Annotated in this window: 57 protein-coding genes, 4 tRNA genes and 1 pseudogene (2 of these 62 cut by a window edge); 36 read left to right on the forward strand and 26 right to left on the reverse strand. The window is 68.2% G+C overall.

Features of this window, described 5'->3' with window-relative positions; genetic code table 11:
- A protein-coding gene (locus OHA25_RS11660) for a hypothetical protein (RefSeq protein WP_327587585.1) crosses the window boundary here: on the forward strand, positions 1–290 show its 3' end. It extends 517 nt beyond the left edge of the window; only the last 290 of its 807 coding nucleotides appear in the window; its start codon lies off the left edge, out of view; the stop codon is at positions 288–290.
- Between the two features lie 170 nt (positions 291–460).
- Here OHA25_RS11660 and OHA25_RS11665 read toward each other — a convergent pair.
- Positions 461–682: pseudogene (locus OHA25_RS11665) on the reverse strand (IS1634 family transposase); the annotation flags it as partial.
- A 173-nt stretch (positions 683–855) separates the two neighbouring features.
- Between OHA25_RS11665 and OHA25_RS11670 the strand changes: the two are divergent.
- On the forward strand, positions 856–1,269 hold the full coding sequence (locus OHA25_RS11670; protein WP_327587586.1) for a DUF4279 domain-containing protein: 414 nt from the start codon (positions 856–858) through the stop codon (positions 1,267–1,269).
- Between the two features lie 626 nt (positions 1,270–1,895).
- Here OHA25_RS11670 and OHA25_RS11675 read toward each other — a convergent pair.
- Together OHA25_RS11675 and OHA25_RS11680 are read right to left on the reverse strand one after the other, a co-directional pair.
- A tRNA-Lys gene (locus OHA25_RS11675) sits at positions 1,896–1,971 on the reverse strand.
- Between the two features lie 206 nt (positions 1,972–2,177).
- Complete coding sequence (locus OHA25_RS11680; protein ID WP_327587587.1) at positions 2,178–3,332, reverse strand: acyl-CoA dehydrogenase family protein; 1,155 nt, start codon at positions 3,330–3,332, stop codon at positions 2,178–2,180.
- Between the two features lie 93 nt (positions 3,333–3,425).
- On the opposite strand from OHA25_RS11680, the gene OHA25_RS11685 reads away from it, so the two are divergent.
- Positions 3,426–3,722, forward strand: coding sequence for a PspC domain-containing protein (locus tag OHA25_RS11685; RefSeq protein ID WP_327587588.1), 297 nt, complete (start codon positions 3,426–3,428; stop codon positions 3,720–3,722).
- Here OHA25_RS11685 and OHA25_RS11690 read toward each other — a convergent pair.
- Together OHA25_RS11690 and OHA25_RS11695 are read right to left on the reverse strand one after the other, a co-directional pair.
- Positions 3,717–5,006: an MFS transporter gene (locus tag OHA25_RS11690; RefSeq protein ID WP_327587589.1), complete on the reverse strand. Its 1,290-nt coding sequence runs from the start codon at positions 5,004–5,006 to the stop codon at positions 3,717–3,719. The two genes, OHA25_RS11685 and OHA25_RS11690, sit on opposite strands and share 6 nt — an antisense overlap.
- A 109-nt stretch (positions 5,007–5,115) precedes the next feature.
- Positions 5,116–5,466 (reverse strand): metallopeptidase family protein, encoded by a 351-nt coding sequence (locus OHA25_RS11695; protein ID WP_371825932.1) that lies wholly within the window; start codon positions 5,464–5,466, stop codon positions 5,116–5,118.
- A 93-nt stretch (positions 5,467–5,559) separates the two neighbouring features.
- Here OHA25_RS11695 and OHA25_RS11700 point away from each other — a divergent pair, with 93 nt between their 5' ends.
- The 5 genes from OHA25_RS11700 (at position 5,560) to OHA25_RS11720 (ending at position 7,732) form a co-directional block, all read left to right on the forward strand.
- Positions 5,560–7,059, forward strand: a complete 1,500-nt coding sequence (locus OHA25_RS11700; protein WP_327587590.1) for a metallophosphoesterase family protein — start codon at positions 5,560–5,562, stop codon at positions 7,057–7,059.
- Positions 7,060–7,132: transfer RNA gene (locus OHA25_RS11705), tRNA-Glu, on the forward strand.
- A gap of 89 nt (positions 7,133–7,221) precedes the next feature.
- Positions 7,222–7,296: transfer RNA gene (locus tag OHA25_RS11710), tRNA-Asp, on the forward strand.
- Positions 7,297–7,301: 5 nt separating this feature from the next.
- Positions 7,302–7,375, forward strand: a tRNA-Phe gene (locus OHA25_RS11715).
- Positions 7,376–7,588: 213 nt separating this feature from the next.
- Positions 7,589–7,732, forward strand: coding sequence for a barstar family protein (locus OHA25_RS11720; RefSeq protein ID WP_327590963.1), 144 nt, complete (start codon positions 7,589–7,591; stop codon positions 7,730–7,732).
- A 148-nt stretch (positions 7,733–7,880) separates the two neighbouring features.
- Here the strand turns inward: OHA25_RS11720 and OHA25_RS11725 are convergent, their stop codons facing one another.
- Entirely contained in the window at positions 7,881–8,729 is an 849-nt protein-coding gene (locus OHA25_RS11725) for a DeoR/GlpR family DNA-binding transcription regulator (protein WP_327587591.1), read from the reverse strand.
- 294 nt (positions 8,730–9,023) lie between these two features.
- Here OHA25_RS11725 and OHA25_RS11730 point away from each other — a divergent pair, with 294 nt between their 5' ends.
- The 11 genes from OHA25_RS11730 (at position 9,024) to OHA25_RS11780 (ending at position 20,138) form a co-directional block, all read left to right on the forward strand.
- Positions 9,024–10,331, forward strand: coding sequence for an ABC transporter substrate-binding protein (locus OHA25_RS11730; RefSeq protein ID WP_327587592.1), 1,308 nt, complete (start codon positions 9,024–9,026; stop codon positions 10,329–10,331).
- Positions 10,332–10,392: 61 nt separating this feature from the next.
- Entirely contained in the window at positions 10,393–11,355 is a 963-nt protein-coding gene (locus tag OHA25_RS11735; RefSeq protein WP_327587593.1) for a carbohydrate ABC transporter permease, read from the forward strand.
- A gap of 6 nt (positions 11,356–11,361) precedes the next feature.
- Positions 11,362–12,204 carry a carbohydrate ABC transporter permease gene (locus OHA25_RS11740; RefSeq protein ID WP_327587594.1) on the forward strand — a complete coding sequence of 281 codons (843 nt, stop codon included), beginning with the start codon at positions 11,362–11,364 and terminating at the stop codon, positions 12,202–12,204.
- Positions 12,205–12,258: 54 nt separating this feature from the next.
- Positions 12,259–13,119, forward strand: a complete 861-nt coding sequence (locus tag OHA25_RS11745) for a ketose-bisphosphate aldolase (RefSeq protein WP_327587595.1) — start codon at positions 12,259–12,261, stop codon at positions 13,117–13,119.
- A 1-nt stretch (position 13,120) separates the two neighbouring features.
- On the forward strand, positions 13,121–14,332 hold the full coding sequence (locus OHA25_RS11750; RefSeq protein ID WP_327587596.1) for an ADP-dependent glucokinase/phosphofructokinase: 1,212 nt from the start codon (positions 13,121–13,123) through the stop codon (positions 14,330–14,332).
- Between the two features lie 325 nt (positions 14,333–14,657).
- Positions 14,658–14,924: a type II toxin-antitoxin system Phd/YefM family antitoxin gene (locus OHA25_RS11755; RefSeq protein WP_175589802.1), complete on the forward strand. Its 267-nt coding sequence runs from the start codon at positions 14,658–14,660 to the stop codon at positions 14,922–14,924.
- Complete coding sequence (locus tag OHA25_RS11760; protein WP_327587597.1) at positions 14,921–15,181, forward strand: Txe/YoeB family addiction module toxin; 261 nt, start codon at positions 14,921–14,923, stop codon at positions 15,179–15,181. Before OHA25_RS11755 ends, OHA25_RS11760 begins: the two co-directional genes overlap by 4 nt.
- An 89-nt stretch (positions 15,182–15,270) precedes the next feature.
- Positions 15,271–15,483, forward strand: a complete 213-nt coding sequence (locus OHA25_RS11765) for a hypothetical protein (protein WP_327587598.1) — start codon at positions 15,271–15,273, stop codon at positions 15,481–15,483.
- Positions 15,484–15,607: 124 nt separating this feature from the next.
- Positions 15,608–16,105 (forward strand): hypothetical protein, encoded by a 498-nt coding sequence (locus OHA25_RS11770; RefSeq protein ID WP_327587599.1) that lies wholly within the window; start codon positions 15,608–15,610, stop codon positions 16,103–16,105.
- Between the two features lie 150 nt (positions 16,106–16,255).
- Positions 16,256–19,258, forward strand: coding sequence for a helix-turn-helix transcriptional regulator (locus OHA25_RS11775; RefSeq protein WP_327587600.1), 3,003 nt, complete (start codon positions 16,256–16,258; stop codon positions 19,256–19,258).
- A gap of 151 nt (positions 19,259–19,409) precedes the next feature.
- A complete protein-coding gene (locus OHA25_RS11780) occupies positions 19,410–20,138 on the forward strand; it encodes an expansin EXLX1 family cellulose-binding protein (RefSeq protein WP_327587601.1) in 729 nt (242 codons plus the stop codon).
- A 333-nt stretch (positions 20,139–20,471) separates the two neighbouring features.
- On the opposite strand, the gene OHA25_RS11785 is transcribed toward OHA25_RS11780, so the two are convergent.
- The gene (locus OHA25_RS11785) at positions 20,472–20,666 is read right to left on the reverse strand and encodes a hypothetical protein (protein ID WP_327587602.1); all 195 of its coding nucleotides are present in this window, start codon (positions 20,664–20,666) and stop codon (positions 20,472–20,474) included.
- 171 nt (positions 20,667–20,837) lie between these two features.
- Here OHA25_RS11785 and OHA25_RS11790 point away from each other — a divergent pair, with 171 nt between their 5' ends.
- On the forward strand, positions 20,838–21,200 hold the full coding sequence (locus OHA25_RS11790) for a hypothetical protein (protein WP_327587603.1): 363 nt from the start codon (positions 20,838–20,840) through the stop codon (positions 21,198–21,200).
- Positions 21,201–21,299: 99 nt separating this feature from the next.
- Entirely contained in the window at positions 21,300–21,785 is a 486-nt protein-coding gene (locus OHA25_RS11795; RefSeq protein WP_327587604.1) for a hypothetical protein, read from the forward strand.
- Here OHA25_RS11795 and OHA25_RS11800 read toward each other — a convergent pair.
- The gene (locus OHA25_RS11800) at positions 21,776–24,658 is read right to left on the reverse strand and encodes a BTAD domain-containing putative transcriptional regulator (protein WP_327587605.1); all 2,883 of its coding nucleotides are present in this window, start codon (positions 24,656–24,658) and stop codon (positions 21,776–21,778) included. The two genes, OHA25_RS11795 and OHA25_RS11800, sit on opposite strands and share 10 nt — an antisense overlap.
- Positions 24,659–24,899: 241 nt before the next feature.
- On the opposite strand from OHA25_RS11800, the gene OHA25_RS11805 reads away from it, so the two are divergent.
- Entirely contained in the window at positions 24,900–25,379 is a 480-nt protein-coding gene (locus OHA25_RS11805) for a hypothetical protein (protein WP_327587606.1), read from the forward strand.
- 35 nt (positions 25,380–25,414) lie between these two features.
- On the opposite strand, the gene OHA25_RS11810 is transcribed toward OHA25_RS11805, so the two are convergent.
- Both OHA25_RS11810 and OHA25_RS11815 read right to left on the reverse strand, forming a co-directional pair.
- Positions 25,415–27,448 (reverse strand): cellulose binding domain-containing protein, encoded by a 2,034-nt coding sequence (locus OHA25_RS11810; protein ID WP_327587607.1) that lies wholly within the window; start codon positions 27,446–27,448, stop codon positions 25,415–25,417.
- A 167-nt stretch (positions 27,449–27,615) separates the two neighbouring features.
- On the reverse strand, positions 27,616–28,221 hold the full coding sequence (locus OHA25_RS11815; protein ID WP_327587608.1) for a TetR/AcrR family transcriptional regulator: 606 nt from the start codon (positions 28,219–28,221) through the stop codon (positions 27,616–27,618).
- Between the two features lie 88 nt (positions 28,222–28,309).
- Here OHA25_RS11815 and OHA25_RS11820 point away from each other — a divergent pair, with 88 nt between their 5' ends.
- The 3 genes from OHA25_RS11820 to OHA25_RS11830 are packed head-to-tail and all read left to right on the forward strand — an operon-like array spanning position 28,310 to position 30,964.
- Positions 28,310–29,467 carry a DUF418 domain-containing protein gene (locus OHA25_RS11820; RefSeq protein WP_327587609.1) on the forward strand — a complete coding sequence of 386 codons (1,158 nt, stop codon included), beginning with the start codon at positions 28,310–28,312 and terminating at the stop codon, positions 29,465–29,467.
- Positions 29,468–29,507: 40 nt separating this feature from the next.
- Positions 29,508–30,104 (forward strand): class I SAM-dependent methyltransferase, encoded by a 597-nt coding sequence (locus OHA25_RS11825; RefSeq protein ID WP_327587610.1) that lies wholly within the window; start codon positions 29,508–29,510, stop codon positions 30,102–30,104.
- Positions 30,104–30,964 (forward strand): fructosamine kinase family protein, encoded by an 861-nt coding sequence (locus OHA25_RS11830; RefSeq protein ID WP_327587611.1) that lies wholly within the window; start codon positions 30,104–30,106, stop codon positions 30,962–30,964. The genes OHA25_RS11825 and OHA25_RS11830 overlap by 1 nt, the downstream gene beginning before the upstream one ends.
- A gap of 26 nt (positions 30,965–30,990) precedes the next feature.
- On the opposite strand, the gene OHA25_RS11835 is transcribed toward OHA25_RS11830, so the two are convergent.
- Positions 30,991–31,479 (reverse strand): hypothetical protein, encoded by a 489-nt coding sequence (locus OHA25_RS11835; RefSeq protein WP_327587612.1) that lies wholly within the window; start codon positions 31,477–31,479, stop codon positions 30,991–30,993.
- Between the two features lie 69 nt (positions 31,480–31,548).
- Complete coding sequence (locus OHA25_RS11840) at positions 31,549–32,103, reverse strand: exonuclease (RefSeq protein ID WP_327587613.1); 555 nt, start codon at positions 32,101–32,103, stop codon at positions 31,549–31,551.
- Positions 32,104–32,255: 152 nt separating this feature from the next.
- Between OHA25_RS11840 and OHA25_RS11845 the strand changes: the two genes are divergently transcribed.
- Positions 32,256–33,122, forward strand: coding sequence for a hypothetical protein (locus OHA25_RS11845; RefSeq protein ID WP_327587614.1), 867 nt, complete (start codon positions 32,256–32,258; stop codon positions 33,120–33,122).
- 7 nt (positions 33,123–33,129) lie between these two features.
- Here the strand turns inward: OHA25_RS11845 and lpdA are convergent, their stop codons facing one another.
- Both lpdA and OHA25_RS11855 read right to left on the reverse strand, forming a co-directional pair.
- Positions 33,130–34,509 carry a dihydrolipoyl dehydrogenase gene (gene lpdA, locus OHA25_RS11850; RefSeq protein WP_305923202.1) on the reverse strand — a complete coding sequence of 460 codons (1,380 nt, stop codon included), beginning with the start codon at positions 34,507–34,509 and terminating at the stop codon, positions 33,130–33,132.
- Between the two features lie 38 nt (positions 34,510–34,547).
- Positions 34,548–34,922 (reverse strand): tautomerase family protein, encoded by a 375-nt coding sequence (locus OHA25_RS11855; RefSeq protein ID WP_327587615.1) that lies wholly within the window; start codon positions 34,920–34,922, stop codon positions 34,548–34,550.
- 18 nt (positions 34,923–34,940) lie between these two features.
- Here OHA25_RS11855 and OHA25_RS11860 point away from each other — a divergent pair, with 18 nt between their 5' ends.
- Genes OHA25_RS11860 through OHA25_RS11870 form a run of 3 tightly spaced genes read left to right on the forward strand, consistent with a single transcriptional unit; the run spans position 34,941 to position 37,222 of the window.
- Positions 34,941–35,591 (forward strand): response regulator transcription factor, encoded by a 651-nt coding sequence (locus OHA25_RS11860; RefSeq protein WP_327587616.1) that lies wholly within the window; start codon positions 34,941–34,943, stop codon positions 35,589–35,591.
- A gap of 6 nt (positions 35,592–35,597) precedes the next feature.
- Positions 35,598–36,650 (forward strand): quinone-dependent dihydroorotate dehydrogenase, encoded by a 1,053-nt coding sequence (locus OHA25_RS11865; RefSeq protein ID WP_327587617.1) that lies wholly within the window; start codon positions 35,598–35,600, stop codon positions 36,648–36,650.
- Between the two features lie 17 nt (positions 36,651–36,667).
- Entirely contained in the window at positions 36,668–37,222 is a 555-nt protein-coding gene (locus tag OHA25_RS11870; protein ID WP_327587618.1) for a GNAT family N-acetyltransferase, read from the forward strand.
- Position 37,223: 1 nt separating this feature from the next.
- On the opposite strand, the gene OHA25_RS11875 is transcribed toward OHA25_RS11870, so the two are convergent.
- From OHA25_RS11875 to OHA25_RS11890, 4 genes are all read right to left on the reverse strand, one after another.
- The gene (locus OHA25_RS11875; RefSeq protein WP_327587619.1) at positions 37,224–38,816 is read right to left on the reverse strand and encodes a beta-N-acetylhexosaminidase; all 1,593 of its coding nucleotides are present in this window, start codon (positions 38,814–38,816) and stop codon (positions 37,224–37,226) included.
- On the reverse strand, positions 38,813–39,646 hold the full coding sequence (locus OHA25_RS11880; protein ID WP_327587620.1) for an N-acetylmuramoyl-L-alanine amidase: 834 nt from the start codon (positions 39,644–39,646) through the stop codon (positions 38,813–38,815). Before OHA25_RS11880 ends, OHA25_RS11875 begins: the two co-directional genes overlap by 4 nt.
- A 39-nt stretch (positions 39,647–39,685) precedes the next feature.
- On the reverse strand, positions 39,686–39,937 hold the full coding sequence (locus OHA25_RS11885; RefSeq protein ID WP_127937030.1) for a hypothetical protein: 252 nt from the start codon (positions 39,935–39,937) through the stop codon (positions 39,686–39,688).
- A gap of 258 nt (positions 39,938–40,195) precedes the next feature.
- A complete protein-coding gene (locus OHA25_RS11890) occupies positions 40,196–41,254 on the reverse strand; it encodes a LacI family DNA-binding transcriptional regulator (protein ID WP_442942101.1) in 1,059 nt (352 codons plus the stop codon).
- 144 nt (positions 41,255–41,398) lie between these two features.
- On the opposite strand from OHA25_RS11890, the gene OHA25_RS11895 reads away from it, so the two are divergent.
- On the forward strand, positions 41,399–42,049 hold the full coding sequence (locus tag OHA25_RS11895) for a TetR/AcrR family transcriptional regulator (protein ID WP_305923194.1): 651 nt from the start codon (positions 41,399–41,401) through the stop codon (positions 42,047–42,049).
- Positions 42,050–42,163: 114 nt separating this feature from the next.
- Here OHA25_RS11895 and bldC read toward each other — a convergent pair whose 3' ends face one another.
- Complete coding sequence (gene bldC / locus OHA25_RS11900; RefSeq protein WP_013133571.1) at positions 42,164–42,367, reverse strand: developmental transcriptional regulator BldC; 204 nt, start codon at positions 42,365–42,367, stop codon at positions 42,164–42,166.
- Between the two features lie 323 nt (positions 42,368–42,690).
- Positions 42,691–43,557 (reverse strand): hypothetical protein, encoded by an 867-nt coding sequence (locus tag OHA25_RS11905; protein WP_327587621.1) that lies wholly within the window; start codon positions 43,555–43,557, stop codon positions 42,691–42,693.
- A 107-nt stretch (positions 43,558–43,664) separates the two neighbouring features.
- Here OHA25_RS11905 and OHA25_RS11910 point away from each other — a divergent pair, with 107 nt between their 5' ends.
- Together OHA25_RS11910 and OHA25_RS11915 are read left to right on the forward strand one after the other, a co-directional pair.
- On the forward strand, positions 43,665–44,744 hold the full coding sequence (locus tag OHA25_RS11910) for a Glu/Leu/Phe/Val family dehydrogenase (protein ID WP_327587622.1): 1,080 nt from the start codon (positions 43,665–43,667) through the stop codon (positions 44,742–44,744).
- Between the two features lie 151 nt (positions 44,745–44,895).
- On the forward strand, positions 44,896–45,126 hold the full coding sequence (locus OHA25_RS11915; RefSeq protein WP_305923191.1) for a DUF3073 domain-containing protein: 231 nt from the start codon (positions 44,896–44,898) through the stop codon (positions 45,124–45,126).
- 89 nt (positions 45,127–45,215) lie between these two features.
- Here OHA25_RS11915 and OHA25_RS11920 read toward each other — a convergent pair whose 3' ends face one another.
- Complete coding sequence (locus tag OHA25_RS11920; RefSeq protein ID WP_327587623.1) at positions 45,216–46,046, reverse strand: alpha/beta fold hydrolase; 831 nt, start codon at positions 46,044–46,046, stop codon at positions 45,216–45,218.
- An 86-nt stretch (positions 46,047–46,132) separates the two neighbouring features.
- On the opposite strand from OHA25_RS11920, the gene OHA25_RS11925 reads away from it, so the two are divergent.
- Positions 46,133–46,678, forward strand: coding sequence for a CGNR zinc finger domain-containing protein (locus OHA25_RS11925; protein ID WP_327587624.1), 546 nt, complete (start codon positions 46,133–46,135; stop codon positions 46,676–46,678).
- A gap of 112 nt (positions 46,679–46,790) precedes the next feature.
- On the opposite strand, the gene purM is transcribed toward OHA25_RS11925, so the two are convergent.
- The 4 genes from purM to OHA25_RS11945 form a co-directional block, all read right to left on the reverse strand.
- Complete coding sequence (gene purM, locus OHA25_RS11930; protein WP_327587625.1) at positions 46,791–47,816, reverse strand: phosphoribosylformylglycinamidine cyclo-ligase; 1,026 nt, start codon at positions 47,814–47,816, stop codon at positions 46,791–46,793.
- The gene (purF, locus tag OHA25_RS11935) at positions 47,813–49,249 is read right to left on the reverse strand and encodes an amidophosphoribosyltransferase (protein WP_327587626.1); all 1,437 of its coding nucleotides are present in this window, start codon (positions 49,247–49,249) and stop codon (positions 47,813–47,815) included. The genes purM and purF overlap by 4 nt, the downstream gene beginning before the upstream one ends.
- A 49-nt stretch (positions 49,250–49,298) precedes the next feature.
- On the reverse strand, positions 49,299–50,045 hold the full coding sequence (locus OHA25_RS11940; RefSeq protein WP_327587627.1) for an SDR family NAD(P)-dependent oxidoreductase: 747 nt from the start codon (positions 50,043–50,045) through the stop codon (positions 49,299–49,301).
- Between the two features lie 96 nt (positions 50,046–50,141).
- On the reverse strand, positions 50,142–50,549 hold the full coding sequence (locus OHA25_RS11945) for a MarR family winged helix-turn-helix transcriptional regulator (RefSeq protein WP_327587628.1): 408 nt from the start codon (positions 50,547–50,549) through the stop codon (positions 50,142–50,144).
- A gap of 142 nt (positions 50,550–50,691) precedes the next feature.
- Between OHA25_RS11945 and OHA25_RS11950 the strand changes: the two genes are divergently transcribed.
- On the forward strand, positions 50,692–51,825 hold the full coding sequence (locus OHA25_RS11950) for a hypothetical protein (protein WP_327587629.1): 1,134 nt from the start codon (positions 50,692–50,694) through the stop codon (positions 51,823–51,825).
- On the opposite strand, the gene OHA25_RS11955 is transcribed toward OHA25_RS11950, so the two are convergent.
- Positions 51,822–52,262, reverse strand: a complete 441-nt coding sequence (locus OHA25_RS11955; protein WP_327587630.1) for a sterol carrier family protein — start codon at positions 52,260–52,262, stop codon at positions 51,822–51,824. The genes OHA25_RS11950 and OHA25_RS11955 overlap by 4 nt on opposite strands.
- A 126-nt stretch (positions 52,263–52,388) precedes the next feature.
- Between OHA25_RS11955 and OHA25_RS11960 the strand changes: the two genes are divergently transcribed.
- Positions 52,389–54,440: a PhoX family protein gene (locus tag OHA25_RS11960; protein ID WP_327590965.1), complete on the forward strand. Its 2,052-nt coding sequence runs from the start codon at positions 52,389–52,391 to the stop codon at positions 54,438–54,440.
- Between the two features lie 35 nt (positions 54,441–54,475).
- Positions 54,476–55,306, forward strand: partial view of an ABC transporter ATP-binding protein gene (locus OHA25_RS11965; RefSeq protein ID WP_327587631.1) — the beginning only. It continues 1,050 nt past the right edge of the window; the window shows 831 of its 1,881 coding nt (coding positions 1–831); it begins with the start codon at positions 54,476–54,478; its stop codon lies beyond the right edge, outside the window.

Genomic DNA, 55,306 nt, shown 5'->3' on the forward strand with positions numbered 1-55,306 from the left:
ATGGTTCAGCGTGGTTCGGTACCTTGAGACACCATGCTGCGGTGTGCCAGGCCTTCGCTGTCGATCCCGCCTGCGATGGCACCGTTCTTTATGCGATCGGCCAAAAAGGACCTGTCATCGGTCAGGTTCCCGATTGGATGAGGCGTGTCCTCGGTCTGCCTGACATCAGCCGCCAGGTCCTCGAAGGAGTGGCGAGTGAGGAGGGACTGGAGAGCTCCTTGCTGCACGATGCAGCGCTGCGGCTGGTGGATCTGGGCCTGCTCCCGATGTCGGCGTCATCAAAGGGGTAGGTCGTCGCCTCGGGTGGTGGCGCAGCGGCTCCGAAGGCGTTGGTTTCCCGGGGTTGCGGAAGGGATCGGTCTATGAGCCTGGCCAACGCCCTCTTCCGCCTGGGCTCTCCGCGGGCTCGAACGGCGCCGTGCATTGTGCTGCCGGTGCATGTGACCCGAGTTGGCTCAATTTAGTGCGCACCTTCCCGGCCGTGGATCTGGTTGAGCGCGTCGCGTAGGTCGGTGGGCAGGGGGTCGGCGGCGGTGAGGATGTGGCGGCCGGCTCGGATGTGGACGGTTCGGTAGCGGCGTGCGGTGCGGACGAACTTCTTGATCGACCGGCCGGTTCGGTGTTCGATCCATCGGCTGATGGCCAGGGCGGCGAACACGATGGTCAGGTGGGCGTTCGGCGACAGGGACGGGATCTATGATCCGGCTCAGTACAACGACCGGCTCCTCGTGGGCACGGGGTGTGCACTGCCTGGCACGCTAGTGGCACGACGATCAGGGTCTTGAGCAATGGAAGCCATTGCCCCTTCCAAGTGATGCAGGCGCCCGCCAACCCTTGAACCGCTACCGTTTCCACGTGATCGTCGAGCAGCAGGTCTACTTCATGATCCGGTCCGATGAACTGGATCCCGGGCAGATCAGCCAATACGTGGGCGTCGAGCCGACTCGGTCTGAGGCGAAGGAGTCACGACGCGGCAGGAAGAGTGGGCGCCTGCTACCGCCACGACACGAATGGATGCTCGACTCCGGCCTTGCGGAGACCGCCTCACTCAATGAGCAGGTGGAAGCTGTGATGAATCAGTTGGCCGGCGCCTGGGATCGAATCGGAGAGCTGACCGCTGGCGGCGCAGCGGCCACGTTGGTCATGCTTCGGTCGTTCGAACCGGGAGAGCACTCCAGCCCGCGAGGACTCCTTCTTGACGAAGAAGCCATCAGTCTTCTTCACAGAGCTGGAGCCGATCTATGGATCGACGAGTACGACTTATCGTAGGGCTGGCGATGGAGACGCTCGCACGGTACCGGGCGGGGCCTCAGGGCGCACGAACTGAGCGCTGAACTCATCGCCGTCCACCGTGTATACGGTGATCAGCCACGTTGTTCGGTGGGCCGGGGCTGAGGAACGAAGCCCTGGACCTTCGATCGCCCCCAGCCACGTACAGCGGCCAGCCACGCTGTGGCGATCGTGAGGGCTGCATCTGTGCGGCGGCGCGGCGACCCCGGTCGGAGCGTCCGGTCCGTACGGCGGGGCTGGCGTGCGGTGCCCGGCCCGGTGTCCCGCCGCCGTCCGGGACCGGCCCCCAGGCCGCACGCCCGGACGGAGGGCGGGCGGAGGGCCGGGGGTACGGTGACGCGCCGCGCCGCCGCTTGATGCCGCGTGACAGGACCCCTGACCAAAAGGACCCCGGGACATCTCGGGGTCCTTGGTCGTTGTCGCGGAATCCCCGAAGAGCTCATCCGAATGCCTACCCTGACCAGGGGAAAACGCGTCAAGATCGATTCCGCGTATATTCCGCGAAGGGCGGCACACGGCTGCTTCCGGTGGCCTGTGACTGCACCCGGCACCCAGCCCACCGCAAGGCGAAACCCCAGCTCAGAAGCGCGATTCGAGGTGGAGAGTGGTAGGGCGCCCGGGGCTCGAACCCGGAACCTACGGATTAAAAGTCCGCAGCTCTGCCAATTGAGCTAACGCCCCCACGTACAGCAAGGGTACAGAGATTACCGCCCAGTACGCGACGCGGTTCCCGCCCCTCACAGTAACGGATCGACGCAGCCATCAGTTTCCTGACCGAACCAGAACCCGACGTCCAGGTCCAGGTCCACCCGGTACGCGGGCCCGAGCCGAACGAGACACCCCGGGCGCACACGCGTGGTGAAGATCCGGGATCGAGGAAAACCGGCTCAACGGTACGCGGCGATCCCGGTGAGCGCCTCCCCGAGCACCAGCGTGTGAATTTCCTGGGTCCCTTCGTACGTCAGGACACTCTCGAGGTTGTTCATGTGCCTGATCACCGGATACTCCAGCGTGATCCCGTTCCCTCCCAAGATGGACCGCGCCTGCCGGGCGATGTCCAGCGCCGCCCGTACGTTGGCCAGCTTGCCGAAGCTGATCTGCCGCGGCTCCAGCCGCCCCGCGTCCTTGAGCTCCCCGAGATGCAGCGCGGTAAGACCGGCCTGGGCCAGCCCCACGTACATCCAGGCCAGTTTCTCCTGCGTCAGCTGGAACGCCCCGATCGGCTTGTCGAACTGAACGCGCGTCTTCGCGTACTCGACGGCCGACTCCAAGCACGCGCGCGCGGCGCCCACCACGCCCCAGACGATGCCGAAGCGGGCCTCCGACAGGCACGACAGCGGCCCCTTCAAGCCGGCGACCCCCGGAAGCACAGCGGACTCGGGCAGACGCACATCGTCGAAGTAGAGGGATGAGGTGATGGAGGCGCGAAGGGACAACTTCTTGTGGATCTCGGGGGCGGAGAAGCCGGGGGTGGAGGTCGGCACGACGAAGCCGCGGATGCCCTCGTCGGTCTGCGCCCAGACCACGGCCACGTCGGCGATCGAGCCGTTGGTGATCCACATCTTGCTGCCGTTCAGGATCCAGTCGGATCCGTCTTTCTTGGCGTACGTCCGCATGCCGGCTGGATCGGACCCATGGTCCGGCTCCGTCAGGCCGAAGCAGCCGATCGCCTCGCCGGCGGACATCCGGGGCAGCCACTCATCCTTCTGCTCATCCGAGCCGTACCGCCAGATCGGGAACATGGCCAGCGAACCCTGGACGGACACGAACGAACGCAGCCCGGAATCGCCCGCCTCCAGCTCCCGGCAGGCCACGCCGTACGACACCGCGTCCGTCCCGGCGCAGCCGTACCCCTGCAGGTGCATGCCGAGCAGGCCGAGCGAGCCGAGCTCGGGCGCGAGGTCGCGCGCCGGGAAGGTGGCCTCCTCGAACCAGTCCCCGACGTGCGGCAGGATGCGGTCGGAGACGAAGGATCTGACCGTGTCGCGGATCAGCCGCTGGTCGGCGTTGAGCCGCTCGTCGAGGCGAAGCAGGTCGTCCATCGCGGATCCTCTCCTTACACGTAAGGGGTTACCAGGGTTCTACCAGGGGGAATCCCGATGTGCTAACACCGGGTACGCGGGCAGTCTTGAGACATGAGCGAATACCACGAGCACAACGTCAAGAAACTCCGCCGCACCGAGAAGGGCCGGATCGTCGCGGGCGTCTGCTCCGGCATCGGGGAGTACGTCGGCATCGACGCGAACATGATCCGCATCGCGCTGGCGATCGCGACGCTGTTCGGCGGCCTGGGCGTGGGTGTCTACGCGATCGGCTGGCTCCTCATGCCGGACGAGCACAGCGACACCTCGATCGTGCAGGACCTGATCAGCAAGTCGCAGAACCGCAGCACGAGCACCGACTGGAGCGGCGAGCACAAGCCCCAGTCATGATGAGGCCACGGCCCGGGCAGGCACCCGGGCGGGCTTGTCCCCCCGAGACTCGGTCCAGACCATGGCGAGCGCGGCCGCGCAGGTGACCCCGGTGATCCCGGCCAGCGCGACCACCGGCTCAGGACCGAGTCTCTCCGCCGCGAACCCACCCACCAAGATCCCGATCCCCTGTACGGCCATCAGCCCCGACTGCACGATCCCGAACGCCTGGGCGCGACGTTCGGGCGGAACGGACTGGACGAAGGCGGCATTGGCCGCGAGTTGGTACGCCCCACCGATCCCCGACAGAAACCACGCCGCCAGCACCACGGCCAGCGACGGCCGCATCGCGGTCACGACCAGGGGCGCGCAGCTCAGCATGGCCATCCAGCCCATGAGCCGCAGCCGCCCCGGCGGTGACACGAACCTGCTGAAAAGGAACGCCCCCACCACCGTCCCGGTCGGCATGGCCGCCATGAGCAGCCCGGTGATCACGGGGACCGGCAAGGTGCCCGTGTAGAGCTTGGCCGCGTACGGCACGGCGATGCCTTCGGGGAGCACGTAGAAGCCGCACAGCCAGGCGAACAGGACGAGCGTCCGCAGCTTCCTCGACCCGAAGACGAGCCTGGCTCCCGCCCCGGTCATGGTCCACATGGACGGCTTCGAGCCGTCGTCGTGGGCGGCGCGCCGGCGGCGGACGCCGGAGATCAGGATCAGCGCGGAGCCGAGGAACGTCGCCGCGTCGAGGGCGAGTGCCCGGTACGGGCCCATCGTGGCGATCATCGCTCCGCCCGCCGCGAAACCGAGCATCTGAACGGCCTGGTTCGTCATGTTCTGGAGGGCCGAGCCGATCACGTATCTGTCGCCTGCCAGGATTTCCGGCAGCAACGCCGCCCGCGCGGCCGAGAACGGCGCGCTGAGTAGCACCACGAGGAACACCAGCGTGCACAACGCCCAGAACGGTATGCCGGGCACCGCCATCACGGCCACCAGCCCTGCTCGCATCAGATCGCAGGTCAACATGACGGCCCGGCGCGGGAACCGGTCCGCAAGGCCCGCCAGCAGCGGGCCGCCGACGATCGAGGGAAGGTACGTCAGCGCGTAGACGCTCGCCGTGGCCAGGGCCGAGTGCGTGCGGTTGTAGACCAGCACGGCGAGCGCGACCTGCGCGAGCTGGTCGCCGAGGAGCGACAGGCCCTGGCCATACCAGAGTGCCCGGAACTCCCGGATGGCGATGACTTCCCGATACGTGGCTTGGTGTAGGTCCGCACGTCGATGCCGTCCCGGCGCCCGTCGCGCCCGCATGGCCCCCATTGGACTCCGATGTGCCTGACTCAGGGTGTTCGCTATGTCACCTAAGGTGCCTGATCACTATGTCAGCCGCAACCCAAAGAAGCGAACCCAAGGCAAAGGGTTACCAACCCAGCTCGTGGAGCCTTGCGTCATCGATCCCGAAGTGGTGCCCGACCTCGTGCACGACCGTAATGCGCACCTCGTCGATCACGTCGTCCTCGGAATCGCAAATTTGGCAGATGGGATTGCGGTAGATCTCGATGCGGTCGGGCAGGACTCCTGAGTACCAGTCGCCGCGTTCGGTGAGGGGGACACCGGTGTACAGGCCGAGCAGGTGGGGCTCCGGCGGATCATCGACCACAACGACGACGACATTGCTCATGGCTGCTGCGAGGTCAGCGGGAATCGTGTCCAGCGCTTCGGCCACGAGTTCCTCGAACTTCTCCCGCGATACCTCGATCACACCTGCCATTCTGCCCCGACCGTCAGGTAAGCAAGAAACTGTATGAAGTTCCTCCACAAGTCAACGGCAATCCTTCGATCGAGGCCGTCGAGGGTGGCGGCCGTGCTGCTCGTGGCCGCCGTGGGCGCGTGGCTGGGGATCTTCTTCAGCGGCACCGTGCGTGCTCAGGTGGGTCCCGTCGAGACCGGCATGTCCCTCCGGCCGGCCTGGAACGGCGAGACGGTCGTGGACGCCAGCCCGCTCGGCACGCTCACGTTCCGCACCCACGACGCGCCGCTGCGGCTGCGCATCACGCTCGAGAACATCGACCAGCAGCGCGCAAGGGCCTTCATCGAGGATCCGCGCCTGGCCGACCGACTGCCCCAGCTCATCGAGAGCGATCTGCTGGACGGCGTGCGGGCCCTCGCCATCCGCTCGCTCCTGTGCGCCGGCGCCGGGGCGCTGCTCGCGGTCCTGATGGTGTTCAGACGCCCGCGCGTGGCCCTGCTGGGCCTCCTGGCGGCCTCGGTGGCGCTCACCGGGACCGCCGCGCTCGCCGCGCTCACCTTCCGCCCGAGCTCGCTCGTGGAGCCCCGCTATTCGGGCCTGGTCGCCGCCGCGCCGTCTCTGGTGGGCAGCGCGGAGGCGATCGTGACGCGTTTCGAGTCGTACCGGTCCCAGCTCACCAAACTTGTGACGAACGTCTCAAAGCTCTACGACACGGTCTCCACCCTCCCCCTGTACGACGCCGACCCTAGATCCATCCGGGTCCTCCATGTCTCCGATATCCACATCAACCCGATCGCCTGGAACGTCATCCGCTCGCTCAAGGACCAGTTCGCCGTGGACCTGATCATCGACTCGGGCGATATTTCCGACCATGGCACCAAGGCTGAGAACAAGTTCCTCGACGAGATCGGCCGCCTCGGGGTCCCGTACGTGTACGTACGCGGCAACCACGACTCCATGACCACCCAGAAAGCGGTCGAGAAGCAGAAGAACGCCGTGGTCCTGGACAACAAGACCCAAACAGTGGCCGGCCTGGCCATCTACGGCCTGGGCGATCCCCGCTTCACCCCTGACCTGTCGGTGCCCGTCGACTCGAGCCCGGCGACTCTGCTGCGATTCGCCCGCGCTCACCTCGCCAAGGTCGGCAAGGCCGACGTGGTGGCCGTACACGACCCGGACGTCGGCAAGGGCTTCAGCGGCGCCGCGCCCATGATCCTCGCCGGCCACACCCATGAACGTAAGACGACCATGCTGCCGTCCGGCACCCGCATGCTCATCCAGGGCTCCACCGGGGGCGCCGGCCTGCGCGCCCTCGAACACGCCCAGCCCACCCCGGTCCAGGCCTCGGTTCTATACTTCGACAAGGAGACCAAACGTCTGCAGGCGTGGGACGACATCACGCTGGGCGGGCTGGGGGAGCAGTCGGTGTACATCCAGCGTCACGTGGAGCCCGACCCACATCGTATGATTTCCCCAGAGCCAACGAACGCCCCGTCGCCAACGGGATCGGTCAGCGGCACGCCATCGCCGAACGCCGGTCCACCACTTTGGCATCAGGGGCAATCGTCCCCTATGCTTCAGAGGTCTCCGACGGAAGGCGGCAGGGAATCCTGAGCCCCCATCGTCTAGCGGCCTAGGACACCGCCCTTTCAAGGCGGCGGCACGGGTTCGAATCCCGTTGGGGGCACTGCGAGCGCCTAGCGCACCGCGAAACGGCTGGTCGAAGACCACCGCAGAGCTGGTAAGCTAAGCGAGCGCAAACAGCACGAAACGCAAGGTCCTGTAGAGCAGTTTGGAGTGCTCGCCACCCTGTCAAGGTGGAGGTCGCGGGTTCAAGTCCCGTCAGGACCGCTCTGGGTCAGGTAGCTCAGTTGGTACGAGCGTCCGCCTGAAAAGCGGAAGGTCGGCGGTTCGACCCCGCCCCTGACCACAGCAACTGACCAACCAAGATGCCCCGAAGCGAAGATCGCTCCGGGGCGTTTTTGTGTCTGTGACAACAACACTGACAACAGCGTCGCCGCCCCTGCTGCTGGACCCGTCCATGGCAGGCTGATGTTCGTGTGGTTACCTCCTTGGCCTGCGGCGAAGCATCCGGATCACGGCACGGTGTTGCCCAGGGCGCTTCGGACAGTTCGCCCCCCACATCACTGATGAGGCCGCCTTCTACCTGGCGATGGGAGAGGCGATCAACGGGCCTGGCGGCTACTTCGGCCGGAATCTCGATGCGCTGGACGACTGCCTGCGGTCCTTAACTGGCCGTTCTCCTGTCACGGGGAACGGCCAGTGATGTTGTGAGTCACGCGAGTCATCCGGTCATTTCTGGAGCTTCCGGGCAGTGGTCAGGACCAGGCGGGCGGTGTTCTCGGCTGCCGCGAACTGACCGGCCATGACACCAATCGGCACCCGGACAGGCCACCACCTGGTCGTCACCCGAACTACTGGGGATCTTGATTGCCTTCAGAGGCGTCTTCGACGGTTTCCGGCGTGATCAGTTCTACCTCGTTCTCCGTCAGTGCGTCCAAAAGATCAAGCGGCGGGGTGGAGTCTGTGACGAGGTAGTCGGCGCCCCCGAGTTCGGACACCTGGGCGAAGAGCCGGCGACCGAACTTGGACGAGTCAGCCAGGATCGCCACGCGCGCCGCCCGAGAGATCATCTCTCGCATCATCGCCGCCTCGGCGAGGTTGCTCGTCGTGTACCCGGCGGCCGCTGAAACGGCGCCGACCCCGATCAACGCCAGATCGCAGCTGATGTCCAGCTCGCTTCCGTCGGACGCCTGGAAGCTGACGGGGCCGATGGTGGTCAGCGTGAGAGTGCGGACTGCGCCGCCGAAGAAGTACACGTCGCGGACGGCTGAGGGCGACAGCGCCGGGGGCACGAGCAGACTGTTCGTCACCACTGTCAGGTCTCGATGGTCGCGCAGGTTCCGGGCCACGGCAAGCGTGGTCGTACCGCCGTTCATCATGACGGTTGACCCATCTTTGACCAGCGACGCGGCAAGTACTGCAATCTTCTCCTTCTCGCGTTCTTCCATCTTGAGCCGCACGTCCACGGCCCGGTCGACCCGGGAAAGGGTCGACTGACTGACCGCTCCGCCATAGGTGCGGACCAAGACGCCGTCGGCGCTGAGCTGGTCCAAGTCCCGCCGGATCGTGTCGATGGAGACGCCGAAGCGCTCTGCGAGTGCGCTGACCGTGACCTGCCCGGCCTCTGCGACGTATGCCGCCAGTTGGGCTTTACGTCCTGCAGGTAGACGACGCTGCCGATCCTCTTCGTCAAGAGTCACTGACCCTCCCATCTCTGCGGTAGTTGCGCTACAGATCAACGCAACAGAGGAGTAACACCAGCCTAGAACTGCAGACTACCGCATAACACTGCTCCTTCCGGGCAAGATGCTGCCACGTCAGGAAGTCTGGCGGGTAGAGGTCTCCTCCGCTAGCACACCTCTTCTGTTGTGTGCCGAACTGTGCGGTTTATAGCCGGATTCTGCGGTACTAGGTCTTGTAGGATCGTGTGATGCGTTGTTAATGTGGCGGAAATCGGCAAAGAGCGGTAACACCTGCACAGCAAGGAGGTCGCGATGACCGGAGGCAGCACCCGGTTGCAGGGCCGGACGAGGCGACTGCTCAGGGTGATGGCGGTGGCGGTGATCGGCGCCACGGTCGTGGGGTGTGGTTCTAACTCGGGATCAAGCGCGGGATCAAGCGGGGACGGGACCATCACGCTGGAGTTTGCGCAGTGGTGGGCGCCGGAGCTGCCAACGGGATCGTTCGACAAGCTCATGTCGGAATTCACCGCGCAGAACCCGACCATCAAGGTCAAGCTGTTGAGTGGTCCGTACGCGTCCACGAAGCAGCAGTTGGTGTCCGGAGCGGCGTCGAGGACGCTGCCTGATGTTGTGGGCCTCGACGGTGCATGGGTGAGCGACTTCGCCAAGCAGGGTGCCATCGCTGACCTGTCCGAGCTCATGGCAGCTGCGAAGTACGACTCAAGCCAGCTCGCGAGCCAGATACAGGTCAAGGGGAAGACCTACATGATCCCCGTCGTGAACTTCGTCTACCCCCTGTTCGTCAACAACGATCTGCTCTCGAAGGCGGGGCTCAAGACGCCTCCGAGCACGCGCACGGAGTTCTTGGAGGCGGCCAAGAAGATCAGCGCACTTGGCGGCAACGTCAAAGGCTGGGCCCTGCCACTCGACACCGCTGTTCCCAACGGCGTCCAGAATGACGTGATGTCATGGCTGTGGGCATCGGGCGGCAGCATGCTCACCAAGGACGGGAAGCCCGATCTGACCGGCCAAGGCGTCAAGAGCACCGTGGAGTACGTCAAGAGCTTGAACGACGCGGGCGTCATCTCGCCCGGAGCACTCACCATGAAAGAGCAGGACAAGGTCGAAAAGTTCTCCACCGGTCAGGTCGGCATGGTGATCGATTCCTTGGCCCACATCACGCTGATCAAGAAGAACAATCCCGAGTTGGACTTCACGGTGGTGCCGGTCCCGGCCGAGGACAGCTACACCGGCAAGCGCGGCATCCCGTACGCGTCCTGGGGCATCGGCGTCGCCGAGTCCTCGGAACACAAGACCGAGGCGTTCAAGCTGGTCCAGTTCTTGATGAACAAGCAGGCGAATGCGCAGCTGAGCACGTTGGCGAACGGCTTTCCTGGCAACAAGACGGCCGAGCCGGACTTCAGCAAGAGTGACCCGCTGTTCAAGACGGCCTTCGACATCTACAAGGCGGGATATCCCGCCAACGAGTTCGTGGGGTTGCCGAAGTCCGAAGACCTGATGCGCAGCTTCGATGAGCAACTGCAGCTCGTGCTCACCGGCAAGCAAGGTGTCGACGACGCCCTCAACAATGCGCAACAGGCCTGGACGCCGGTGCTCTGACCTTCCGTACTTCGTGGGCCGCGCCGACCGTGCGGCGCGGCCCCGAACCAAGGAGACATCGATGGAAACCGCGAAACTCGATCCCGCGGCCTCCCCGGGAGCCGCAAAATCGGCATCGGAATCCTCCACGGACGGAAGGAGAAGGACGCGGCCCTTCCCCGTGCAGCGTGTCGTCCCGTACGGCTATCTCTCGCCGACGCTGATATTGATCTTTGTTCTGATGATCATACCCATCGCGATGGTGGTCAGCTATTCGTTCAAGGACAACGTGATCGTCGAGCAGAATCCGGTCTTCGCCGGCCTCGCCAACTACACCACGGTGCTCACCGATCCTGATTTCCTGGCAGCGCTGAAGAACACGTTCATCTTCATCACCGTGAGCACTGTCGCTCACCTCGGCCTTGGGCTGGCCTTCGCGACGATGCTCAACACGCCGTTGCTGAGCGGAGTGACGAAAGCCATCTTCCGCATTGTCTACATCCTGCCCTGGCTGTTCACGGTCGCCGTGATCGCGGTCATCTGGCGGCTCATGCTGGACCCGTCCGGTGTGGTCAACCACATCCTGAGCACGATCGGCGTGATGCGAGAGGAAGTGAGCTGGCTCTCCGACCCGAACATGGCGCTCTGGGCATTGACATTCATCAACATCTGGGCCGGCTTCCCCTTCTTCATGATCAGCATCCTCGCCGGGTTGCAGGGGATCTCGCCCGTTCTGTACGAAGCGGCCTCCGTGGACGGCGCAAGCACTTTCCGCCAGTTTCGCAATGTGACGATTCCACAGCTGAAACCGGTACTCCTCAGCATGGCCGTGCTCGACCTCATCTGGACCTCTCAGCAGTTCGCCCTCATCTGGATGACTACCGGTGGTGGCCCGCTCAATGTCACCGAGATGCTCAGCACCTACACCTACAAGCAAGCCTTCAGCAGTTACGAGTTCGCCACCGCGTCCGCCGCCGCCGTCATCGTCCTGCTGCTCACGATGATTCTGGCCTTCTTCTACGTTCGCCTGCAAAAGGAGAGGTGATCACCCGTGCTCACCCGCAAAAGGCAGCGCGTCGGCGCGAAGATCGCCGTGCTCGCAGGCTTGTGCATCGGCGCGGCCTTCGCCGGCCTTCCAGTCGTGTGGATGCTGTCGACGTCGTTCAAGACCAATGGGGAAGTTTTCCAGGTTCCGCCGCGGCTGATCACCGAGAACTTCTCGTTCGACGCCTACGGAAAGATCCTGGGCGACGAGACGCAGTTGAGGTTTTTCATCAACAGTTACATCGTCGCGATTTCGGTGACGGTCTTGACATTGTTCGTGGCAATCCTGGCGGCGTATGGATTCAGCCGCTACAACTTCCCGCTGAAGCGATCAATCAATGCCGTGATCGTCACTGTTCAGGCCGTGCCGCCCATCACGCTCGTCATTCCCTACTTTGGTCTCGTGGTGGCGCTCGGCCTTTATAATACTTATCCGGGGCTGATCCTCACGCACATGGTGTTCACCTTGCCCTATGCGATCATCATGATGACCGCGTACTTCAACACCCTGCCACGGGAATTGGATGAGTCCGTCAAGGTGGACGGGGCGTCCAGCTGGACGGCTCTCTGGCGGATCCTGGTGCCCATTTCGGTTCCTGGGCTGGTCGCCGTCGGCGTCTACACCTTCATGATCTCGTGGAACGAGTACCTGTTCGCTCTGACCCTCACTCGTACCGACGACATGCGAACCGTTCCCATCGGCATCCAGCTCCTGATGGGCCAGCACTCCTACGAGTGGAATCAGATGATGGCCATGAGCATCCTGGGGTCCATCCCGGTGCTCGTGTTGTTCCTCCTCTTCCAGCGGCGGTTCATCGGCGGCCTCACCTCCGGCGCAGTCAAGGCCTGACACATCGTCCTCGTTCCGAGCGATAATCCACTACCCAGAAGGAGAAATACGGCAATGCTGACGACCGGCAAGGTGCTCTTGGCTGTCGCGAATGAAAGAAACTTCGCCGTGCCCGCCTTCAACATCAGCGACTACGCCATGTTCAACGGCATCGTGGACATCAGCGAGGAGAGGAACGCGCCGCTTTTCATCGGGATCCATCCCGACGAGGTACGGCACATCGGAGTGGACGTGATCGCCGCGATGACCCAACGAGCCCATCGCTCGTCCGTGCCGATCGCGATTCACTGGGACCACGGCGCGACCTATCGGGAGATGCTGACCGCGATCCGGATCGGCTTCACCTCGGTGATGATCGATGCCTCGATGCAGTCCTTCGAGGACAACATCGCGATCTCCAAGAAGGTCGCTGATACCGCGCACGCGGTCGGCGTGTCGGTCGAGGCGGAGCTGGGGACGATCGGCAAGACCGACGGCGAGGCCGAAGACGGCAGCGACGCGATCATCTACACTGACCCGGCGGACGCCGTGACCTTCGTGCAGGCAACGGGGGTGGACAGTCTCGCCGTGGCCATCGGCACCTATCACGGCATTTACCCGAAGACCCTGAAGCCGGAGCTCAAGCTCGACCTGCTGAAGGAAATCAAGGATCGGGTCAAGATCCCACTCGTGCTGCACGGCGGCTCGGGCAATCCTGACGAAGAGATTGCGCAATCGGTCAAGCTCGGTATTAACAAGATTAATATCTCCAGTGACATCAAGCTGGCCTACCACATGAAGATGCGCGAAGTCCTGGCCGATGAGAGCCTGCGTGAACCGCTCTCCATACAGCCGCCGTGCATCGATGCGATGAAGGCGGTGGCCGGGCAGAAGATTGACCTCTTCGAAGCGGCCGGCAAGGCATCTCTGTACTGATATGACCAGTCATGTAGTCCTGGGCTTGGGGGGATGCGTCGACTACGAACTCAAGCTGTCCTCGCTGCTCTTGGAGCAACTTGTCGGCGAGTACAAGATCCACAATGCCGAGCTGACTTCATCGGTCACCGTGACCAACGAGCGCGAACTCGTCATTTCGATTCTCACCTACCTCAAAAAAGGCGGAGGGGGCGAGCACTTCGTCGCCTCCTCCGAATGCCTGAGCGCATTCGCAGCGCGGTTCCCCAAGCGAACAACTCTGGGTGGAACCTCCGTTCGAGCGGCGATGGAGATGAGCCGGCTCGGCGTACCATCCACCCTGCACCTGGTCAGTCTCAACGACATCGTCCGCCGACTGCTGCCGGCAAGCTGCGACTACATCTGTAGCGGCGACCAGGACACCCTCTATCCACACCTGATCGTGCAGTACGACCAGGACATGCTGGTTCGAGCAGGTGACATCGACATCCGTGCGCCGTTTCCGAACAGATTGATCTACGTCAACGACCCGGCGAACGAGTCCATGATGCTGAGTGGTGCACTGGGCTCGTTGCTTCGAGACGCACGGGTCTTTCTGATCTCGGGATTCAACGCGGTACGGGACCAGAGAACTCTTGACCGGCGTCTGTCCACGCTGAGAAGTCACATGCGACAACTTCCGGCCGAGGCGGTCGTCTACTACGAGGATGCCGGATTCCACGAGCCAGGCCTCAGCCAACGGGTCCGCGACGCACTCGTGGAAGTCATCGACATCTACGGACTGAACGAAGACGAGATGCAGTCGCACCTGGGCTATGCCGTCAACTTGCTCTCCGTGACGGAGGTGGCGCGCGCCCTCGAATCGCTGCAAGCTCTCATCCCCGTGACAACCCTGGTTGTGCATACCAAGTATTGGTCGGCAGCATTCGGCGAGAGAGCCGGCGAGTACGCAGAGCCACTGAACGAGGGCATCGTGATCGCCAGCACCCGCTACTGCCATGGAGATGAGTACACCGACCACCACTACGAACTCATGCGGAACCGGCCGAGGCGAACGGAGGCGGTGGAGTTCGCCGCGGCTCTGGAAGGCCGGATGGGCAGGGTTGTTCGTTGCCTGCCTGGCTTCGATCTTGACGTTGCCGCACCCACGACCATCGGGCTCGGCGATGCGTTCGTCGGCGGTTTCCTCGCCGCAGTCTCCCGGGGCGGTTCAAGCAGTCAGGGCATCACGTGAGCTAATCCGCGCCCGCGTCTACCGGCCGTACTTCGCCGCAGTCGTTCAGAAGTTCGTGATCATGGTGTGAGGCGCCGCCTCTGACCACCTCACCTGAACAGCCAAAAACGCCCCGGACGGATCATCGTTCGGGGCTTTTGATCTCCACTGTCAGTAACGTCGCCACTCTTCTGCCTCTACCTCTCGGGCGGAAGCGGAAGTGTGGAGCTTTCGTCACAAGAACCTGCAGCCATTCGCATCTTGATGCAACAGCTTGATGTTTGCGCGTACCCGTGTGCGGATCCACCGCCGCACCTCGATGTACATCATGATGTACACTGATGGCATGAAGGTGATGACCATGTCCGAATCGCGGGCCAACTACGCCGCCACCCTCGACGCCGTCATCGACGACCAGGAAGAGGTCCTCATCACCCGCCCCGGCGGAGAAGGCGTCGTCATGGTGTCGCAGCGCGAATACGAATCGATGCGCGAGACGCTCTACCTGATGGCCTCTCCCGTCAACCGCAGACGGCTGTCAGAGGCGGTCGCCCGTCTGGAGGCCGGAGGCGGCACCGTCCGCGAACTGGCCGATGAGGACGCCACCTCGTGAAGATCCTTTTCGACGAACTCGCCTGGGAGGACTACTGCTACTGGCAGCGAGAAGATCGACGCATCCTCAAAAGGATCAACCAGCTGATCGCCGACATAGCCCGAAACGGGAACGAAGGCATCGGCAAACCAGAGCCGCTGAAGTACGAATGGTCCGGCTACTGGTCCCGGCGTATCACCTCAGAACCCCGGCTCGTCTACCGCGTCAACGACGACACCATCATGATCGCCGCCTGTCGCTATCACTATGAGAAGTAGCATCTGTCCGGCCCGGCAAGCCCAGCATCCCGCCTCGTTCTAGAGAGAAAGTAGGTTTTTCGCTGCCTGCGGCGCTCCTCTTGCGGGATATGCCTGCCGCTCGCGGCTGTGACCAGGGCGATCGTGCCGCCGATGAGCGCCTGGCCCAGCGCTATCAGCAGGCCGGGTCGCCACACGCCTATGTCGGCGAGTTCTTCGACGGTGGTCACCGGTTCGACGTGATGATGCAGGACGCTGCGTTCGCCTACCTGGCGGCGTGGCTGCTGGCCGTAAGCGTGGCGGCGGTGCCGGCCGGAAGATAGTGCGTCGCCATGGACCGTTCTAAGGATTTCTCCCCATGTGTGCTCACACCTCTTAGCCGGATTCTGAGGACATCGCCCCGGGGGGACAGAGTTACCGGGGGCCTTCAACACAGGGGAAAACATCATGCGACGCTCGATCCACCAGCTGCTAGGTCTGGCCGCCGCCACCGCCGTCATAGCCATCGGCGTGCCGGCCGCCGCCACAGCCGCGAACGCCTCCGAAGCCAGGCATCTGGAAACCGCTTCCCAGTCCCAGTCCTTCGACGCCGGCCCCTGGGGCTTCTATTACTCGAAGTCCTACGAGGGCGGTCACGCCTACGCCCGCGCCAGGTCGTACGTGGACGGCAACGGCCGGATCGTCGTCGGCGGCAAGCTCTACGACAAGCGCTCGCCGCAGCGCCTGTGCGGCTACGTGCAGGTCAGGTACGACAACTTCCAGCCCGACGACCGTGAGCCCCAGTACTACTCCGCCAAGCACTGCGGTAGCGGGTACAGGGACTTCCGCTTCTCCGAGTTCGGGGCCAACACGGCGGACTTGAGGGTCTGCTTCACCGACGCCTACCGCGGCAGGCACCTCTGCGGCAAGTGGAAGCGCATCTACACGAGCCAGGGCGACGCGTAAGCGACTGGGGGTTTCGCGAGCGCGCCGGCCGGGGTGCCGGTCCTTGGACACCCCGGCCGGGTGCAGGCAGGCAGTTCGGGCGAGAGGGCGCGCGTGAAACCACGTGGCCAGGTGGGCCGTCACGTATTGGTTCACAAAGGAACTTAAGCGATGATCGAGCCCATGGCGGAGCGGTTGTCGAGTCCTGTCTTCGTGGGACGGGTCGCGGAGATCACCCGATTGGCGGCGGCCCTGGAGCGGGCGGTCGCGGGTGAGCCCTCGACGGTGATGGTGGCCGGCGAGGCGGGGGTCGGCAAGACCCGGCTGCTGGCCGAACTGATCGGCCAGGCCCGGGAGGCCGGTGCGGTCACGCTCGTGGGCGGCTGCCTGGACGTCGGCGACGGGGTGCTCGCCTATGCCCCGGTCGTCGAGGCGGCGCGGTCGCTGGGCGGGATGCTGGACGCGGAGGAGCTGGGGCGGGTTCTTGGTGGGTCGAGGGCCGAGCTGGCACGGCTGGTGCCCGAGCTGGGCGAGCCGGTGGCCGGCGCGGATCCGGTGGCCCCGGCGCGGCTGTTCGAGCTGCTGCTGGGTGTGCTGCACCGGCTGGCAGAACGGCGGCCGGTGCTGCTGGTCGTCGAGGATCTGCACTGGGCCGACCAGTCGACTCGCGATCTGCTCGGGTTCCTGATCCGGAACGTACGCGCCGGAGTCTGCATGGTGCTGACGTACCGGAGCGACGATCTCCACCGCCGCCACCCGTTGCGCCCCTTCCTTGCCGAACTGGGGCGAAACAGCCGCGCCGAGCGGCTGGAAGTCGGAGCTTTCGGCCGCCGGGAGGTAGCGGACCTGCTCGCCGGGATCACCGGCGAGCGTCCTTCGGCGAAGCTGGTGACCGAGATCCGCGCTCGGTCCGGGGGCAACCCCTTCTTCGTGGAGGAGCTGCTGGCCGCCAGCCGCGAGGGGACGGCGATGCCCGCCGCGCTGCGCGATGTGGTGCTGGCCCGGGTGGAGGCGCTGTCCGAGCCGGTTCAGCAGGTGCTGCGGGTGGCCGCGGTGGCCGGCCGGCGGGTCGACCACAACGTGCTCGCCGCGGTGTCGGCTCAGCCGGTGGCGCAGCTGGTCGGGGTGCTGCGTGAGGCGGTCGCCCATCATGTGCTGTCGGCCGAGGAGGGCAGCGAGTCCTACGCGTTCCGGCACGCGCTCGTACAGGAGGCCGTCTACGATGACCTGCTGCCGGTCGAACGTGGACCGTTACATGCCGCCTACGCACGGGCTCTGTCGGACCGGATCGACAAGCGCGCCGGTTCCGCGACCGCCGCGGAGCTGGGGCAGTTGGCGTATCACTGGTATGCCGCCCACGATCTCGGCGCCGCGCTGCTGGCCTGCGTAGGCGCGGGTCAGGCGGCGGAGGCCACGTACGCGCTGGCCGAGGCGCTCCAGCACTACGAGCGGGCGCTGGAGCTGTGGGCGCAGGTGCCGCAGGCGGCGGCCCAGAGCCCGCTGGACCGGGTGACGGTGCTGCGGCGGGCCGCGCAGGCGGCCTTCCTGCTCGGCGAGCACGATCGTGCGATCGCGCTGGCGGAGGTCGCGCTGGCCGAGGTCGCGATGGACGGGACGGAGGCCGGGCGCCGGCCGCTGCGCACCGGGGTGCTCCTGGAGCGGCTGGCGCGCTATCACTGGGCGGCCGGTGACAGCGCGCGTGCGCTGGAGACGATCGAGCGAGCGGTGGCCGCGGTGCCCGCCGAGCCGCCCTCCCGGGAACGCGCTCGTACGCTGGCCGCGCGCGGGCACATGCTCTTGCTGATGAACCGCCACGCGGAAGCACGGGAATGCTGTGAGGACGCGATCGCCATGGCCCGTCAGGTCAACGCGCGGGCGGTCGAGGGGAACGCGCTCAACAGCCTGGCGGCGGCGCTGTCGTTCCTGGGGCGGCTGGACGTGGCCGGTGCGTATTTCGAGGACGCGTTCCGGATCGCCGAGGAGGTCGGCAACACCGACGACATGTGCCGGGCCCGTGTGAACCACGGATACGCCTTGTGGGCCTACGGTCGGTGGGAGGAGGCCGCGAAGCTCAGTCTTGAGGCGTACCGGCTGGCCGCCCGCTTCGGGCTGGTTCGCATGTACGGGCGGTCGGCGCTGGCGGACGCCGCCGAGTCGCTGATCTTCCTGGGCCGCGGGGAGGAGGCGCTGTCGCTGCTGGAGGAGGAGTTCGCCGAGTTCGACTCGCCGACCGGTTTCCTCGACGCCGCGCCGCTTCAGGCCCGGGCCCTGTATCTCCTGCATCGAGGCGACCTGGCCGCGGCCTGGGAGGACCTGGCCGCGGTGCTGAAGAGCACGCCGTTCTCCCTGGATCCCCAGTACGCCGCCCCGCAGTTCGGCCGTATGGCCGCCGTCGCCATGTGGGACGGCAGGCTGGAGGAGGCCAGGGAGGCCGTGGCCGAGGGGCTGCGTCTGCTCGGCGACAGCGACGAGGGCTCGCTGACCATCGAGATGAGCCACATCGGCCTGACGGTCGAAGCGGCGATCGCCGAACGGGCGGTCGCCCAGCGGGACGCCCACGAAGTCGGCCAGGCCCGCCGGATCGGCCGTGTTCTGCTGGAACGTGCCCGTACGGCCGCGGCTCACGTGTCCATCCCCCTGGTGGAGGCCAGGCTGATGAGTGCCGAAGCCGAGTGGAGCAGGATCGAGGGAGCGAGCGACCCGCGGCGCTGGGCCGCGGCGCTGGCCGCCTGGCAGGGGCTCAAGTGTCCGTTCGAGATCGGGTACGCGCGGTGGCGGTACGGCGAGGCGTTGCTGTCCGCCGGCGCCTCCCGCGAGGCTGTGGCCGCCGATCTCATCGAGGGCTGGACCGTGGCACGGGATCTCGGGGCCCGGCTGCTCGCCGAGGAGATCAGCGCCCTGGCCCGCCGGGCCCGCATCGACCTGACGAGCTCGGAGGAGGCACCGGAGCCGAGCGGGCGGTCCGCGGAGCCCGGTGACCGGTTCGGGCTCACTCCGCGCGAACGTGACGTGCTGAAATTGGTGGCCACCGGCCGTACCAATCGGCAGATCGCCCAGGCGCTGTTCATCAGCGACAAGACCGCGAGCGTGCACGTGTCCAACATCCTCGCCAAGCTCGGCGCCGCAAACCGATCGGAGGCTGCGGCGATCTCCCACCGGCTGGGTCTCGGCTGATGGGGCCGAGCCGGGCTCCATCGGCGTGCGGTCGGTTTCGGGTGCACTGACCCGGACATAGATCGCGTGTCTGAATATCTGACGCTTTACCGTACTGAGATGTACCGATTTCGCTACTGTCGCATCCATCCCGCACGAGAGGAACCCCTGGATGCGACGCTTACCCTTCGTCCTCGCCGCCGCGCTCACGGCGACCTCGCTCCTCCCCGCACCTGCCCTGGCGAAATCCGCCCGGAGCGGCGAGAGCGCCGCAGCCACCCGCGCGCCCGCGAAGCCGGTCGTAGGCAAGGCGACCAGAGGGAAAGCCACCTTGTACGAACTCCAGTCCGGGGGCGGTAACTGCTCATATCCGTCGCCTCCCGCCGACAACCTCTACGTCGCGCTCTCTCCGCGCGAGTACGCCGCCGCGGCCGCCTGCGGCGGCTACCTGAACGTCACCGGGCCGAAGGGCACCGTCCGGGTTAAGGTCGTCGACCAGTGCCCGGAGTGCCCGGCGGGGCACATCGACCTGAGCCGCACGGCCTTCGCCCGCGTCGTGGACCCCGGCAAGGGCACAGCGGTGGTCAGCTACCGCCCGGTCGGCAACCCGCGAGTCGGCAGACCGCTCTCCTTCCGCGTCAAGGAGGGCTCGTCGCAGTGGTGGCTGGCCCTGCTGGTCATCGACCACGGCAATCCGCTCGCCTCGGTCGAGGTGAAGGCCGCCGGCGGCGCGTGGCGCAAGCTGGCCCGGGCCGACTACAACTACTGGATCGCCCAGTCCGGCGCGGGCCAGGGCCCCTTCGCCGTACGGGTTACCGACACCCGCGGCCACCGGGTCACGGCCAACGGCGTCCGTCTGGCCCCCGCCGTCATTCAGCGCTCCACCACGAAGATGTACTGACACGAGCCGGTGCTGTTCAGCTGGTGGCCTGCATGGCCGCAGGCTGTCGGCTGCGGGCGGTCTTGAGCATGAGCACGGTCAGCACGGCTCAGGTGACCGCCTCGACCAGCGGCCCCGGATCGCCCAGCGCCATGGTCAGTGGCCGATGATGGCAAGGCGCCGCTTGGCTTCACGATCGAGCGGGGACTCGGGTCCGACTTCGGGGCTGATCAAGGGTGGCGACCGGCTCGCAGATACCGACGAGTCCGGCACAAACCATCTGATCCCATTCAGCGCCGACCTGACCGCGGTAGAAGCGGACCAAGGCGCTGGTATCGATGAGATACAGCTCCGTCACGCCACGCCTTGGTGTGCGTTGTCGCCCTTATCGATGACGGAGAAGTCGATCTCACCCTCTGCGACCATCGCGCGCATGCGGGTCACGGCCGCCGCCCGCCTTCGTCGATCAATGATCTCTCGTAGGGCGGCGTTGACCGTGTCCTCCTGCCACTCCTTGAACAACGCAGGTACACGTGTGTTACTGATCATGGCCTACAGGACCGGCAATGTGGCCGGCACCTCGCGAGGCATCGGAGAGCTGGCAGTTCACGCGGTCCTGCCTTGGGACAGTACGCGCAGCGGACCATGGCCAGCTGGACGTGAACGGACGATATGGCCCTTGGGCGGACATGGAGAGCCACTCGTATCCAGAATGGGTGGGTGACGGCGGATCTGGCGGGGATGACGGAGCGTGAGTACTTCGCTCACGTGGCCAAGCGGCTGGGCATGTTCGTAGTCGGCTCGAAGCTTGCCGGGATCGAAGGGTTCCTGGACGGCTACGACGAGCATGCGCGGCGCCATGGAGGCCCAGGCCTGCAAGGGTGGCGAGAATGGCTGGTGGCTCGGCGGGGCCAGGAATGTAGCCTCGCCTGGCATGGGCAGGTGCGCCTTATCGCCTACCCGACGGCCGGAATCAGGGGGGATCTGACGCCGGAAGAGGAATCTCGGATCATCGAGGTTCTCTTTGAATTGCTCGATGAGTTTCTCGCTGAGCGTGAACGCTTGGGCGCCCAGGCGTTCTAGGGCATCCGCGCCGACATCGGAGGTTGTCCGGCTCCATAGGTGGTGCGCCGCGACGTGTGGGGAATGACGCTTCAGGTCTGACAGGTTGGAGTCTTCACGATGAACAACGTCTCGCTGCGCTTGGAGCGCACGACTGATCGTGATGTCCATGGCGACTTAATCCTGCGACTGGGCACTTATCGGCATGTCTGCGATTCGTACTATCTAGCCATCGACGAGTCCGCACAGGCAGGTCAGGACGTCGCGGATGGGCTCGTGCGCCTCCTCGACCAGTGGGGCGAGCACCTTCAGCGGGTGCGGGCCACCGGAGGCACCGTCTTTCTGCCCTTCGATTTCTCGGACCAATGCACGGCCTGGTTGCGCGTCTCGTCGCCGGGCGGAAGCCAAGCCATCGTTCAGGCAGGCTGGAGCAGCATCGAGGGGTGGAGCTTCTCCCCCTCAGACTTCGCTGAGACCGCGGCGAGGATCCATGACTTCAAACCCGTCATCAATGCTTCCGTCGAGTGTGATCTTGACGATCTCATCGCAGCAGTCGCGCAGAACCAGGACTCACTCGCCCTCCGCCGTACGTTCCGTCAGGAGTAGTCGTTGCGCAGGACCGTCTGCCGGCCGTCGTCGCCCGGGGTGGTCACGATGAGGCGGCGCGCCATGGCGGTGGCGTCCTGCTTCGTGAGGCTCGCCCCCATGGCCGTCGCCTCCTCGTACACCTCCGGCGAGAGGGCGGTGCGCACGGCGGCCACGTTCCGGGGGCCGTCCAGCGGGTCCATGAGCTCGGGGGAGTAGCCCACCCGGGAGCCGATGGCCGAGACCGTGCCCAGGAGCATCGCGCCGTCCGCCGCCCGGCCGGCCATGCCGAGGGCGCCGGCGAGCACGTGGGCACAGGCCAGCCAGGAGGTCACGTCCTGCACGCGGTCCAGGTGCACGACCAGCCGGGCCGCCTGCTGGACCGCCCGGCCGGTGTCGCCCAGGTCCATGGCGACCTTCGCCCCGATCCAGCCCGACGAGCAGTACGCCCAGTCGTGGCCGCAGGCCTCGGCGATGTCGGCGGCCTGCACGAGCTGCCCGGCGGCGAGCAGCGGATCGCCGGCCACCCTGGTGATCTGTCCGCGCACCATCATCAGCTCGGCCTCGACCCATGGCAGCCCCGCCGCCCGTACATGCGTCCAGCCCGCGGCGAGCGTGCGCTGCGCCTGGTCCGGGTCGCCGCTGAGCTGGAGGAAGTACGCCCGGTACGGCAGGGCGCGGGCCATGACCTCGACGTCGCCGATGGCCTCGGCCTCCCGCAGTGCCAGCACGACGTCGTCGTTCCCGGCGAACGGGTCGCCTGCCAGGTAGCGGAGCAACGCCCGCCCGATCAGCGCCTGCCCTCGCCCGGGGTGGTCGGCGCCTGCGCGGTCGAGGGCCTCCGACAGTCGCGCGATGCCTTCGTGCACGTCGCCGTTGCGATACCAGAACCACGACAGCGCGCTGGCGATGCGCAGCGCGGAGTCCCCGTCGCCCGTGGCCAGGGCGTGGCTCAGCGCGGCACGTGTGTTCGCCTGCTCGTGCCGGAGCCTGCGCAGCCACAGCTCCCCGTCGAAGGTGCGCAGGCGCCGTTCGGCCGTCTCGGCCAGCTCGACCGCCCACGCGAGATGGCGGCCGGCCCAGCGGGCCCGTTCGTCGCCGGACAGCGTGCGAAGGGCGTACTGCCGTATGGACTCCAGCATCCGGTAACGCCGGGGCGCGGCGGCGCCGTCCACGGTGACCAGCGATTTGGCGACGAGGCCACCCAGTCTGTGCAGCACCGCCGGAGGCCCCGCCACCCGCTCGGCCGCCTCCAGGTCGAAGCCGCCCTCGAAGAGGCTCAGGCAGCCGAGCAGCTCCCTCTCGGGCGCGGTGAGCAGGCGCACGCTCGACGTGATGGCCGCTTCCAGGCTTCGATGGCGCTCCGGGGCGGTACGGGAGCCGGTGGCCAGCAAGGCGAACCGATCGTGGAGCCCGTCGGCGATCTGTTCCAGGGACAGGACGCGGGTCTGGGCCGCCGCGAGCTCGATGGCCAGGGGGAGGCCGTCCAGCTCCCGGCAGATCCGGGAGATCAGCTGCCGTTCGTCGTACCGTGGTTGCCGGCCGGGACGGACCGCGAGGGACCGCTCCGTGAAAAGCTCGGCGGCCGCCCCATCGGGGTCCAGCGGCGGCAGGTCCCAGGTCGCCTCGCCCGTGACGGCCAGCTGCTCCCGGCTCGTGGCGAGGAGCCGCAGGCCGGGACAGAGGGACAGCAGCGTCTCCGCCAGTGGCGCGACCGCGTCGACCAGATGCTCGCAGTTGTCGAGGACCAGCAGCATCTCCCGGTCGCCGATCGACGCGGCGAGATGGTCGGTGCTGCCCGTGATGGCCGTGCCCATCGCCGCGCCGACCGCGGCCGGCAGCAGCCCGGCGTCTGTCACGTCGGCGAGGAGGGCCAACCAGGGGCCGTCTCCGTCCTGGTGCTCGCGGGCGATCTCCAGAGCCAGGCGGCTCTTGCCGGCGCCGCCGGGACCGGTGATCGTCACCAGCCGATGCGCGGTGAGCAGGTCCTTCACCGCGGCCACGGCGGCATCACGCCCGATGAGACGGGTCAGCGGCGCCGGAAGCCGCGGGCGGGCAGGCTCCTTCGGCTCGGCGGGCTCGATGATCGCCGCCGCCTCCTTCGGAGCCCGCCAGTCCAGGGCGGGGTCCTGCCGGAGCACCGCCGCCTCCACGGCGCGCAGTGAAGGGCCGGGGTCCACGCCGAGCTCCTCGATCAGTTGCTCGCGTGCCGAGCGGAGTGCGGCCAGGGCGTCTCCCTGGCGGCCGCTCCGGTACAGGGCGAGCGCGAGCAGCTCCCAGGACCGCTCGGCCAGCGGGTGCTCGCGGACCAGTGACTCGAGTTCGCCCACCGCCTGGACGGTCGCGCCCATGGAGAGGCGGGCCGCCGCGTGGTCCTGGCGGGCGGCCAGCCGGGCGTTGTCCAGGCGGGCGATCTCGGCGTTGGCCACCTGGGAGTTGCCGAGATCGGCATACGCGGGGCCGCGCCACAGCGCGAGCGCGGTCGAGAGGCTCTCCGCCGCCGCCGGTGGATCGTCGGGCAGCAGCCTCGCGCCGCGCTCGGCCAGAGCGGCGAAGCGTTCCGAGTCCACCGCTTCCGGCCTGACGCGCAGGACGTAGCCCGGACCCTGGCGGTCGAGCAGGCCCGTGGCCGCGCGGGGGAGCCGGTCTGGTTCCAAGGTCTTTCTCAGCCTGGTGATGTACGAATACAGGGTGGCCACGGCACTGTTCGGAGCCTGTTCTCCCCATACCGCGTCGATGATGCGATCGGTGGTCACCACCTTGCCCTGCGCGATGAGGAGTGTCGCCAGCAGGGCTTTGACGCGGGTGCCCCCGAGGTCGAGTGGTTTGCCCGCGTGGGTTACCGCCAGTGGGCCCAAGACGGAGAAGCGGAGGCCGGCAGGTTCAGCGCTCACCTATGGACCGTTCCCTCTGTAGCAAAGCTCCGCGCAAATGCGGATATGCCCGCTGTTATACCTCAAAGCATATTTTTCGCCAATCGAACACCACTGCGCACGATAGTGGCGAGGTCAGGGCGGGACCGCCGGCTGTGGCCTCCGTGAGCGGGCACCTGGTTCAGCCACTCCTGCTCGCCGGGACGGACTCGATTTGTGCCGGAGACAAAATCGCGATCTGCGGCTGCCATCGTCTGGCCTCGTGATCCGTCACCCATTCGCGGTCGTGTGCCTGGCGGGCGCACTGGTCGGCTGCGGCGCGTCCTTCGCCGGTTCCGGTGAGACGGCGTCCTCCACCGGGGTGCCTCCGCCCGTCCCTGCGGGGCAGACCGTGCACCCCGCCGCGAAGCGATTTCACGCCACCGGACTGCGGCCAGGTGACTGCATCGAACCGCTGCCCATGGACCTCATCGTGACGGTGGTGCCCTGTACGGTGCCGCATGCGGCGGAGTTCGCCACCACGTACGTGGTTCCCGAAGGCCCATGGCCGGGGGTCGCCGAGGTGCGGCGGCTGAGCCGGGACGGGTGCCGGCCCAGGATGCGGTACGTGCCGTCAAGGAGAGACGAGGTCAAGATCGGCGTGCTCGTCCCGGCGGCGGAGGATTGGCCGAGGTCCAGGACGTCGTACTGCCTGGCTGTGCCGTCGAACGGTGGCAAGCTCGCCGGGCGGGTCATCTTGTGATCGCGGCCCGGCCAGCCGGCCGGGCCGCGTGTTGGCTAGGCGCCCCCGCAGACGGTTCCGTTGAGGGTGAAGACCGTGGGCAGGACGTTCGGGCCGCTGTAATTGCCGACGAATCCGATCGTGGTCGACGCGCCCGTGGCGAGGGAGCCGTTGCCGGACTCGTTCACGACCTTGACGTCCGACCCGGTCTGCGTCCAGACGGCGCTCCAGCCGCTGCCGAGGCTCTGCCATGGCCTCGGCCAGGTGAAGTTCAGAGTCCAGCCGTTGATCGGCGCACCGTTGTTGGTGATCTCGATGGCGCCGACGTAGCCGCTGGCCCAGTCGGTCTGGTTGGTGAGCTTCACGGTGCAGGAGCTCGTGGCGGGAGTGCTCGTGGTGAAGGTCAGCGGTGGGGAGGACCAGGAAACGCCGCCGCCGCTGTCACGGGCGATCACGTTGACCGTGTAACGGGTGCCCGGCTTGAGGTTGTGCACGGTGAACGACGTGCCGGTCGTCTCGCCGAGTTGTTCGCTGATGGCTGCGTTCTGGCGGTGGATCTCGTACTTGGCGATCGGGCGAGCGCCGGGGGAGGCGGCGGGCCAGGAGATCGTGGCGGTCTTGTCCGTGATGTTCGAGGCGGCCGGCTGACCTGGGGCGGCCGGGAGACCGGTCTGGGACGAGGCGGGGCGCAGGACGAGCGTGGTGAGGGAGAGCGGGGGCAGCGCCGGGCTTTCCGCGGTCGAGGTGGTGATGCTCGTGGCGCCGTTGGTGTGGGTCAGTACGGTGGCCGCACCCGACGCCGGGCGGAAGCCGGAGTAGTCGAGCGTGATCGGGTACGACGTGTCGGACGAGGTGTTGATCAGCATGACCGCCAGGTCGCCGTTGGGACGGCGGGCGGCGTGGGCGGTGACCTTCGGCTGGTCGGTCGCGGCGCGGACGAACTGGTCCCCTGGGCGGGCGAACTTGCTCATCATCTGCAGCGCGTAGTACGGCGCGAAGGGCGTGTTCAGCGGCGGCTCGCAGACCGAGTTGTCGGAGGTGCACGTCGCGCTCGACAGCAGGCCGAAGTCGCCGTAGTCGGTGTGGCCTTCGACCTGCGTGACGGGGCCGATGCCGTTGTGGACGTTCCACCAGTCGACCGTGAACACCCCGTTCGCCAGCAGCGTCGCGTACGCGTCGGCGGCGGCCAGGGCGCCGGGCTGGGTGGTCGTGCCGGCACTGCTGCTGCCGGTGTTGAACTCGGTCATCGCGATGCCGATCCGCTCCGACCCGGGTCCGGCGTACTTGGCGATCTGCTCGCGGGTGAGGTGGATCATGTCGGGTACGTGGCCGGTCTTGTCCAGGGCGCCCGGATACCAGTGCAGGATCACGAAGTCGATCTTCGGGCCCGCCATGGACAGGACGACCTTGTTCCAGGTTCCGGCGTCCCCTTCGCCGACGAGCCCGTCGGGCCAGTTGGCCGAGGTGGTCAGCACGGCGCCGATCTTGATGGTCGGGTCGACCGCCTTCATGGCGTCGGAGTAGGCCACGACGTGGCGGGCGTACTCGGCCGGGCTCTTGTCGGCATGATTGTCCGCCTCCCAGGCGGAGCCGTAATGGCCGTTGCCGTAGTTCTCGTTGCCGATCTCCCAGTACTTGATGCCGTAGCCCTTGGTGACGTTGGCATGCCGCACCCAGGCCGCGGCCTCCTCGGCGGTCCCCGTGCCGTAGTTGGCGGTCACCATCGCCTGGGCTCCGGTCCGGTGCACACCGCTCATGAACGTGTCGAAGTCGGTGTTGGGCGCTACATATCCGCCGGGGGCGGTGTGGTCGGCCCAGTGGTAAATGTCGGAGTAGGAGCCACCCGGATACCGCAGGACCTTCGTGCCCATGTCCTTGAGCAGGTCGGCGGTCTCGTTGGTGCCCAGGTTCGTGTCCCAGATCGCATGGTTGGTGCCGATGCCCGTCTGGGGGACGGTGGCGAGTGCGGCGCGGGCGTTGACGGTCACCGCGACAGGGGTGACCTCGTCGTCGGCGTACGCCGCGGGGGCGGACAAGGCGGTCAGCGACAACAGGATCACGGACGCGGCTCGTAACAGGGTCTTCGGCATCGGCGCTCCTCGCCATGGATAGCGGTCACCACTCGACGCCCCCTCCTGACCAGGAGGCAGCATGATCATGAGGTCATGGCGCCACGACCGTCAACCGGACCTGAAACTTTCACCGCCGGGGGCCGGAGTGACGCGGGTTTCAGCTCGATCCACGCTTAAGGGGCCACTTAAGAGGCGGGGCGCGGGCCGAGTCCGATGGCGGGCAGGATGGCCTGGTCGACGATGGCTTCCAGGTCGGCGTCGTTCGGCGGCGTCCCGGTGTCGATCAGGCGCTTGGTGACGAGGGCCTCGCCGATGTCGGCCACGACCGGCGTCAGCAGCTCTGCGGGGAAGTGGCCGCGTTCGGCGTAGTGGCGGAGCACGGTGCTCGTGAACGTGCCGCCCCGGTTGGCGAAAACCTGCTCGAACAGCGCCTGGCTCACCCGCGGAGAGCCCTTGGGGTCGGTGAGTATCGACGCGACCGCGCGGCCTGCCGGGCTGAGCGCCCAGTCGACCATGAGCCGGAGGGCGCGGACCAGGTCTCCGCGCAGGTCGTCGGCGCCGGGCGTCGGCTCCTCGACCGGGTGCAGGTGGTAGAGCGCGTCCAGGAGCACCTCGATCGGGTCGGACCAGCGCCGGTACAGCGTGGTGCGGGGCGTCGCCGCTCGCTTGCCGATCCCGTCCATGGTCAGCCGCGCGACCCCGACCTCGGCCACCTCTTCCAGCACCGCGGTGTGGATGGCGTTGATCAGCTCTTCGCCGCGGCGGCGGGTCCGGGCGTTGTGCTCGCTCATCCTCGACCCCGCTTGCTTAGGTACACGGCTGTAGCTTACCGTGAGTCCATAAGCTACATTCGTGTATCTAATTCTCGAGGGATGAGTCATGTCCATCGCCCCATCTGCTCCGCCTCCAGGCGCTGTGCCGCTCGATCGGCGCTCTCTCGCCCCCGATCTCGCCCGGGGGCTGATGCTGCTGCTCATCGCGGTGGCGCACGCGCACATGTACCTGTCCGGCCACCAGACCGGCTTCCGCGGCTACGCCCTCGACGGCGGTCCCGTGGACCGGCTGGTCGCCGGGGTCCAGATCCTGCTGGTGGACGGGCGCGCGTTGCCCATGTTCGCCGCCCTGTTCGGCTACGGTCTCGCCCGCCTGGCGAACAGGCAGCTCGCCGCGGGCAAGAGCTGGGCGCAGGCGCGGCGGGTGTTACGCCGCCGGAGCTTGTGGCTGCTGGCGTTCGGGTTCTGCCACGCGCTGCTGCTGTTCTTCGGCGACATCCTGGGCGCGTACGGGCTGGTCGGGCTCCTGCTCATCGGGTTCGTACGGCGCGACGACCGGGCCGTGGTGCGGGCCGCCGTTGCCGGGCTGGTCCTGCATGTCGTCGTACTCGTCGGGTTCGGGCTGCTCACCGTCTCCGCCCCCAGGGGGGACACGCCGGCGGCGATGGCCGAACCGGTCGCGGCGATGGTGATGCGGGTGATCGGGTGGGCCGCGATGACGCCCACGTACTTCGCGGTGAGCGTTGTGCCGGCCTTCCTCTTCGGGATCTGGGCGGCGCGCCGCCGGTTGCTGGACGAACCGGGTGCGCACCGGGCGTCGCTCTCCCGGATCGCCGTCATCGGGGCGGGCGTGTCGGTCGCAGGCGGGGTGCCGTTGATGCTGATCGACACACAGGCCTGGACGCCGTCAGTGGCGATCTCCGTGTCGGCGTACGCGCTGCACAGCGTGACCGGCATCGCCGGCGGGCTCGCGTACGCGGCCATCGTCGGGCTGGCGACGGGGCGGCGCCGGTCCCCGGTGATCAACGCCCTGGCCGCGTGCGGGCAGTGGTCGCTGACCTGCTACCTGCTGCAATCGGTGATCTTCGTCGTGGTGTTCGCCCCGTACGCCGGAGGACTCGGCGCTCGTGTCGGCGACGCCGCGGCCTCCGGGATCGCCGTGCTCACGTGGCTCGCCACCGTGGTGCTCGCCGCGCTGCTGGCACCGCGTGGGCACCGGGGACCGGCCGAGGCCCTTCTGCGCCGGTTGACGTACATCAGGTGAGGCTGTGATCATCCTCGAGCCGGACGAATGAAAGGACAGCATGCCTTTCAACCACAACGATCACTACCATCGCACGCTCCTGCGCCGGGTGCCGAAGGGTTGCCGGACCGCGCTGGACGTCGGCTGCGGGACCGGCCGGTTCGCGCGGCGGCTCGCGAGCCTCGGGATCCAGGTCGACGCCGTGGACCCGGCGGCGGAGGTGATCGAGGCCGCCGAAGCCGAAGGCGGGGGTCCGCGTTTCCACCACGCCGACATCACCGAGATGGAGCTGCCAGAGGGCCGCTACGACTACATCTCCTGCCTGGCGAGCATCCACCACGTGCCGTTCGGCACCGTAGCCAAGCTGCGTGACGCGCTCGCGCCCGGAGGCGTGCTGGCCATCCTGGGCTGCTATCCGGAGCGGTCGGCCGTGGACTACGCGTGGAGCCTGGCCGCCATTCCAGTCAACGCGGCCACTCGGCTCGCCGTCGCCGCCGCGGGGCCTCGGGGGCGGGCGGAGGGCACGCGGGCGCCGGTCATGCGCCCCGAGATGTCGTTGGAGGAGATCCGGAAGGAGGCGGCCACGTTACTGCCCGGGGCGACCATCCGGCGGTTGCTCTTCTGGCGATACCTGCTCGTCTACCGGGAGCCGAACTGATGGATCAGCTTCTCACCCGGCTGCGCGCAGCCGGATTCGACGCCGTCGCCGCCGACCCGGCGCCCGGCGGGGTGGTGGCCATGGCAGGCATGGCCACCCTGCGGGACGGCTCCCGGGTGTTCGCGAAGACGCTGAACGGCGCCGGGGCCGATCTCTTCGAGATCGAGGCCGAGGGGCTGCGGGTGTTGCGCGGCGCCGGTGCCGCCGCCCCCGAAGTGCTGGCGGTGACACCCGACCTGCTCGTCCTGGAGCCGCTGCGTCCGCGTCAGGACGACGACGAGCGGTTCTGGGAAGAGCTCGCCCGTACGGTCGCCGCCGTGCACACCGTCGCCGGTGAGCGATTCGGCTGGCACCGGGACGGCTGGCTCGGGCGGCTGCGTCAGGACAACACCTGGGACGAGGACGGGCACGCCTTCTTCGCCCAGCGCCGCATCCTGCGCTGGCTCCCGGAGCCGCTGGTGGAGGCCGCCTTCGACAGCGAGGAGCGCCGATCGCTCGAACGGCTCTGCGCGGCGCTACCCGACCTCCTGCCGCCCCAGCGGCCGGTGCTGACGCACGGCGACCTGTGGCGCGAGAACATCCTGGCCGACCGCGCGGGCGGCCCCGCGCTGATCGACCCCGCCGTCTCCTACAGCTGGGCCGAGGCCGACCTGAGCATGCTCTGGTGCGGGCCACGCCCGCCGGCCTCCGACCGTTTCTTCGCCGCGTACGCCGAGGCGGCGCCCCTGGCCGACGGCTGGCGGGAGCGCCTGCGGGTCTTCCACCTCCGCGAGCTGCTGAGCGACATCGCCCACGACGACAACGGCCAGGGCGCCGCACAGGAGGTACGCGAGATCATCGCGCCCTTCCGGCCGCGTTAGTCCTGCGGCGAGCTGACCAGGCGTGGTCAGGCGCCGAGTTCCCGCCTCTTCGACGTCAGGGAGGCCAGCAGGAGCATGAGCGCGCTCTGGGCGAGCATGCCGGGCGCGAGCGGCGGGGCGAAGCCGACGGTCTTGGTGGCCGCGTACCACCACTGGCTGAGCGGCGAGAGCGTGCTCCACTCGGCGTCGGACCCACCCGCGCCGTAGTTGACCGAGATGTGCACGAAGACGCCGTACGCCGCCGTGAGCAGCACGACCGCGGCCAGGACGCGGACCACGGTGACTGTGCGCGGGGAGTCGCCGTAGGCGAGCATGACCAGGGCGAGCGTGAGGAGCGCGAGCGCCGCCCAGGGGATCAGCTGGGTCAGGTTCCCCCAGTGGCGTTCGAAGGCGAGCTCGAAGACGGCGCCCGCGATGCCGATCGCGACCAGTGCCAAGAGTCCGAGACGCAGCGAGATCGTGCCTGTTTGGGCGAGCCTGCGGCGGCCTGGCGCCCGCTCCGAGGTTGAGGTCATGCCACTGACCCTTACCCGGCTGATTCAGAAGTTCCTGTACGCATTCTGAAGAACTGGTAAGAACCTCGCTCAGCCGGTCGCACGCCGCAGGACCTGCTCGAAGATCTGGGCCAGCTCGGCCGCGTCCTCTCCGGCGTGATGCGTGTGGGGCAGCCCCGCGAGGCCCAGCTCACGCTTGATGTCCCCGCTGCGGGTCCCGGCCCACTCGCGGCCGGTCAGGCCCATCCAGTAGCTCCGCAGATCGACTCCGGACCCGGTCGCGCCGAACGGGCTCCTGCCAGTGAACCGCGTGAAGTACCAGTGCACGAACATGCCGTCCCACACCGCGGGCGCCGCCAGGAACACGGGCCGCCCGATCGTCCGCAGCCCGTTCACCCACCGGGCGGCCGCCGCCATCGCCTCCTCCGGCGGAGGTGCCTCACGCAGCAGGCGGTCGCGGTCGAGCCCGGAGACGGCCAGCGCCTCGGGCACGAACTCGTCGGAGATCGGCCGCAGCTCCGTGTAGAACGTCAGATCCGCCCGCCCGGCCACGGCCATGCCCAGGGAGAGCATGCTGTACGGGCCGGGAATGGGCCCGTCGGCCTCCACGTCGACAGCGACGTACAACTCGGGAAGTCGGGACACGGCCTCCAAGAATAGCTGCACGACATCTTCACGACATTCGCACACCCGCCTGGTGGATCGGCCGGTGCTGGCGCGGTGTGCTCGAAGGGCGTCGCGGGTCGTGCCTGGGGAGCGCGGCCTGCCCCGGTGTCCCCCCGACGGAGGTGCCGCCCATGGGCGACTGGATGGATGAGCCGATCGTGGATCCCACGCTTGCCCCGCGGGACCGCTCGCGCCTCCTCAACGCGTCGTCGCCGCTGGTCGGGTCGCCTGACCGCGACCCGCCGCCATGGGTCCGGTGGCTCTTCCGGGCCGGCGCGGTCGTCACCGGCGCGGGGGGAGCCCTGTTCACCGCGGCGGCCTACCGGACCGACCACGAGGCGGCCGCGCTGTCGGCCGTGATGGTCCTGATCATCACGATGCTCTTGGCCGGCGTGGCCCCGCCCGGCATCGGACACCGCCAGCCTTCGGCGTACGCCGGCCGCTACGTCATCCCGGCCACGCTGGACGGCGCCGCGCTCGGCCTGCTGGCCAGGGCGCGGCAGGCCGTCATGGACGTGTCCGGCTCCCGGGTGCACCGGCTGGGCCTCCTCGACGCCATCGCCAACGACGTCGTGCTGCCCGAACGGCTGTGGGAGATCGCCTGCCTCCTGCGTACCCACACCGAGCTGCGCGCCGAGCAGGCTGCGGCGCTGGCCGAGGTGATGACACCCGAGCTGGCCGCCGTGCTGGAGGCCCAGCGGGAAGCGCTCGACCTGTCGGTGGCGGCGGTCGCGGGGCGGGTGCGGGAGCTGGAGGCGTACGCGAGCCGCGTCCGGGAGGCGGACGCGGCGCTGCGCGTGCAGGAACTCCAGAAGAGCAATGAACGGTATCGGGACCTGCTGGCCCAGACCGGCGACACGGAGGGTCTGCGTCACCTGATCGACCAGGCCGACGCCCTGACCGGAAGCCTGCGTGAAGCGATCGCCGCCGGCCAGACGCTCGACTCGGAGCTCGCCGCCGGAGACCCGCGACGCACGCCGGGGGCCGCGCGCCCCTGAGCCCCGATCACATGTTGATCATGTGGCCGGCCAGGCCGTGGATCGCCTCCTTGACCGCCTCGCCGAGCGTCGGGTGCGCGTGGACGTTGCGCGCCACCTCGTGCACCGTCAGGTCCCACTGCTGGGCCAGGGTCAGCTCCGGCAGCAGCTCCGTGACCTCGGGCCCGATCAGGTGGGCGCCGAGCAGCTCGCCGTGCGTGTCATCGCTGATGATCTTGACGAACCCGGCGGCGTCGCCCAGGCCGTGCGCCTTGCCGTTCGCGGTGAACGGGAACTTCGCGACCTTCACGTCGTAGCCCAGGTCGCGGGCCTGCGTCTCGGTGTAGCCGAAGCTGGCCACCTGCGGCTGGCAGTACGTCGCCCGCGGGATCATCACATAGTCCAGCTCCATGGTCTCCGCACCCGCGATCGTCTCGGCGGCGATGATGCCCATGGACTCCGCGGCGTGCGCCAGCATCAGCTTGGCGGTGACGTCGCCGATGGCGAAGATGTGCGGCACGTTCGTCCGGAGGCGCCCATCCACCGCGATCGCGCCGCGGTCGGTCAGCGCCACGCCGGTCTTCTCCAGGCCGTAGCCGTCCACGCGCGGCTGGAACCCGATGGCCTGCAGGACCTTGTCCGCCTCGAGCACCTGCTGCTGGCCGTTCTTGGTGACGGTGACCTTGACGGAGGCGCCGGTGTCCTCGATGCCGTCCACCCGGGTCGAGGTCATCACCTCGATGCCGAGCCGCTTGTAGCGCTTGGCCAGCTCCGCCGAGACCTCCTCGTCCTCCAGAGGCACGACCCGGTCCAGGAACTCCACGATCGTCACCTTGACGCCGTAGTTGTGCAGCACGTACGCGAACTCCACCCCGATGGCGCCGGCGCCCGCGATGATGATGCTGCCCGGCAGCTCCTCGGTGAGGATCTGCTCCTCGTACGTCACCACCCGCTCGGACAACTGCGTGCCCGGGATCAACCGAGTGGTCGCGCCGGCCGCGATGATGCAGTGGGAGAACGTGATCGTCTCGCCGTTCACCTGGATGGTGTTCGCGTCCAGGAACGTGCCGCGGCCGTCGTACTCCGTGATGGCGTTCTTCTTCATCAGGTAGTGAACGCCCTTGACCCGCCCGTCGGCCACCTTGCGGCTGCGCTGGAAGGCCGCTCCGTAGTCGAAGGTGACCTCGCCGCTGATGCCGAAGGTCTTGGCCTCGTTGTGGAAGATGTGGGCCAGCTCGGCGTTGCGCAGCAGCGCCTTGGAGGGGATGCAGCCGACGTTCAGGCAGACGCCTCCCCAGTATTTCTCCTCGACGACCGCGGCGCGCAGCCCGAGCTGGGCGGCGCGGACCGCGGCCGTGTAGCCTCCCGGACCCGCGCCGAGAACGACGACGTCATAGTGAGTGCTCATGAGTCGGACCATACCGTCCGCCCGAACTCACCTCTTCGCTAGACCTCCACCTTGTACGACAGGGTGAGCTCATCAGCGGGAACACCACGAATTCCCCAGTTGACCTTGGGCATCTCGATGATGGTGATCTCGAGGTCTTCGGGGTCGTGCGGCCACTTGTCGTAGAGCTCCCGGATCAGCGCCCGCTTGGCGTCGTCGGTCCGCCCGGTGAAGCAGACCACCTCAAGGATCAGGTAGTGCTCGCTCCGCTGCGGGCACACGAAGTCGTCGGCGTCCAGCAGCAGGAACCGGTGGAACCGCTTGTCCTCGGGCAACCCCCACGCGCTCACCAGGCACGACTGCACCAGGTCCGAAATCTCCCGCTGCCGCCCGGACCACACGTCCCGGCGGCCGTACATTTTCACCTGCGCCATGTCGGCCACTATAGAGGCGTGATCCGTATCCTCCTCGCCGACGACGAAGCCATGATCCGTGCCGGGGTGCGCGCGATCCTCACGACCGACCCGTCGCTCGACGTGGTCGCCGAGGCGGGCGACGGCAGGCAGGCCGTCGACCTGGCCATCGGCCACCACCCGGACGTGGCGCTGCTCGACATCCGCATGCCGAGGCTCGACGGGCTCGGCGCCGCGGCCGAGATCCGCAGGGTCGCCCCGGAGACGGCCGTGGTGATGCTCACCACATTCGGGGAGGACGACTACATCGCCAAGGCGCTCGACGTCAGCGCCGCGGGTTTCCTGCTCAAGTCGGGCGACCCGCGCGAGCTGATCGCCGGGATCCACGCGGTGGCCGAAGGGGCGGCTTACCTGTCGCCCAAGGTCGCGCAGCGGGTCATCGCGCAGCTCTCCGGCGGCAGAATGGCCAGGGGCGCGCGGGCGCGCGACCGCATCGAGGCGCTCACCGAGCGCGAACGCGAGGTGCTCGCCCTGCTCGGCGCCGGGCTGTCCAATGCCGAGATCGCGCGCAGGATGCACATCGTGGAGGGCACCGTGAAGGCGTACGTGAGCGCCATCCTCACCCGGCTCGACGTACGCAACCGCGTCCAGGCCGCGATCATCGCCCACGAGGCCGGCTTGGTAGCCTGACCCGTGATGTATCGCCTCGTGTTCACGCAGGTCTTGCGGCGTTTCGACGCCGAGGCCGTGCACCATCTGACGGTGAGCGCTCTCGCGCTCCTCGCGCGGCTGCCGCTGCTCAAGCGGCTGCTGCACCGTGCGCTCGCGCCGCACGACCCGGTCCTGCGCGTGACCGCGTTCGGCGTGCACTTCCCCGGCCCGCTGGGGCTGGCCGCCGGTTTCGACAAGGACGCCGCCTGCGCGGAGGCGATCGCGGCGCTCGGCTTCGGGCACGTCGAGGTCGGCACCATCACCGCCCACGCGCAGCCTGGCAACCCGCGCCCGCGCCTGTTCCGCCTCGTCAAAGAGCGCGCCGTGATCAACAGGATGGGCTTCAACAACGCCGGCGCCGCGGCGGCCGCCCGCCGACTGCGCCGCACGCGGGGCCTGCCCGTCGTGGTCGGGGTGAACATCGGCAAGACCAAGGTGGTCCCCGAGTCCGAGGCCGCGGCCGACTACGTGACCAGCGCCAAGCAGCTGGCCCCGCTGGCCGACTACCTGGTCGTCAACGTCAGCTCGCCCAACACGCCCGGGCTGCGCAACCTGCAGGCCGTGTCGCTGCTGCGTCCGCTGCTCACCGCGGTCAAGGAGGTCGCGGACAACACGCCCCGCCGCACTCCGCTGCTGGTGAAGATCGCCCCCGACCTCGCCGACGAGGACGTGGACGCGGTCGCCGACCTGGCCCTGGAGCTGGGCCTGGACGGGATCATCGCGACCAACACCACGATCAAGCACGGCGGCGAGACCGGCGGCCTGTCAGGACGACCACTCAAGGGCCGCTCGCTGGAGGTGCTGCGCCGCCTGCGCGCGCGGGTCGGCGACCGCCTCACGCTGGTGTCGGCCGGTGGGGTGGAGGACGAGGACGACGTCTGGGAGCGCCTCCTGGCGGGCGCGACCCTGGTCCAGGGCTACACGGGCTGGATCTACGGCGGCCCGTTCTGGGCCGCTCGCATCCACCGCCGGCTCGCCAAGCGCGTACGCCGCCACGGCCTGAAATCGGTCACAGAGGCGATCGGCCGCACCGCCTAGCCCACTATCGTGGGACGGTGATCGAAGCCGTGTCCCTGATCGACGACGTCGTCCTGCGCCTGGCCACCAAGCAGGACGCCGAAGCAATGCTCCGTGCTTATGTCCGCAACCGCGACCACCTGAGGCCATGGGAGCCGCGCCGGCCCGAGGAGTTCTTCACGCTGCGCGGGCAGGCCCGCCGGCTCGAGGACGTGCTGGAGCAGCAGGCGGCGGGCCGGACGGTGCCGTGGGTGCTGGCCGACGGCGACGAGATCGTCGGGCGCATGACGCTCAACACCATCGTCCGCGGGCCGTGGCTCAGCGCCGACCTCGGCTACTGGATCGACGCCCGCTACACCGGCCGCGGCCTGGCCAGCAGGGCCGTCGTGGAGGTGTGCAGGATGGCCGACCAGGACCTGGACCTGCACAGGATCGCGGCCGCGACGGTGCTCGACAACGCCGCCTCGCAGCGCGTCCTGCTCAAGTGCGGCTTCGAGCCCTACGGCCTCGCGCCGCGCTATCTGGAGATCGACGGCAAGTGGCAGGACCACCGGCTGTTCCAGCGCATACTCAACGACCGCCCGGCTTTCTGAGCTACATGCTCGGCCGGGTGGACTCCGGGTCGTGCGTCATGCCCTCGATGCGGGACATCACGTCCGCCACCCGCACGCCGCTCGGCCGGTGCGGCCGCCGCCGCTGCCACGGGTGCGGCCCGGCGAGCGGGCGATATTCCACCCCGATCGCGTCCAGCCGCCCCAGGTGCTCCTCCAGCCGCCCGGCGAAGCCCTCCTGGCCGGTGCCCGACCAGGCCACCTCGGCGAGCGCGCAGGCCCGCGGCCACATGCGGTAGTCCACCGTGCGGGCGTCCGGCACCCGCTCGGTCCACAACTGCGCCTGCGCCCCCACGACCCGGGCGCGCTCCTCGTCCGTCCACTCCTCAGGCGCCGGCCGGAACGCGGCCACATCCTCAACGGTGATCGCGTCCCCGATGGCCATCGGCTCGTCGGCCGTGGCCGACTCGGCGTAGTCGAAGTACAGCGGGAACACCGGCGTGGCCACCACGTCGTGTCCGGCGGCGGCGGCGCGTCGGCCCACGCCCATGCCGCGCCACGGCATGACGACGGTGTCCTGCCGCAGCCCGCCGCTGACGAACGCCTCGTCCCAGACCACGGCCCGCGCCCCCCGCTCGGCCAGCGTGTCCGCCAGCCGCCGCAGGAACCACGCCTGCAGATCGTTGGCGGTGGCCAGGCCCAGCGAGTCCCGGTACGCCGTGATCTCCGCCGACCCGGCCCAATGGTCGAGCACCACCTCGTCGCCGCCGATGTGCACGTATGGTGTCTCGCCCAGCGCCCCCATCAGCTCGTCGAAGATCGTGGCCAGGAACTCCACGGTCGGCGGCAGCGGCGACAGGATCGCGGGGGAGATGCCCCACCGGTCCAGCACGTCGTGCCGCTCGCTGGTGGCCCCGAACGCCGGGTACGCCGCGAGGATCGCCGACGCGTGCCCCGGCACGTCGATCTCGGGAACGACCGTGACGCACCGCGCCCGGGCATAGGCCCCGATCTCCGCCAGGTCGTCGAGTGTGTAGTAGCCGCCGTGCGGGACGTCGTCGTACGCCTCCGGCTCCCCGTAGGAGTTGACCGCCGTACGCGTCCGGTGGGAGGCGACCTCGTGCAGCAGCGGGTAGGCCCGGCTCTCCACCCGCCACCCCTGGTCGTCCACCAGGTGCAGGTGGAGCCGGTTGAGCTTGTGCACCGCCATCAGGTCCACCAGGCGCAGGATCTCCCGCTTGGGGAAGAAATGCCGGGCCACGTCCAGGTGCAACCCTCGCCAGGAGAACCGCGGCGCGTCCTCGATCCGCACCCCGGGTGCAGTCCACGACGCGGGCCCAGCGGACCGGTAAGAGGCGCCGGGCAGCAGCTGGTGCAGCGACTGCGCCGCGTAGAAGGCGCCGGCCCGCCCGCCGGCCACGATCTCGACGCCCCGCGAGCCGACCGTCAGCCGGTAGGCCTCCTCGCCCAGCGCGGGATCCCGCCGGACGTCGATCTCACCCGAGTCGCCGGGACGCAGGTCGAGCACAGGGAGGGCCAGGCGCACGGCGTCCACCAGGTCGCCGGACACGGTGGCGCCCGCGGTCAGCTCATAAGTGGCGGACAGGTGGGTGAGCAGCTCAGGGCGAGGAATCATGCTTCGAGATAGTGCTGCAATCCGTTCGCCAGCGCCACCGCGATCTTCTGCCGGAACTTCGGGTCCTGGAACTTGGCCGCCTCGACCGCGTTCCTCATGTTGCCGGACTCGATGAAGACCTTCGGCACCGTGGAGAGGTTGAGCCCGCCCAGGTCCTTGCGGTGGATCAGGGCATCGCGGCCGATGTAGGTCGAGTACGGCAGGCCGGTGCCCTCCGCGAAGGCGTCGCGTACGGCCAGGCCGAGCCTGTTGGACTTGCCCACGACCTTGTCCACGGGCCCGTTGATCTTCTTGGGGATGATGACGTGGAAGCCGCGGTGGCCCGAGGCCGAGCCGTCGGCGTGCACGGAGATCGCGGCGTCCGCATTGGCCTCGTTGCCGATCGCGGCGCGCTCGGTGATGCACGGGCCGACGCCGGTGTTGCTCGTCCTGGTCAGCTTGACCGTGGCGCCGCGGCTCCTGAGGATCTTGGCGAGGCGGGTGGAGACGTCCCACGTGAAGGCGGCCTCGCTGTAGCCGTTGTTGGTGGCGGTGCCGGTCGTGTCGCAGGGCTTCCACTTGGTCAGCACGTTGACCTTGCGGTTGATGGCCGCAGGGTCACGCCAGTTGCCGCCGTTGTGGCCGGGGTCGACGACGACGACCTTGCCGTCCAGCGGCTTGCTCTCCGTCGGCCCGTCCTTCGCCGTGGCCTGCCGCTGTGCCGGAGCCTGCTGCTGCACGGCGGTCGCGGGAGCGGCCTGACCTGCCGCGGCGCCACCGGAGCCGGTGCCGCCGCACGCGGAGGCGATCAGGCCGCAGACGGCGAATACTGACGCTGGTAGAGCACGCATGGCCTCCAACTTACGGGAAACCCGGTACTCAAACCGTCGTTATGAGAACCCCGGTGCGCCGACCTCCTGACGATCCAGCAGGGCGGCAAGCTCCCGCGCGTCCTCGGCGTCGAGACCGAGGACGACGCGGGGGCGACCCCACGGATGGTCGAGGGAGTGGGCGACGTAGCTGGCGACCGATTCGGCGCCGGCGTCGACGCCCCGCCCCCTGCCCGCGCGCCAGTGCCCCCAGGCGCGCTCGAGCTCGGCCGCCGCGCGCTGGGCGCAGGACACCAGTTCCGGATCACGCATGACTGTTCCCCCGGATCAGATCGTGGTCGGATGGATCCGGCCACAAATAGCATGACCCTGCCGAGTAAACCGCCGTGTGGCCACGACGCCACGCGGCTTGACCCAGCCTTGGGCGAAACCTGCTCTAGCAGGCCCCCGTAGTGGCAGCCTGCTTGGCAGAGTCAACACTCTCCGAATGAGAAACCTGCTCCAGCAGACTGCCGCCCTACTGTTGTACGCGGGGTCCACGCCGTAGCGGCAGTCCGCCTTGCAGATTTCTCATTCGGTCTTGGCCTGCCCGGTGCTGCGGCGGACGATCAGCTCGGGGCGGACCTCACGCATGCGGGCGCCCTTGGCGGGTTCTCCGATCCGATCGCTCAGCAGCGCGGCTGCCGACCTGCCCATCGCGCGGCGGGGCTGGTCGACCGAGGTCAGCGAAATGTGCCGGGAGGCCGACAGGTGCGTGTTGTCGTACCCCACCACGGAGAGGTCATCCGGCACGGTCAGGCCCAGTTCGCTCGCGGCTGACAGCACGCCGAGCGCGACCACGTCATTGGCGGCGAAGATCGCCGTGGGCCTGGGGTCGCGGGTCAGCAGCGCCATCGCCGCCTCCCGGCCGCCGTCCTCGGAGGAGTTCGCGGCCTCGACCATGATGTACGGCGCCAGCGAGTGCCTGCGCATCGCCACGAGATATCCCTCGCAGCGCGACGAGCGCGGGCCCTCGATGTGCGCGATGCGCTTGTGGCCGAGCTCGACCAGGTGGTCGATGGCCAGGCGGGCGCCGAGCTGATCGTCGTCGACCACGATGTCGACGCCGTCGAGCTCGATGTCACGTTCCCCGACGACGACGGTCGGCGTGTAGGCGGTGGCCTCGATCAGCGTCTCGCTGGTCGGCGGGATGCCCAGCAGGACCAGCCCGTCGACCCTGAGCTCGAGGAAGGCCTCCACGGCCTCGTCCTCGAACGCCGGATCCCACTGGCTGTTCCCGATCAGCATGCGCAGGCCGTCGCCGTGCAGGCTCTCCTGCAGGCCGTCGAGGAACTCGGCATAGAACGGGTTGTGCAGGTCGGCGACGAGCGCGCCGACGAGGTGTGTACGGCCTTCGACCAGGCTGCGTGCGACCGCGTTCGGCCGGTAGCCGAGCTCGCGGGCGGCCTGCAGCACCGCCTGGCGCCGGTGCTCACTCACGTGCGGGGATCCGCGTAGCACGAGTGAGACCAGCGATTTCGAGACGCCGGCTCGTTCGGCGACGTTGCGGATGGTCGGTCTGGGCCGAGGCAGGGCATCTACCTCTCTGAGCTCAGCGATGGTTGAAGTGTTGACGGGCGGTCCTGACATGTGTCTCCCCCGCGATGCGGATACGGGCACCTGTCTGACCAAACGATCGAGTTAGCCGCAGGGTACGGCCTCCGTTACTGATTGACTCCAAGATGCCGATATTGACCGGATATGCACACGTCAGCCATTCGATACTGTGCAGATGTGACAAGCGGGAAGTCAGCCGAGACGGCACGGCCGGCACGGCGCAGGCTCAGCGTCGACCGCCGTCGCGAGGAGCTCATGGCGGCCGCTCTGGAGCTGTTCAGCACCCGCGACGCGGAGGACGTCTCGATCGACGACGTGGCGTCGGCGGCAGGCGCCTCTCGAGCCTTGGTCTACCACTACTTCGGTGGCAAGCAGGAGCTCTACGTTGCCGCGCTGAAGAGCGCGGCGGAGCAGCTGGAGTCCCGGTTGCGTCCGCAGAACGGCGGCAGGCCGCTGGACGAGCTGGCCTCCGGGCTCAAGCGGTATTTCGACTTCGTCGAGGAGCACGCGGCCGGATTCGCGGCGCTGCTGCGCGGCGGCCCGGCCAACAGGACGGGCGAGATCGGCGAGATCGTGGACGGCGTGCGGCGGCGGCTTTTCCGCCTCATCCAGAAGCAAATGGGTGTCGAGGAGCCGAGCCCGGTGCTGCGCACGACGCTGCGGTCGTGGATCGCCTCTGTGGAGACGGCGGGTCTCGACTGGCTGGAGCATCGCGACATCGAGCGTCCGACGCTCGAGCGCATGCTTGTCGCCCAGATGGCGGCGCTGCTAGGGGTTGCCGCCACCCACGACGATGACGTGGCGGAGTTGCTGCAGCGTCTGGGGTGAGCAGGAAGGATGGCGCCGGGCGGGCGGCGCCAACTCCCAACAGTGGTGGACCGGGCCCAGTCAGCCTGGTCCACCCCTCAACCCCCCTGAGGTTCGTGAGTCACGAGCCTCTGGTCACTCCGAGCGCTGCTGCGGAATGCCCGCGAGCAGTGCCCGAACCTCGGTCTCCCGGTAACGCCGATGACCGCCCAGGGTGCGAATCGACGTCAACTTGCCCGCCTTGGCCCACCGCGTGACGGTCTTGGGGTCGACCCTGAACATGGTGGCGACCTCAGCGGGCGTAAGCAGTGGCTCGGCCTCGGGTGTACGAGCTGACATTTGTGCGGCCTCTCCTCCGTGTGGACCGGCTTCGCGATCCTGTGACTGCCTTTTGCGCGTGTCACGGATGTCCACCTACGGCCCAGAGCGTGCGGCTTTTCTGAGCCATATGCGGTATCACCCGATGTGACCATACCGCCACGCAGAGCGATTGGCGAGCCCTTCTTTGACCCAACTGCCCGCCCCTGTGGCCATGTCACGCTCGGTGATTCTAGCGACACGGTTCGTGGTATCGCAGTGAAAACGGCAAACTACTCAGTTCGCAGAAGAGAGCAGCCGTGAGACGTGACCTACTCATGCAGGTCAGACGGCCGTATTGGGGTTCAGTTGGCAGATTCCAGCTGTTGCATTGACTTCCACCGGAGGATCACCCTCTGGTACATGGCGTAGGCAAGTTCTTCTTGACCCGTGTCCAGGCCCGTCAGAGCCGCCGCGAGCTCCGCCACCGACTGGTCGGCCTGCAGCGCGTCGTCGTTCATGAGATGCACGAGACCGCCGTAGTCCAGCTCGACCAGCGAATGCGGGTGGAACTCCTCCAGCCACCGCGCGATGTCCTCCACGTCGAAGTTGACCGACACCTCGCCCAGATGCCTGCGCAGCACGTTGAGTGCCCGCGCCGCCCGCCTCCTGGCCTGCGCCATGGAGGTGACGTAGATGAGGTTGCGTCCGGTCGCCGTGGTCTTCACGTCCTGCCCAGGAGTGGACGAGCCGAGCACCAGCCAGCGCTCGTTCCCATCAAACGGCACGAACCACGATGGCGGCACATGCCACGCCGTAGTGCGAATGTGCGTGCGCAACGCGGATGAGTCGACCTGGCGCTTGAACCGGTCGAAGTCGTCGGCGATCTGCTCGGCCACGCCCTTGGGCACGAGGCGGTCCATCAGCTTCGCGGGAGTCGTCCCGCGCAGCCTTGAGAACGCCAGCCATGAGCGCAGACGGCTTTGCCAGGGGCACACGTACAGACGGTCTTCAACACGCCGTAGATAGGCGTTGGGACTCTCCTGAGCGGGAACGGGTTGAGGGGGCATGCCGAGCAGGCGCATCACCGACTCGCCGTGCTCCGCATTGAGCGCGTTCGCGCGGCGCGGGCGGTCCCGTGAGTCGGCGTAATCGGCCCACACCTTGCGCTCGGACTCGGCGAACGCGGTCAGTGGCTCATAGACGCGGAGGTAGGCGGCATAGGGCAGCACGGAGGCATCGTGTCACGAAGCGACCCTGCATGCACCGTTGTGGCTTACTACTCTGTGAGGTGATCTCCGCCGCAACGGTGCGGCGGACCGGACAGGGAGTCACTACCGTGACCGACGTCTTCGGCTCGTCCCACAAGGACGTCCACGAGCAGGTCGTGTTCTGCGCCGACGAGCAGAGCGGCCTGCGTGCCATCATCGCCATCCACAACACCGCCCTGGGGCCGGCGTTGGGGGGCACCAGGTTCTATCCGTACGAGAGCGAGCATGCGGCCCTCTCCGACGTGCTCAACCTGGCCAAGGGCATGGCGTATAAGAACGCCCTGGCCGGCCTGGACCTGGGCGGCGGCAAGGCCGTCATCATCGGCGATCCGGCCCAGGACAAGAACGAGGCGCTGCTGCGCGCGTACGGCAGGTTCGTCGAGTCGCTCGGCGGACGCTACATCACCGCCTGCGACGTCGGCACCTACAGCGAGGACATGGACATCGTCGCCCGTGAGTCGCGCTTCGTCACCGGCCGCACCCTGGCCAACGGCGGGGCGGGGGATTCGTCCATCCTGACGGCGTTCGGCGTGTTCCAGGGCATGCGTGCCTCGGCCGAGCGGGTTTACGGCACACCGTCGCTGCACGGCAAGCGGGTCGGCGTCGAAGGGGTCGGCAAAGTGGGCCACCGTCTGGTCGAGCTCCTGCGCGAAGACGGCGCCGAGGTCGTGATCTGCGATGTGAGCCCCAAGGCGATCGAACGCGTCCGCCTGCGTCACCCGGAAGTGGACGTGGTGGCCGATGCCAGGGCCCTGACGTCGGCCGACATCGACGTGTTCGCGCCGTGCGCGCTGGGCGGCGCGCTCGATGACGACACCGTGGCTCGGCTGAAAGCGAAAATCGTTTGCGGTGCGGCCAACAATCAACTGGCCCACCCGGGGGTCGAGAAGCAACTCGCCGAACGCGGGATCCTGTACGCGCCCGACTACGTCGTGAATTCCGGCGGGGTGATCCAGGTCGCCGACGAGATCAAGGGCTTCGACATGGATCGGGCCAGGTCCAAGGCCGCCCAGATCTATGACACGACTCTGAAGATCTTCCGAATTGCGGCCGATGAGGGCGTTCCTCCCGCGGTCGCAGCGGATAGGCTAGCTGAGCGCAGAATGTCGGAAGTCGGGCGTATTCGGGCTATTTGGCTGGGCCACTGACGCCCCACGCCCATACGGCGTACCGAGCTGGGCACAAAACAGGTACGGTAATAGGCGAACGATAGGCTGACGCCCAAAGTCAGGCGGCGTCAGTGTGTGGTGCGTTAGCGACGAGGGGTCGGGGACGACCCCACACGAGGGGGTCGAGCCAATGGGGCGCGGCCGAGCAAAGGCCAAGCAGGTCAAGGTTGCTCGCCAGCTGAAGTACAACAGCGGTGGCACGGATCTTGACCGTCTTCGCGACGAACTCGGGGTCGGAGACTCCAGCCGCAGTGACGACGCCGACGACCTCAACGATGAGCTGGCGGATCGCTATGCCGATTACGCCGATGACTATGACACCGGAGACGACGACGATAGCCGTCCGTCCGGCCGTCGATAGCCACACTCCTGGTTGACGTGGCCGAGGGCCCGGCGTGCCGGATCCTCGCCCACGTTCGTCGGGCCCCACGGGTAACCGTGGGGCTTTCGTCACGATTGCCGGGAAAGGAATCCGGCGATGAGCGGGGCGATCTCTGGAAGTTTCTCCTCCAGCGCGAAATGCCCGGTGTCGAACACATGCACCTCGGCCTCGGGCACGTCGCGCCGGTACGCGTGCGCGCCGGCCTCCAGGAAGATCGCGTCTCCCCGCCCCCAGAGCACCAGCGTGGGCGGGCGGTGCTCGCGGAGCCATGCCTGCCAGGCGGGATACAGCTCCAGGTTCGACCGGTAGTCGAGCGCGAGCGCCAGTTGTGCCTGCTTGCGTCCGGGCAGATCCAGGAAGTGCTGGTCGAGTGTCCATCCGTCGGGCGCGATCAGTGACGGGTCGGCCGTGCCGTCCTCGTACTGGCTCCGTGTGACCGGCAAGGTGAACAGCTCCTCTGGCGGGGCACCGATGGTCTTGCGTGCGATGTCGGAGAGCCCCTCGTCGTAGGCGTTGGCGTTCTGCACGATCAGGGCGGCGATCCACTCGGGATGCCGGGTGGCGACCCGGAAGCCCACCGGGCCGCCGAAGTCGAACGCGTACCACACGAACCGCTCGAGCCCGATCGCTCGCACGAACCCCTCGACCACGTCGGCGAGCCGGTCGAAGGAGTAGACGAAGCCGTCGGGCGCCTGCGTGTGCCCGAACCCCGGATAGTCGGGCGCGATCAGCCGGTAGCGGTCGCCCAGCGCGTCCATCAGCCGCCTGTATTGGTGTGAGGCGGACGGGAAGCCGTGCAGCAACAGCAGCGGCAGCGCGTCCCGCGGCCCTGCCTCCCGGTAGAAGACTCGCACGCCGTCCACGTCCACGAACCCGTGCCGCACCTCGGGAATGTCCATGACTAATGCCTCTTTCGGTGGAAGATGCATTAGTTATAAGCGTGCGACATCTAATGGGTCAACCCTGGGATGTACCATTAGGACCCATGGAGCTCCTGATCGGTGAGCCGCTCGCGCTGGACCTGGTCAACACCCGCGCGCGGGACTTCGACGCCCTTGACGCGCCCGGGGACTTCCAGACGTGGCTCGCCCGCCAGGCCGATCGGCTCACCCTGCCGTCGGCCCCACTCACGACCGCCGGGCTGGCGGCCGTCCGCCGCCTGCGCGGCCAGGTGGAGTCGGCGCTCAACGCCGTGCGCGAGGGCGCACCGCCGCCGGACGCGGCGGTCGCCGCGCTCAACGAGGCGGCTCGCGCCGCGCCGCCCTACCGCGTGCTGGAGTGGCGGGACGGCACCTTCCGCACCGGCACGGGCCGGGACGGCGACGACCTGGCCCGCTTGCTCGCCCAACTGGCCGAGGCCGCGGCCGACCTGCTCACCGACCCGGCCGCGGGCCGGATCCGGGGCTGCGAGGGCCCCGACTGCCGCATGGTGTTCCTGCCTGCTCACCCGCGCCGCCGCTGGTGTTCACCCGATCTGTGCGGCAACCGGGTGCGCGTGGCCCGCTACTACCAGCGCCACAAGAGCACCTGAGTCACCGTCCGCCTGGGTCGTGCTCGCCGCCGCGTCAGCAGTCGGCCGAGCACGGGCGCCGTTGCCTTGGCGCGCCCGCGTCGGCGAGAAGGCGTGAGGAGGTGCGGCGGGGTCAGCGGTAGCGGGCGTGGCCGGTGCCTGGGACGACTTCGCCCATGACCCAGGCGGGCAGGCCGCGGTCGCCGAGGAGGCGGATCGCGGCGTCGGCGGCGTCAGGGGCGACGATGGCCGCCATGCCGACCCCTAGGTTGAAGGTGCGGTCCATGTCCTTCTGGGCCACCCGCCCATGCCCGGCCAGCAGGCCGAAGATCGGGGGCGGCGTCCAGGAGGAGCGGTCGAGCAAGGCGTCCAGGTGCCCGGGGAGTGAGCGGGACACGTTGCCCTCGATCCCGCCACCCGTGATGTGCGCGAAAGCGTGGACCGTGCCCGTACGGGCCAGCTCCAGGCAGTCGAGCGAATATATGCGGGTCGGCTCGAGCAGCTCCTCACCCAGCGGCCGCTCCAGCTCGGCCGGCACCGTGTCGAGCGACAGCGAGGCCTCGCGCAGGATGTGGCGAACCAGCGAGTAGCCGTTGGAGTGCACGCCGGAGGAGGCGAGCCCCAGCACCACGTCGCCTTCCTGGACGAGGGAGGGCCCGAGCATGGCGGACGCCTCCACGACTCCCGTGCCGGCTCCCGCCAGGTCGTATTCGTCCGGCCCCATCGCGCCCGGGTGCTCGGCCGTCTCGCCGCCCACGAGCGCGGCTCCGGCCAGGCGGCAGCCTTCGGCCACGCCGCCGACGATTTCGGCGACGCGCTCGGGCACCACCTTGCCGCAGGCGATGTAGTCGGTCATGAACAGCGGCTCGGCTCCGCAGACCACGAGATCGTCCAGGACCATGCCCACCAGGTCGATGCCGATGGTGTCGTGCTTGCCGTACTGCTGGGCGATCATGACCTTGGTGCCCACGCCGTCGGTGGAGGTGGCAAGCAGCGGCCGCTGGTATCGCAGCAGGGCCGAGGCGTCGAACAGGCCGGCGAAGCCGCTGGCGTCGTCGACCACCTCGGGCCGCCGCGAGCGCGCCACCTTGCTCTTCATGAGGTCGACGGCCCGCTCACCGGCGGCGATGTCGACCCCCGCGGCCTCGTACGTATTCACGCCTTCGTCTCCAACACGAACTTGCCCACGTTGTCCTGGTCGATGGGGATGGGGTAGGAGCCGTCGAAGCAGGCCCTGCAGAGGCGATCGGCCGGCAGCGTGGTGGCCTTGGTCAGACCCTCCAGGGAGATGTAGCCGAGCGAGTCGGCACCGAGCGAGGCCCGGATCTCCTCCACGGTCAGCGAGCCCGCGATCAGCTCGGCCCTGGTGGCGAAGTCGATGCCGTAGAAGCACGGCCAGGCCACGGGCGGCGAGGAGATGCGTACGTGCACCTCACGCGCCCCCGCCTCGCGCAACATCTTGACGATGGCGCGCTGGGTGTTGCCCCGCACGATCGAGTCGTCCACGACCACCAGCCGCTTGCCCTCGACGACCTCGCGCAGCGGGTTGAGCTTGAGCCGGATGCCGAGCTGGCGGATGGTCTGGGAGGGCTGGATGAAGGTGCGGCCCACGTAGGAGTTTTTGACCAGGCCCTGCCCGTAGGGGATCCCGCTCTCCTGGGCGTAACCCACGGCGGCCGGGGTGCCGGACTCCGGCGTGGGGATGACCAGGTCGGCCTCCACGGGATGTTCGCGGGCCAGCACGCGGCCCACCTCGACCCGGGTGACCTGCACGCCGCGTCCCGCGATGGTGGTGTCGGGGCGGGCGAGGTAGACGTACTCGAACAGGCAGCCCTTCGGCTCGGCCAGCGCGAAGCGGCGCGACCGCACGCCGCGCTCGTCGATGGTGAGCAGCTCGCCCGGCTCGATCTCGCGGACGAACGTGGCGCCCACGATGTCCAGCGCGGCCGTCTCCGAGGCCACCACCCAGCCGCGTTCGAGACGGCCGAGCACCATCGGGCGGATGCCCTGCGGATCGCGGGCCGCGTAGAGCGTCTTCTCGTCCATGAACACGAGCGAGTAGGCGCCCTTGACCTGCGGAAGCAGCTCGGCGGCCGCGTCCTCGACGGAGCGGGTGCGGTCCTGGGCCAGCAGCGTGGTCAGGACCTCGGTGTCAGTGGTGGCCCTGGTGGACCCTGGAGTCAGGCGCTGGGCCAGCTCCGGAGTGTTGATCAGGTTGCCGTTGTGCGCGAGCGCGAGGCCACCGACGTCGGTGGAGCTCAGCGTGGGCTGCGCGTTCTCCCACACACTCGATCCGGTCGTGGAATAGCGGCAGTGGCCGATGGCCAGGTGACCGCGGAGGGTGCCCAGCACAGACTCGTCGAAGACCTGAGCCACCAGGCCCATGTCCTTGTAAACGAGAATGCGGCTGCCCTCACTGACTGCGATGCCCGCGGACTCCTGGCCGCGATGCTGCAACGCGTACAGCCCGTAGTAGGTCAGTTTTGAGACTTCCTCGCCCGGAGCCCAGACGCCGAAGACGCCACAGGCGTCTTTAGGAGCGCGGTCATCGAGGTCCAGGTCATGGCCGAGTCGGCCGTCGCCCTTCAGCACATGCCTCAGTCTAGGTTGACCGAATCTGTGCTCGCACCCCGGGTCGATATCACAGCGCGTGGGATGACCTGCCCGCATTGGACCCGTCACGGACGAACTCCCCGGTGACGTTGCGGTTGGCGGCGGAGCCGAGGAAGACGATCAGCGCGGCCAGGTCGTCGGCCGTGGACAGGCGGCGGCTGGGCGTGCGGGCGGCGATCTGGTCCAGGGCCGACTGCGGGATGGGGCGGGAGACGCCGGTGATCGTGAGGCCGGCGACGACCACGTTCACCAGGATGCCGTCCCTGCCGGCCTCCCAGGCCAGGGCGCGGGCCATGCCATGCAGGGCCATCTTCGCGGTGCCGTACGGGCCGGGACCCGGCAGTCCCTCCTCGGCCGCCCCGGACGACACGAACACGATCCTGCCGAACCCGCGCCGCCTCATCTCGGGCAGCACGGCTTGGGCGAGCAGGGCGTTGCCGACGACGTTGGCGTGCAGGGCGGCCGTCCACTCCGCGGCGGGCACGTCCTCGAAAGGAATGCTGTTGGGCATGATCGTGCCCCAGCGGACGGCGTTCGCGATGAGCGCGTCCACCGGGCCGGCCTGGGCGACGGCGGGCGCGATCGTCGTGTGGTCCTCCAGATCCAGGTGGACGGCCGCTGCCTCGCCGCCGTCCGCCTCGATCCGCTTGACGATCTCGGCCGCCCGATCCGCGCCGGACTTGTAGGTGATCGTGACGCGCGCGCCCGATTGGGCGTACGCGAGCGCGGTCGCGGCGCCGACGCCCGACGAACCACCGGTGATGAGCACATGCATGTAAATTTCCCCTCAAATGTGAGATTAGCCGACTAATTAGCCAGCTAACTCGAAGCGGGGTGGCCACGCAAGGGCCGTTCGCTGGAAGTGAAAGGGCTAGAGGCGCTTGGCGCGGACGAGGCGGGTGAGCAGATCGCGTTCGGCGTCGGGCAGGCCGCGCAGGAGGTCCTCGTCCATCTTGGTCCAGATCTCCTCGACCGGCTCGCGCAGCGCCTTGCCCGCGTCGGTGAGGTGCACGCGGCCGACTCGCGGCCGGTCCGGATCGGGCGCCCGATAGACGAAGCCGGCCCGCTCCAGCCGCTGCAGGGTCTTCGTCACGGTCGGCGGCTCGACGCCCAGCCTGGCGATGAGCTCGCCCTGCGTCAGCCCGTCCTCGCGCCACAGCTGGTTGAGCAGCATCTCCTGTCCCGCGTGGAGGCCGAGCGGCGCCAGGGCCGCGGCCAGCTGGTTGCGCTGCGCCTTCATGAGCTTGATCAATGCGTACGACAGGGTCTCGTCCAGCATGCCCTCATCTTGCCCGCCGCCTGCCTCTTTGGCGCATGGAGACCCAAGTATGGGCGTCCTCTTACCGTGTCATGTGGTTTAGCCGACGCTCTCCGCGAAAGGGTGAAGTATCCGGCATGCAAACCCGTCGGGAGACGCAGACGTGACCACATCTGGGGATCCGAACGAGCCGCGCCAGGGGAAGGACCCACGCGAGGACCGTCCGGAAGAGGGTGAGCACGCGCCCGAGTGGTGGCGCGAGGGCGCCGAGGAGAACGAGCGGCCAGGGCAGGAGGAGCGCCCGCCCACGCCCGGGCCCTACGAACCCAGGCCCTATGAGCCCGGGCCCACGGGCGGTGACGAGACCCCGCCCGGATGGTCGGCGGCCGGTCCGCCCGGCGCCGGCCCCACAGGGGGTGTCGTCCCCGAGGAGGAGCCTCCAGGCACTCCCACGCCGGGACCGACGCCGCCGAACGTCCCCGAGGCGGAGCCGGAGCCGCCGGCCCGCGAGGACGAGGAGCCGATCGCGCCGGCGCCGCCCGTGGTGCCGCCGCCTGACGTGCCACCGACGCACGAGCCGCGGCCGGCCGAGCCCACGCATGAGCCGCGGCCGGTCGAGCCCACGCACCCCGACCTGCCCACCGCGCCCGAGACCCCGGAGCCGGCGGGTGGCGACGCCGAGACGACCCAGGCGTACCCGATTCCTGGCGCCACGCCGCGGTATCCCGGCTGGGAGGTCGCACCACAGGAGGAGGAGCCGCCGAGCAGGCCGGCGCCGTCCCGGTACGAGCAGGGGGCCCAGAGCGGCCAGCCGCCTGTCAGCCCGTACGGCCAGTACGCCGCAGGCTCACCGGAGCAGCCGCCCAGCGTCCCCGGCACCACCCCGTCCAGCCCGTATGGTGGCCCGCCGGGTTACGGGCCGCCCCCGCCCGGAGCCCCGTACGGTCACCCAGGCCCTCCCTACCCGCAGCCCGAGCAGCAGGACAGGACCGGCCAGGGCCTGGCCACGGCCGCGCTGGTGCTCGGCGTGGCGAGCCCCTTCCTGGTGTTCGTCTGCTTCACCGGCTTGATCACCGCGATCCTGTCGATCGTCTTCGGGTGCGTGGCACTGGCCAGGCGCGCGGGCAGGGGCCGCGCCATCGCCGGCATCGTGATCAGCGTCCTGTCCCTGGTGCTCTTCTCGATCGTGGCCCTCTGGTTCTGGAACGTGGTCCAGCAATGCGCCTACCTCCCCAGCGATCAGGTCGACCGCTGCTTCCAGGAGAGGTTCCCCTGGATGAGCGGGAGCGGCCGCTAGCGCAGCGGCAGGTGCTCTGACAGATCGGCGCGTGATCCGCTGGCGGAGATCGCGCCTTTCGCCATGGCCTCCTCCCACGTCAGCCGGCCCAGCGCGAGCTCGATCCAGGTCCGCCCGTCGGTCTCGACCACGTTCGGCGGCGTGCCCCGCGTGTGCCGGGGGCCGGCGATGGCCTGGACGGCGGCGTACGGCGGGACGCGGATCTCGACGGTCCTGCCGGGTGCGGCGGCGGCCAGCTTGTCGAGCAGGTAACGCACCGCCTGCCTGGCCGCGTCACGCTCCGGCCGCAACCCCCGGTCGTAGGCGGCCAGCACCGCGGCGACGAGTGCGTCGGGCAGGGCGGACGCGGGCCCGTCGTAGGGAGGCTCGTCGAGGGCGATCAACTGGTCATCGAGGGCTGATTTCAGCCGTTCTGGCTCTATTTTGCGTGCCGGCACCCCACTATTGTCTCCCGGGAAGCGTTCATCGAGACGGAGGTCTTCGTTCACCTACGGTTCCAGCGGTGGCCGTAGCGTCCCCGCCGTACAACCGCGCACTTATCTGGAGGACCTGTGGCGAACCTCATGGGAGGCCGGCGGCTGCTGCCGCTGCTATCCACCCCGCACAAAGGTGGCCGATCTGCGCTGACCTGTCAGTTCCGCTGCGGCAACGCGTGCGCGCACGAGGACGGCAACACCTCTGACAACGCGTACTTCGGCGATGTGGTGAAGGAGGCGCTGTCGCGCCGCGGCGTTCTGCGCGCCGGCGCCCTGGGCGCTCTGGTGGCGGGCGTGGGCGTGGCCGGGGCGGCCCCGGCGCTCGCCGCCGACCCCGAGGCGGCCGCAACCGATCGCGGCTGGTTTGGGAGCGACCTGCGTTTCACCCCTGTGGCGCCGAACAAAGAAGACGTGTTGACCGTCCCGGACGGCTACAGCTCCTCCGTCGTGGTGCGCTGGGGCGACCCGGTGCTGCCCGGCGCGCCGGCCTTCGACTTCGAGAAGCAGACCGCCGAGGCCCAGAACAAGCAGTTCGGCTACAACTGCGACTTCGTGACGCTGTTCCCGATGGGCCGCGACCGCGCGCTGCTCTGGGTGAACCACGAGTACAGCGACGAGACGCTGATGTTCCGCGGTTACACCGGCGGGGCTACCGCGACCGAGGAGCAGATCAAGATCGGGCTGGCCGCGCACGGCGGCTCGATCGTGGAGATCGCCCGCGAGGGCAGCGGTCAGTGGAAGCTGGTCACCAGCGGCCGTCGCCGCTACAACCGGCGCATCACCGCTCAGACCCCCATGAAGTTCAGCGGTCCGGCCGCCGGCAGCGACCTGCTCAAGACGGCCGCCGACCCCCAGGGCCTCAAGCCGATCGGCATGCTCAACAACTGCGCCGGCGGCACCACCCCGTGGGGCACGGTGCTGACCGCCGAGGAGAACTTCGACCAGTACTTCGTCAACGCCGACAAGGTGCCTGCGGAGCAGAAGCAGTACGCCACCCGCTACACGCTCACCAACGGCACCCCGTCGGGCAACCGCAGGTTCGACCGGGTCGAGGAGCGCTTCGACCTGGCCAAGCACCCCCACGAGGCCAACAGGTTCGGCTGGATCGTGGAGATCGACCCGTTCGATCCCGACTCCACGCCGATCAAGCGCACCGCGCTCGGCCGCTTCAAGCACGAGGCCGCGACCACGTCGATCGCCAGGGACGGCCGCCTGGTCGCGTATATGGGTGACGACGCGCGCTTCGAGTACGTCTACAAGTTCGTCTCCAAGGACCGCTACATCCCCGGAAACGAGCGGCACAACCGGACGCTGCTGGACGAGGGCACTCTCTACGTGGCCAAGTTCACCGGCGACAGCCCGGCGTCCGAGATCGACGGCACCGGCAAGCTGCCCGCCGACGGCCTGTTCGACGGCTCCGGCGAGTGGATCCCGCTGGTCTCGGGCAAGAAGTCGTTCGTGGACGGCATGACCGCCGAGCAGGTCCTGGTCTACACCCGCGTGGCCGCCGACAAGGTGGGCGCGACCAAGATGGACCGCCCGGAGGACGTCGAGCGCAACCCGGTCACCGGTGCCATCTACGTGGCGCTGACCAACAACAGCAACCGCACCGCGGCCCAGGTGGACGAGGCCAACCCGCGTCCCTCCAACAAGCACGGCCACGTGCTGGAGATCGTCGAGCAGCACAACGACCAGGCCGCGACGAAGTTCGCCTGGTCGCTGCCGCTGGTCTGCGGAGACCCGAACGACGCCGCGACGTACTTCGCCGGCTTCGACAAGTCGAAGGTCTCGCCGATCTCGTGCCCGGACAACCTGGCGTTCGACCGCGACGGCAACCTGTGGATCTCCACGGACGGCAACGCGCTCGAGGCCAACGACGGCCTGTTCGTGATGCCCGTCCGCGGCAAGGAGCGCGGCTACCTGCGCCAGTTCCTCACGGTCCCCGTCGGCGCCGAGACCTGCGGCCCGATGATCACCCAGGATCAGCGCAGCGTGTTCGTGGCCGTGCAGCACCCGGGCGAGACCGACGACGCCACCCCGGAGCAGCCGAGCAGCCACTGGCCCGACGGAGGCAGCAGCCAGCCGCGCCCCTCGGTCGCCGTGGTCTGGCACAGCAAGGGCAAGAAGATCGGCGCTTGACCTCAACTTAACTTGAGGAAGTAGCGTTCCATGCCATGAGCATGGAAATGACCGCTTGGCACCAGCTGTATTCGATGAACAACCGGCCGGAGCGTCGCCCCCTGTCCAGGGCGACGCTTCGGCGCATCGGCGGCTTCGCCCGCCCGCACCGCCGGAGACTGGCGCTGTTCATGGTGCTCAGCGTGGTGATGGCAGGTCTGGCGGTGGCTTCTCCGCTGCTCGCCGGCCGCGTGGTTGACGCGATCTTCAAGGCGGAGCCGCTGGACGTGGTCGTCGTGGTGGCCCTGGCGATCGCGGGCCTGGCCGTCGCCGAGGCGGCGCTCGGGCTGATCAACAGGTGGTTGTCCGCGGGACTCGGCGAGAGTCTGATCCTGGACCTGCGTACGGCCGTCTTCGACCACGTGCAGCGCATGCCGATCGCGTTCTTCACCAGGACCCGCACCGGCGCGCTGGTGAGCCGGCTCAACAACGACGTGATCGGGGCGCAGCGGGCGTTCACCGACACCCTGTCCGGCGTGGTCGGCAACCTCGTGACGCTCGCGTTGACGCTCACGGCGATGATCAGCATCTCCTGGCAGATCACCCTGCTCGCGCTGCTGCTCCTGCCGATCTTCGTGCTGCCTGCCCGGCGGATGGGCACCAGGATCGCCCGGCTGCGCCGGGAGGCCGCCGACCACAACGCGGCCATGGGCACCCAGATGACCGAGCGGTTCTCCGCGCCGGGCGCGACGCTGGTGAAGTTGTTCGGCCGGCCCGCGCACGAGTCGGCCGAGTTCGCGAGCCGGGCCAGGCGGGTGCGGGACATCGGCGTGCGCTCCGCCATGACCCAGTCGGCCTTCGTCACCGCGCTGACCCTGGTCTCGGCG

It is taken from the genome of Nonomuraea sp. NBC_00507 (assembly GCF_036013525.1).
In the GTDB taxonomy this organism is placed as follows: Bacteria; Actinomycetota; Actinomycetes; order Streptosporangiales; family Streptosporangiaceae; genus Nonomuraea.

Coding starts and splice junctions, on each gene's coding strand:
- OHA25_RS11680 (WP_327587587.1), bottom strand. CDS start 3,332: ATGGACGACCTGCTTCGCCTCGACGAGCGGCTCAACGCCGACCAGCGG.
- OHA25_RS11685 (WP_327587588.1), top strand. CDS start 3,426: ATGAGCGAATACCACGAGCACAACGTCAAGAAACTCCGCCGCACCGAG.
- OHA25_RS11690 (WP_327587589.1), bottom strand. CDS start 5,006: ATGCGGGCGCGACGGGCGCCGGGACGGCATCGACGTGCGGACCTACAC.
- OHA25_RS11695 (WP_371825932.1), bottom strand. CDS start 5,466: ATGGCAGGTGTGATCGAGGTATCGCGGGAGAAGTTCGAGGAACTCGTG.
- OHA25_RS11730 (WP_327587592.1), top strand. CDS start 9,024: ATGACCGGAGGCAGCACCCGGTTGCAGGGCCGGACGAGGCGACTGCTC.
- OHA25_RS11735 (WP_327587593.1), top strand. CDS start 10,393: ATGGAAACCGCGAAACTCGATCCCGCGGCCTCCCCGGGAGCCGCAAAA.
- OHA25_RS11745 (WP_327587595.1), top strand. CDS start 12,259: ATGCTGACGACCGGCAAGGTGCTCTTGGCTGTCGCGAATGAAAGAAAC.
- OHA25_RS11750 (WP_327587596.1), top strand. CDS start 13,121: ATGACCAGTCATGTAGTCCTGGGCTTGGGGGGATGCGTCGACTACGAA.
- OHA25_RS11755 (WP_175589802.1), top strand. CDS start 14,658: ATGAAGGTGATGACCATGTCCGAATCGCGGGCCAACTACGCCGCCACC.
- OHA25_RS11765 (WP_327587598.1), top strand. CDS start 15,271: ATGCCTGCCGCTCGCGGCTGTGACCAGGGCGATCGTGCCGCCGATGAG.
- OHA25_RS11770 (WP_327587599.1), top strand. CDS start 15,608: ATGCGACGCTCGATCCACCAGCTGCTAGGTCTGGCCGCCGCCACCGCC.
- OHA25_RS11775 (WP_327587600.1), top strand. CDS start 16,256: ATGATCGAGCCCATGGCGGAGCGGTTGTCGAGTCCTGTCTTCGTGGGA.
- OHA25_RS11780 (WP_327587601.1), top strand. CDS start 19,410: ATGCGACGCTTACCCTTCGTCCTCGCCGCCGCGCTCACGGCGACCTCG.
- OHA25_RS11785 (WP_327587602.1), bottom strand. CDS start 20,666: ATGATCAGTAACACACGTGTACCTGCGTTGTTCAAGGAGTGGCAGGAG.
- OHA25_RS11795 (WP_327587604.1), top strand. CDS start 21,300: ATGAACAACGTCTCGCTGCGCTTGGAGCGCACGACTGATCGTGATGTC.
- OHA25_RS11810 (WP_327587607.1), bottom strand. CDS start 27,448: ATGCCGAAGACCCTGTTACGAGCCGCGTCCGTGATCCTGTTGTCGCTG.
- OHA25_RS11815 (WP_327587608.1), bottom strand. CDS start 28,221: ATGAGCGAGCACAACGCCCGGACCCGCCGCCGCGGCGAAGAGCTGATC.
- OHA25_RS11820 (WP_327587609.1), top strand. CDS start 28,310: ATGTCCATCGCCCCATCTGCTCCGCCTCCAGGCGCTGTGCCGCTCGAT.
- OHA25_RS11825 (WP_327587610.1), top strand. CDS start 29,508: ATGCCTTTCAACCACAACGATCACTACCATCGCACGCTCCTGCGCCGG.
- OHA25_RS11830 (WP_327587611.1), top strand. CDS start 30,104: ATGGATCAGCTTCTCACCCGGCTGCGCGCAGCCGGATTCGACGCCGTC.
- OHA25_RS11835 (WP_327587612.1), bottom strand. CDS start 31,479: ATGACCTCAACCTCGGAGCGGGCGCCAGGCCGCCGCAGGCTCGCCCAA.
- OHA25_RS11845 (WP_327587614.1), top strand. CDS start 32,256: ATGGGCGACTGGATGGATGAGCCGATCGTGGATCCCACGCTTGCCCCG.
- lpdA (WP_305923202.1), bottom strand. CDS start 34,509: ATGAGCACTCACTATGACGTCGTCGTTCTCGGCGCGGGTCCGGGAGGC.
- OHA25_RS11855 (WP_327587615.1), bottom strand. CDS start 34,922: ATGGCGCAGGTGAAAATGTACGGCCGCCGGGACGTGTGGTCCGGGCGG.
- OHA25_RS11865 (WP_327587617.1), top strand. CDS start 35,598: ATGTATCGCCTCGTGTTCACGCAGGTCTTGCGGCGTTTCGACGCCGAG.
- OHA25_RS11875 (WP_327587619.1), bottom strand. CDS start 38,816: ATGATTCCTCGCCCTGAGCTGCTCACCCACCTGTCCGCCACTTATGAG.
- OHA25_RS11880 (WP_327587620.1), bottom strand. CDS start 39,646: ATGCGTGCTCTACCAGCGTCAGTATTCGCCGTCTGCGGCCTGATCGCC.
- OHA25_RS11885 (WP_127937030.1), bottom strand. CDS start 39,937: ATGCGTGATCCGGAACTGGTGTCCTGCGCCCAGCGCGCGGCGGCCGAG.
- OHA25_RS11890 (WP_442942101.1), bottom strand. CDS start 41,254: ATGTCAGGACCGCCCGTCAACACTTCAACCATCGCTGAGCTCAGAGAG.
- bldC (WP_013133571.1), bottom strand. CDS start 42,367: ATGTCAGCTCGTACACCCGAGGCCGAGCCACTGCTTACGCCCGCTGAG.
- OHA25_RS11915 (WP_305923191.1), top strand. CDS start 44,896: ATGGGGCGCGGCCGAGCAAAGGCCAAGCAGGTCAAGGTTGCTCGCCAG.
- OHA25_RS11920 (WP_327587623.1), bottom strand. CDS start 46,046: ATGGACATTCCCGAGGTGCGGCACGGGTTCGTGGACGTGGACGGCGTG.
- OHA25_RS11925 (WP_327587624.1), top strand. CDS start 46,133: ATGGAGCTCCTGATCGGTGAGCCGCTCGCGCTGGACCTGGTCAACACC.
- OHA25_RS11940 (WP_327587627.1), bottom strand. CDS start 50,045: ATGCATGTGCTCATCACCGGTGGTTCGTCGGGCGTCGGCGCCGCGACC.
- OHA25_RS11945 (WP_327587628.1), bottom strand. CDS start 50,549: ATGCTGGACGAGACCCTGTCGTACGCATTGATCAAGCTCATGAAGGCG.
- OHA25_RS11960 (WP_327590965.1), top strand. CDS start 52,389: ATGGGAGGCCGGCGGCTGCTGCCGCTGCTATCCACCCCGCACAAAGGT.